The 57,039-nt window shown below is 60.7% G+C and carries 52 protein-coding genes, 1 tRNA gene and 2 pseudogenes (1 of these 55 only partly in view); 25 read left to right on the forward strand and 30 right to left on the reverse strand.

Going from position 1 to position 57,039, the window contains the following annotated elements; genetic code table 11:
* Window positions 1-307: transposase (locus BHD06_RS03325; RefSeq protein ID WP_176214269.1), on the forward strand; the 307-nt coding region annotated here is incomplete at its 5' end.
* Window positions 308-433: 126 nt separating this feature from the next.
* On the opposite strand, the gene BHD06_RS03330 is transcribed toward BHD06_RS03325, so the two are convergent.
* The 6 genes and pseudogenes from BHD06_RS03330 to BHD06_RS03355 form a co-directional block, all read right to left on the reverse strand.
* On the reverse strand, window positions 434-1,702 hold the full coding sequence (locus tag BHD06_RS03330; RefSeq protein WP_080455945.1) for an MFS transporter: 1,269 nt from the start codon (window positions 1,700-1,702) through the stop codon (window positions 434-436).
* A 207-nt stretch (window positions 1,703-1,909) separates the two neighbouring features.
* Complete coding sequence (locus BHD06_RS03335) at window positions 1,910-2,932, reverse strand: LLM class flavin-dependent oxidoreductase (RefSeq protein ID WP_080455584.1); 1,023 nt, start codon at window positions 2,930-2,932, stop codon at window positions 1,910-1,912.
* A gap of 243 nt (window positions 2,933-3,175) precedes the next feature.
* Window positions 3,176-3,465 (reverse strand): annotated as a pseudogene (locus BHD06_RS03340) (carboxymuconolactone decarboxylase family protein); the annotation flags it as partial.
* Between the two features lie 47 nt (window positions 3,466-3,512).
* Window positions 3,513-5,030, reverse strand: coding sequence for a tripartite tricarboxylate transporter permease (locus BHD06_RS03345; RefSeq protein ID WP_080455585.1), 1,518 nt, complete (start codon window positions 5,028-5,030; stop codon window positions 3,513-3,515).
* Between the two features lie 27 nt (window positions 5,031-5,057).
* The gene (locus tag BHD06_RS03350) at window positions 5,058-5,489 is read right to left on the reverse strand and encodes a tripartite tricarboxylate transporter TctB family protein (protein ID WP_080455586.1); all 432 of its coding nucleotides are present in this window, start codon (window positions 5,487-5,489) and stop codon (window positions 5,058-5,060) included.
* The gene (locus BHD06_RS03355; protein WP_080455587.1) at window positions 5,486-6,466 is read right to left on the reverse strand and encodes a tripartite tricarboxylate transporter substrate binding protein; all 981 of its coding nucleotides are present in this window, start codon (window positions 6,464-6,466) and stop codon (window positions 5,486-5,488) included. The genes BHD06_RS03350 and BHD06_RS03355 overlap by 4 nt, the downstream gene beginning before the upstream one ends.
* A 192-nt stretch (window positions 6,467-6,658) precedes the next feature.
* On the opposite strand from BHD06_RS03355, the gene BHD06_RS03360 reads away from it, so the two are divergent.
* The 3 genes from BHD06_RS03360 to BHD06_RS03370 all read left to right on the forward strand — a co-directional run bounded on the left by BHD06_RS03360 (window position 6,659) and on the right by BHD06_RS03370 (window position 9,223).
* Complete coding sequence (locus BHD06_RS03360) at window positions 6,659-7,630, forward strand: hydroxymethylglutaryl-CoA lyase (RefSeq protein ID WP_080455588.1); 972 nt, start codon at window positions 6,659-6,661, stop codon at window positions 7,628-7,630.
* Entirely contained in the window at window positions 7,627-8,814 is a 1,188-nt protein-coding gene (locus BHD06_RS03365; RefSeq protein WP_080455589.1) for a CaiB/BaiF CoA-transferase family protein, read from the forward strand. Before BHD06_RS03360 ends, BHD06_RS03365 begins: the two co-directional genes overlap by 4 nt.
* A 163-nt stretch (window positions 8,815-8,977) precedes the next feature.
* Entirely contained in the window at window positions 8,978-9,223 is a 246-nt protein-coding gene (locus BHD06_RS03370; RefSeq protein ID WP_254892298.1) for a hypothetical protein, read from the forward strand.
* Between the two features lie 222 nt (window positions 9,224-9,445).
* Here BHD06_RS03370 and BHD06_RS03375 read toward each other — a convergent pair whose 3' ends face one another.
* The 16 genes from BHD06_RS03375 to BHD06_RS03450 all read right to left on the reverse strand — a co-directional run bounded on the left by BHD06_RS03375 (window position 9,446) and on the right by BHD06_RS03450 (window position 29,335).
* A complete protein-coding gene (locus BHD06_RS03375; protein ID WP_080455590.1) occupies window positions 9,446-9,880 on the reverse strand; it encodes a BLUF domain-containing protein in 435 nt (144 codons plus the stop codon).
* Between the two features lie 2 nt (window positions 9,881-9,882).
* Window positions 9,883-10,947: a phosphoenolpyruvate carboxykinase (ATP) gene (locus BHD06_RS03380; RefSeq protein WP_139784624.1), complete on the reverse strand. Its 1,065-nt coding sequence runs from the start codon at window positions 10,945-10,947 to the stop codon at window positions 9,883-9,885.
* Window positions 10,910-12,127 carry a CynX/NimT family MFS transporter gene (locus tag BHD06_RS03385; RefSeq protein WP_080455592.1) on the reverse strand — a complete coding sequence of 406 codons (1,218 nt, stop codon included), beginning with the start codon at window positions 12,125-12,127 and terminating at the stop codon, window positions 10,910-10,912. The genes BHD06_RS03380 and BHD06_RS03385 overlap by 38 nt, the downstream gene beginning before the upstream one ends.
* A gap of 65 nt (window positions 12,128-12,192) precedes the next feature.
* Window positions 12,193-13,689, reverse strand: coding sequence for an NAD(P)(+) transhydrogenase (Re/Si-specific) subunit beta (locus tag BHD06_RS03390; RefSeq protein ID WP_080455593.1), 1,497 nt, complete (start codon window positions 13,687-13,689; stop codon window positions 12,193-12,195).
* Between the two features lie 15 nt (window positions 13,690-13,704).
* The gene (locus BHD06_RS03395; RefSeq protein WP_080455594.1) at window positions 13,705-15,279 is read right to left on the reverse strand and encodes a Re/Si-specific NAD(P)(+) transhydrogenase subunit alpha; all 1,575 of its coding nucleotides are present in this window, start codon (window positions 15,277-15,279) and stop codon (window positions 13,705-13,707) included.
* A gap of 21 nt (window positions 15,280-15,300) precedes the next feature.
* The gene (locus BHD06_RS03400; protein WP_080455595.1) at window positions 15,301-17,019 is read right to left on the reverse strand and encodes an IlvD/Edd family dehydratase; all 1,719 of its coding nucleotides are present in this window, start codon (window positions 17,017-17,019) and stop codon (window positions 15,301-15,303) included.
* A 6-nt stretch (window positions 17,020-17,025) separates the two neighbouring features.
* On the reverse strand, window positions 17,026-18,468 hold the full coding sequence (locus tag BHD06_RS03405) for an NAD-dependent succinate-semialdehyde dehydrogenase (protein WP_080455596.1): 1,443 nt from the start codon (window positions 18,466-18,468) through the stop codon (window positions 17,026-17,028).
* Window positions 18,469-18,480: 12 nt separating this feature from the next.
* Window positions 18,481-20,373 (reverse strand): thiamine pyrophosphate-dependent enzyme, encoded by a 1,893-nt coding sequence (locus tag BHD06_RS03410; RefSeq protein WP_080455597.1) that lies wholly within the window; start codon window positions 20,371-20,373, stop codon window positions 18,481-18,483.
* Window positions 20,366-21,880 (reverse strand): tripartite tricarboxylate transporter permease, encoded by a 1,515-nt coding sequence (locus tag BHD06_RS03415; protein ID WP_080455598.1) that lies wholly within the window; start codon window positions 21,878-21,880, stop codon window positions 20,366-20,368. Before BHD06_RS03415 ends, BHD06_RS03410 begins: the two co-directional genes overlap by 8 nt.
* 4 nt (window positions 21,881-21,884) lie before the next feature.
* Window positions 21,885-22,379 (reverse strand): tripartite tricarboxylate transporter TctB family protein, encoded by a 495-nt coding sequence (locus tag BHD06_RS03420; RefSeq protein WP_080455599.1) that lies wholly within the window; start codon window positions 22,377-22,379, stop codon window positions 21,885-21,887.
* Between the two features lie 21 nt (window positions 22,380-22,400).
* The gene (locus tag BHD06_RS03425) at window positions 22,401-23,366 is read right to left on the reverse strand and encodes a tripartite tricarboxylate transporter substrate binding protein (protein WP_080455600.1); all 966 of its coding nucleotides are present in this window, start codon (window positions 23,364-23,366) and stop codon (window positions 22,401-22,403) included.
* A 52-nt stretch (window positions 23,367-23,418) separates the two neighbouring features.
* Window positions 23,419-24,465, reverse strand: coding sequence for a xanthine dehydrogenase family protein molybdopterin-binding subunit (locus BHD06_RS03430; protein ID WP_080455601.1), 1,047 nt, complete (start codon window positions 24,463-24,465; stop codon window positions 23,419-23,421).
* Window positions 24,465-26,354, reverse strand: a complete 1,890-nt coding sequence (locus tag BHD06_RS03435; RefSeq protein WP_080455602.1) for a molybdopterin cofactor-binding domain-containing protein — start codon at window positions 26,352-26,354, stop codon at window positions 24,465-24,467. The genes BHD06_RS03430 and BHD06_RS03435 overlap by 1 nt, the downstream gene beginning before the upstream one ends.
* Window positions 26,347-27,267 (reverse strand): xanthine dehydrogenase family protein subunit M, encoded by a 921-nt coding sequence (locus tag BHD06_RS03440; RefSeq protein ID WP_080455603.1) that lies wholly within the window; start codon window positions 27,265-27,267, stop codon window positions 26,347-26,349. The genes BHD06_RS03435 and BHD06_RS03440 overlap by 8 nt, the downstream gene beginning before the upstream one ends.
* A 22-nt stretch (window positions 27,268-27,289) precedes the next feature.
* The gene (locus BHD06_RS03445; protein ID WP_080455604.1) at window positions 27,290-28,453 is read right to left on the reverse strand and encodes a zinc-binding dehydrogenase; all 1,164 of its coding nucleotides are present in this window, start codon (window positions 28,451-28,453) and stop codon (window positions 27,290-27,292) included.
* Window positions 28,454-28,483: 30 nt separating this feature from the next.
* Window positions 28,484-29,335: an IclR family transcriptional regulator gene (locus tag BHD06_RS03450; protein WP_080455605.1), complete on the reverse strand. Its 852-nt coding sequence runs from the start codon at window positions 29,333-29,335 to the stop codon at window positions 28,484-28,486.
* Window positions 29,336-29,602: 267 nt separating this feature from the next.
* Here BHD06_RS03450 and BHD06_RS24180 point away from each other — a divergent pair, with 267 nt between their 5' ends.
* From BHD06_RS24180 to BHD06_RS03465, 4 genes are all read left to right on the forward strand, one after another.
* A complete protein-coding gene (locus BHD06_RS24180) occupies window positions 29,603-29,737 on the forward strand; it encodes a hypothetical protein (RefSeq protein ID WP_254892299.1) in 135 nt (44 codons plus the stop codon).
* A gap of 45 nt (window positions 29,738-29,782) precedes the next feature.
* Window positions 29,783-29,950: a hypothetical protein gene (locus BHD06_RS23595; RefSeq protein WP_176214270.1), complete on the forward strand. Its 168-nt coding sequence runs from the start codon at window positions 29,783-29,785 to the stop codon at window positions 29,948-29,950.
* Window positions 29,951-30,738: 788 nt separating this feature from the next.
* Window positions 30,739-32,034 carry an AAA family ATPase gene (locus tag BHD06_RS03460; protein ID WP_080455606.1) on the forward strand — a complete coding sequence of 432 codons (1,296 nt, stop codon included), beginning with the start codon at window positions 30,739-30,741 and terminating at the stop codon, window positions 32,032-32,034.
* On the forward strand, window positions 32,027-32,668 hold the full coding sequence (locus BHD06_RS03465; RefSeq protein ID WP_080455607.1) for an HNH endonuclease: 642 nt from the start codon (window positions 32,027-32,029) through the stop codon (window positions 32,666-32,668). Before BHD06_RS03460 ends, BHD06_RS03465 begins: the two co-directional genes overlap by 8 nt.
* 179 nt (window positions 32,669-32,847) lie before the next feature.
* Here the strand turns inward: BHD06_RS03465 and BHD06_RS03470 are convergent, their stop codons facing one another.
* From BHD06_RS03470 to BHD06_RS03475, 3 genes are all read right to left on the reverse strand, one after another.
* Window positions 32,848-33,855, reverse strand: coding sequence for a tyrosine-type recombinase/integrase (locus BHD06_RS03470; protein ID WP_080455608.1), 1,008 nt, complete (start codon window positions 33,853-33,855; stop codon window positions 32,848-32,850).
* Window positions 33,842-34,015, reverse strand: coding sequence for a hypothetical protein (locus tag BHD06_RS23600; protein WP_176214271.1), 174 nt, complete (start codon window positions 34,013-34,015; stop codon window positions 33,842-33,844). Before BHD06_RS23600 ends, BHD06_RS03470 begins: the two co-directional genes overlap by 14 nt.
* 945 nt (window positions 34,016-34,960) lie before the next feature.
* Window positions 34,961-35,034 (reverse strand) — tRNA-Cys (locus tag BHD06_RS03475).
* Between the two features lie 157 nt (window positions 35,035-35,191).
* Here BHD06_RS03475 and BHD06_RS03480 point away from each other — a divergent pair.
* The 3 genes from BHD06_RS03480 (at window position 35,192) to BHD06_RS03490 (ending at window position 38,264) form a co-directional block, all read left to right on the forward strand.
* The gene (locus BHD06_RS03480; RefSeq protein ID WP_080455609.1) at window positions 35,192-35,845 is read left to right on the forward strand and encodes a protein-L-isoaspartate O-methyltransferase; all 654 of its coding nucleotides are present in this window, start codon (window positions 35,192-35,194) and stop codon (window positions 35,843-35,845) included.
* Window positions 35,846-35,882: 37 nt separating this feature from the next.
* Window positions 35,883-37,289, forward strand: a complete 1,407-nt coding sequence (locus BHD06_RS03485; protein WP_080455946.1) for a TolC family outer membrane protein — start codon at window positions 35,883-35,885, stop codon at window positions 37,287-37,289.
* 72 nt (window positions 37,290-37,361) lie between these two features.
* A complete protein-coding gene (locus tag BHD06_RS03490) occupies window positions 37,362-38,264 on the forward strand; it encodes a hypothetical protein (protein ID WP_080455610.1) in 903 nt (300 codons plus the stop codon).
* Window positions 38,265-38,320: 56 nt separating this feature from the next.
* On the opposite strand, the gene BHD06_RS03495 is transcribed toward BHD06_RS03490, so the two are convergent.
* Window positions 38,321-39,265: an MBL fold metallo-hydrolase gene (locus BHD06_RS03495; RefSeq protein ID WP_080455611.1), complete on the reverse strand. Its 945-nt coding sequence runs from the start codon at window positions 39,263-39,265 to the stop codon at window positions 38,321-38,323.
* A gap of 4 nt (window positions 39,266-39,269) precedes the next feature.
* A complete protein-coding gene (locus BHD06_RS03500; RefSeq protein ID WP_080455612.1) occupies window positions 39,270-40,184 on the reverse strand; it encodes an MBL fold metallo-hydrolase in 915 nt (304 codons plus the stop codon).
* A gap of 252 nt (window positions 40,185-40,436) precedes the next feature.
* Here BHD06_RS03500 and BHD06_RS03505 point away from each other — a divergent pair, with 252 nt between their 5' ends.
* From BHD06_RS03505 to BHD06_RS22885, 4 genes and pseudogenes are all read left to right on the forward strand, one after another.
* The gene (locus tag BHD06_RS03505) at window positions 40,437-41,120 is read left to right on the forward strand and encodes a 5-formyltetrahydrofolate cyclo-ligase (RefSeq protein WP_254892301.1); all 684 of its coding nucleotides are present in this window, start codon (window positions 40,437-40,439) and stop codon (window positions 41,118-41,120) included.
* Between the two features lie 34 nt (window positions 41,121-41,154).
* Window positions 41,155-41,823: an NnrU family protein gene (locus BHD06_RS03510; protein WP_080455613.1), complete on the forward strand. Its 669-nt coding sequence runs from the start codon at window positions 41,155-41,157 to the stop codon at window positions 41,821-41,823.
* 75 nt (window positions 41,824-41,898) lie between these two features.
* Complete coding sequence (locus BHD06_RS03515) at window positions 41,899-42,873, forward strand: SIS domain-containing protein (protein ID WP_080455614.1); 975 nt, start codon at window positions 41,899-41,901, stop codon at window positions 42,871-42,873.
* A gap of 117 nt (window positions 42,874-42,990) precedes the next feature.
* A pseudogene (locus BHD06_RS22885) lies at window positions 42,991-43,341 on the forward strand (sodium:calcium antiporter).
* 5 nt (window positions 43,342-43,346) lie between these two features.
* Here BHD06_RS22885 and BHD06_RS03525 read toward each other — a convergent pair.
* Window positions 43,347-44,099 (reverse strand): SDR family NAD(P)-dependent oxidoreductase, encoded by a 753-nt coding sequence (locus BHD06_RS03525; RefSeq protein ID WP_080455616.1) that lies wholly within the window; start codon window positions 44,097-44,099, stop codon window positions 43,347-43,349.
* Between the two features lie 77 nt (window positions 44,100-44,176).
* Between BHD06_RS03525 and BHD06_RS03530 the strand changes: the two genes are divergently transcribed.
* The 7 genes from BHD06_RS03530 to nusB all read left to right on the forward strand — a co-directional run bounded on the left by BHD06_RS03530 (window position 44,177) and on the right by nusB (window position 51,607).
* Entirely contained in the window at window positions 44,177-44,629 is a 453-nt protein-coding gene (locus BHD06_RS03530; protein ID WP_080455617.1) for an isoprenylcysteine carboxylmethyltransferase family protein, read from the forward strand.
* A gap of 128 nt (window positions 44,630-44,757) precedes the next feature.
* The gene (locus BHD06_RS03535) at window positions 44,758-46,332 is read left to right on the forward strand and encodes a Re/Si-specific NAD(P)(+) transhydrogenase subunit alpha (protein WP_080455618.1); all 1,575 of its coding nucleotides are present in this window, start codon (window positions 44,758-44,760) and stop codon (window positions 46,330-46,332) included.
* Between the two features lie 12 nt (window positions 46,333-46,344).
* A complete protein-coding gene (locus tag BHD06_RS03540) occupies window positions 46,345-47,829 on the forward strand; it encodes an NAD(P)(+) transhydrogenase (Re/Si-specific) subunit beta (protein WP_080455619.1) in 1,485 nt (494 codons plus the stop codon).
* 224 nt (window positions 47,830-48,053) lie between these two features.
* Window positions 48,054-49,334, forward strand: coding sequence for a DUF3422 family protein (locus BHD06_RS03545; protein WP_080455620.1), 1,281 nt, complete (start codon window positions 48,054-48,056; stop codon window positions 49,332-49,334).
* 93 nt (window positions 49,335-49,427) lie between these two features.
* Window positions 49,428-50,579: a 3,4-dihydroxy-2-butanone-4-phosphate synthase gene (gene ribB / locus BHD06_RS03550; protein WP_080455621.1), complete on the forward strand. Its 1,152-nt coding sequence runs from the start codon at window positions 49,428-49,430 to the stop codon at window positions 50,577-50,579.
* 3 nt (window positions 50,580-50,582) lie between these two features.
* A complete protein-coding gene (locus BHD06_RS03555) occupies window positions 50,583-51,128 on the forward strand; it encodes a 6,7-dimethyl-8-ribityllumazine synthase (protein ID WP_080455622.1) in 546 nt (181 codons plus the stop codon).
* Window positions 51,125-51,607 carry a transcription antitermination factor NusB gene (nusB, locus tag BHD06_RS03560; RefSeq protein WP_080455623.1) on the forward strand — a complete coding sequence of 161 codons (483 nt, stop codon included), beginning with the start codon at window positions 51,125-51,127 and terminating at the stop codon, window positions 51,605-51,607. Before BHD06_RS03555 ends, nusB begins: the two co-directional genes overlap by 4 nt.
* Before the next feature lie 4 nt (window positions 51,608-51,611).
* On the opposite strand, the gene BHD06_RS03565 is transcribed toward nusB, so the two are convergent.
* Entirely contained in the window at window positions 51,612-52,613 is a 1,002-nt protein-coding gene (locus tag BHD06_RS03565; protein ID WP_080455624.1) for a DUF2125 domain-containing protein, read from the reverse strand.
* Window positions 52,614-52,686: 73 nt separating this feature from the next.
* Between BHD06_RS03565 and BHD06_RS03570 the strand changes: the two genes are divergently transcribed.
* From BHD06_RS03570 to BHD06_RS03580, 3 genes are all read left to right on the forward strand, one after another.
* Window positions 52,687-53,211 (forward strand): gamma-glutamylcyclotransferase, encoded by a 525-nt coding sequence (locus BHD06_RS03570; protein ID WP_080455625.1) that lies wholly within the window; start codon window positions 52,687-52,689, stop codon window positions 53,209-53,211.
* Window positions 53,212-53,278: 67 nt separating this feature from the next.
* Window positions 53,279-54,499, forward strand: coding sequence for a biopolymer transporter ExbB (locus tag BHD06_RS03575; RefSeq protein WP_080455626.1), 1,221 nt, complete (start codon window positions 53,279-53,281; stop codon window positions 54,497-54,499).
* A gap of 2 nt (window positions 54,500-54,501) precedes the next feature.
* Window positions 54,502-56,484, forward strand: a complete 1,983-nt coding sequence (locus BHD06_RS03580; protein ID WP_080455627.1) for a peptidoglycan -binding protein — start codon at window positions 54,502-54,504, stop codon at window positions 56,482-56,484.
* A gap of 7 nt (window positions 56,485-56,491) precedes the next feature.
* On the opposite strand, the gene BHD06_RS03585 is transcribed toward BHD06_RS03580, so the two are convergent.
* Window positions 56,492-57,039 carry the 3' portion of a M23 family metallopeptidase gene (locus tag BHD06_RS03585; RefSeq protein WP_254892302.1) on the reverse strand. Its footprint extends 376 nt past the window's final position, so the window shows 548 of its 924 coding nt (coding positions 377-924); the start codon falls outside the window, past its right edge — the gene reads right to left on this strand; its stop codon occupies window positions 56,492-56,494.

Here is a 57,039-nt window from a genome sequence, read left to right on the forward strand (position 1 = left end):
CATCAAGGGTTGGAAGAGCCATCTCGCCTCGGACCGCACGTCGTGCTCGAAGGCCAGCGCCAATCAGATGCGGCTCATGCTGCACGGCTGTGCCTACTGGCTGTGGTGGACGCTCCGGGCGGCCTGTCCGAAACGGTCCCCATGGCGACATACCCAGTTCGACACGCTGCGCCTGCACCTGGTCAAGCTGGCCGCGATCATCGTCGAGAAGAAAACCCGGATCGTCATGACCCTGCCTGCCTCGTGCCCACGTCAGAACCTCATCAGGTTACTGTTTGACGCGCTCGCGCCGCCACACCCGGCATGACGCAGACACGTCCCGTTCACCCTGAACCATCAACTTGAAAAGCCCCAGAGGACATTGCCGTCCGCCGTTAACCCGGACGCAGATCACGCTCGAGCTCGTCATGGCACCCTCGCGCAAAACATGGTCTCACGGCCGATCATACAGGTGTCGTGAATTATCCGGGTTAAGTGGATTGAGGTTCAGCTCCGTGAAATCCGGCAGCGGCACGCTTACTCCGGCCAATGCGCCGACGATTAGGAAAGCGGCAGCAACCAGCATCGCACGGTCGGCGCCGAAGTTTTCGGCAATGGCGCCCCACACCCAACTGCCACCCGCCATGCCGCCGAACACGCCGGTCTGGTATAGCGCAAGCGCGCGGCCCACGACCCAGCGCGGGGTCGACAGCTGGATCGTGACGTTGAACAGCGACAGCGCAATGACCCAACCCGCCCCCGCAAGCAGTAACGCAATGCCGCTGAGAACATAGTGATGGCCGAGCGCCAGCGTGACGCTGCTGACCGCGAAGGCCAGAAACGCGGCCCGCGTGATACGTTCGTTCTGAAACCGGGCGCGCAAATGGGCATTCAGCAACGCACCTCCGACCGCGCCCGCGCCAAAACAGCCCAACAGCACACCGTAGACAAACGCCCCACCCTGCAGGAGATCCCGCACGATCAGCGGCAGCAACGCCAGAATGGCAACGGCGGACAGGCCGAACAGAAATCCGCGAAAGATTACCTTCATCAGATTGGGGGACATCGCGACATAGCGCAGGCCGGCAGAGAACGCGCTGCCCATCCGTTCGCGCGGCAGGCGGCGCTGCGGCGTGGCCGGTTTCCAGTGCCAGAGCGCGGTGATGATCCCAACATAGCTGAACGCGTTGACCGTGAACGCCGCCGCAGCCCCCGCAATGGCCACGATCGCACCGCCCGCCGCGGGCCCGATGCTGCGCATCAGGTTAAATCCCATGCTATTGAGTGACACCGCCGCCGACAGTTCCTCGCGCGAAACGATATCCCCCATCGATGCCTGCCAGGAGGGATTATGCAGGGCCGTGCCGCAGCCGATCATGAAGGTGAAGGCCAATAGCAACCATGGCGTCAACCAGCCCTCGTAGGCCATGAAGGCCAGTAGGATCGACACGACCAGCATGAAGGATTGTGCGATCAACATCACCTTGCGGCGGTCGAAATTGTCGGCAAAAACCCCCGCCAGCAGCGAGAAGATCATGATCGGAAGGGTGACGGAGGACTGCACGAGCGCCACCATGCTTTGCGAGTCGCTCAGCGATGTCATCATCCACGCCGCGCCGACCGCTTGCACAAGTCCACCGAAATTCGATGCAAGCGCAGCGATCCAGAGCATGCGGAACGTCTGGTTTCGAAAGAGAAATAACGTGGACGTGCTTTGCGGCACCAATCGCCCCTTCCAGCCCTGGAACCTCTGCGACGTGAGACCGACATCTAAGGCGGGCGCGCGCCGGGGGTCAATGATCGGGGCGGCGTTGCAGGTGAATCCGGGCAGGCGGGTCAGGCCGGCGGCAGACCTCCGAATTCCTCAAGACGCATCACCGCCTGCTAGCCCACACCGGTGGGCCAAACGGCCGGCGTGGTTATGAAGACGTCAGGTTGGTATTGGATCCGCCACGGGAGTGCGCTCGACCAGCCCGTGCAGGACGTCAGCGGCAATCCCGAAGGATCGAACCCTAGCTTCATGGTCATGTATCATGCCCGTCACCAAGAGTTCGTCGGGTTGATACCGATCCAGCAAGCTCTGGAACTGCGCTCGGATCATCTTGGGGCTGCCCGTTGCCGAGCAGGATAGCGCGTGTTCGACTTGCGCCAGCATGGGGGGCGGAATCCGCAACCCCACATCCTTTTGTGGCAGAGGAAGTTTGCCGGGCTTGCCGGTGCGCAGATTGGCAAATGCCAGGTATTGCGACGAGCGCAGGAAATCCGCCTCTGACTCGGTTTCTGCGGCAAATACGCCTGCCGCCAACATCACGTAGGGCTTTGACAGGGACTCGGACGGTTGGAAACTGGACCGGTAAATGGAAATCGCCCGTTCCAGCATGTCCGGTGCGAAATGCGACGCGAACGCGTAGGGCAGGCCGAGATTTGCCGCAAGCTGTGCGCCGTAGAGGCTGGAACCGAGTATCCAGACCGGGACATGGGTTCCCTGACCGGGAATAGCGCGGACTGGGGCGTCTTCGCTCGCAGGCTTGAAATAGCGGAGCAGTTCGAGGACATCTTGTGGAAATCGATCTTCAGGGGCCATGTGTCGCCGCAAGGCACGGGCTGTCGCCATATCCGTGCCGGGCGCACGCCCCAGCCCGAGGTCGATCCGGTCGGGATAAAGGGTCGCCAGCGTCCCGAACTGCTCGGCCACCATCAGTGGCGCGTGGTTGGGCAGCATGATGCCCCCGGCGCCGATGCGCATGGTCTTGGTCGCCGCTGCGACATGGCCAATCACCACCGCAGTCGCCGCGCTGGCAATGCCGGGCATGTTATGGTGTTCGGCCAACCAGAAGCGATGATATCCGGCCTTCTCCGCCGCCACTGCGAGGTCCGCTGTATTGGCCAACGCATCAGCGGCGGTTTCGCCTTCGGGGATTGGCGACAGGTCGAGCAGCGAGAACTTTTGCATGATATGTTCCTTTCGCCACACCTATGCACCCAGAGGCGGTAAGCCAAGGCACAGCATGGATATTTATCGCCACGCGCCAGAGTGCTCCGAGGGCTTGAGCAATGTCATTGTTGAAACGCGAGGTCCTGGCGGCCTCTATCGAGGCCCCACCTTCTGGAGCGCTCTACGATCCCGTCTGGCAGGTCGTTACAGGGGGCTGTTGAGAGGTTAGGCGCAAGCGGTGCAGAGCCTAAGGCGCCCTTCTTAGGTCAGCACCTTGCGCGCGCTGCGCAGACACTCGTGGGCCTGCGGAGCTTCGCAATAGATCGCCACGACATGACAGATCGCGCGGATCTCCTCGGGCGAGACGCCATTGTTGAGCGCACCCCGGCAGTGCGGTTCCCATTCGTGCATCTTGCCCAAGGCCCCTGGCATGGCGAGGTTCAGCATGCTGTGCGTCTTGGCGTTGATGGCATCGTCCCCCCGCCGGACCCCCAACACCACGCGATCTCCACCTCTTGGAAGGGCCGCGTCAGGTCGTCGGCATTTTCGAGGCTTTGCTGCACATGCGCTGTCTCTCTCTGTTAGTCCCGGTGGCCGGTCAGCCTTCGGTCATGCGTTCGGACTTTGTTTGCTTGTGGTCGCGAACCGCGAGCCAGATGGACAAGGCCAGGAAACCGGCGGTCATGATATAAAGCGTGATCGAGATCGGGCTCGCGATCAGGATGCTCCAGTCGCCATCCGAGATCGACATCGCGCGCCGCAGGTTTCGCTCCATATCGCCGCCGAGAAGCAGACCGAGGACCAGTGGCACAAGGCTTACATCCAGCTTGCGGAGGAGGTAGCCGAGCACACCGAAGAACACCATCATCTCAAGGTCGAACACTGAATTCGAGATGCCGTAGACGCCCACGAACGTCACCGCCGCCACGATGGGCATGAGCGCCCATGTGGGCGTCATCATCAGCCGGGTGAAGACGCCGATCATCGGCAGGTTCAGCACCAGCAGCGCGACATTTGCCATGTAGAGCGACGCGACGAGGCCCCAGACCAGTTCGGGCTGACGTTCGAAAAGAAGCGGGCCGGGTTGCACGTTGAGCGAGATCAGCATCGCCAGAAGCACCGCCGTGGTGCCGGAGCCGGGCACGCCCAACGACAGCATCGGGATCAGCGCGCCCCCGGCAGCGGCGTTGTTGCCAGACTCGGGTGCCGCCACGCCACGCGGGTCGCCCTTGCCGAAGGTGCCCTTTTTATTCGAGGTCTGTTTCTCGGCCACATACGCCATGAACGACCCGAGCGAGGCCCCCGCGCCGGGCAGGACGCCGGCGACAAAGCCAACGCCGGACCCGCGCAGCATCGCCCAGCGGGTTTTCCAGATCGTGCTCCAGTCGGGCAGCCAGCCTCCCACCGGAATCGCCTTGATGCGGTCCTTCACGCTCTTTTCCAGAAGCATCAGGATCTCGGAGATCGCAAACAGGCCCACCAGCGCCACGATGGGTTCGATCCCGTCAAAGAGGTGATAATTCTCGTACGTGTAACGTGGCACGCCGGAAATCGGGTCAATGCCGACCGTGGCAAACAGAAGGCCGATCAGCGCGGAAAGCAGCGTCTTGCGTGGGTCGACCCCGGCGATGCCGCCGATGGTGGCGAAGGCGAGTATATAGAGCGCGAAGTAATCCGCCGGGCCGAAATGGATCGCCGCGCGGGCCAGCAATGGCGCGAAAAGCGAGAGCCCGATCACCGCGATGGTTGCCCCGACAAAGGACGCGACCCCCGAGATTGCCAGAGCGTTCGCGGCCTGCCCCTGCACAGCCATCGGATAACCGTCGAGCGTGGTCATGATTGCCGGTTCGTCGCCCGGAATGTTCAGAAGGATCGAACTGATCCGCCCGCCATACATGCAGCCGAAATAGACCGCCGAGAGCAGGATCATCGACGAGGTCGGATCGAACCCGAAGGTAAAGGTCAACGGGATCAGTACCGCGACCCCGTTCACCGGCCCAAGCCCCGGCAGCGCGCCCAGAAGCGTGCCGACGAAACAGCCCATAAGCAGCAGGCCGATATTGAGCGGCGTCATCGCGACGTCAAAACCACTGGCCAGAAGCGACAGGGTTTCCATGATGTCTCCTTTCGCGCCCGCCGGGGTCTAGCCGAATAACGTCCCAAGAAAATCGAGAGGCAGTCCAAGCACCTGATCGAACAGCGCCCAAAGCGCCGGGGCCATGATCGCACCCAGCACAATCGCCTTCCAGGCCTCACCACCAAGGATGATCCCGATCAGTGCAATGAGCGCGAAGGTCGCCAGCGGAAAGCCCAGCGGTTGCAGCAGAATGGTGTAGCCGATCAGCACCGCCAACGCCGCTGCCTGCCGCCACATCCGCTGCGGAGCAGGCCAATCGGTCTTCCCCGTCGGAAACACGACGAGCGATGCCGACAGGATCATCATCGGCACGCCGACGATCACCGGAAAGACCGACGGACCCAGCACATCCCCGAAGGTGATGACATAGTCCCCCGCCTGCCAGGTGTAGAGCGCCGCGGCCACGAAGATCACGACACCCATGATCCGTGTGCTCATTCGATGATGCCGATATCGCGCGAGATGTCTTCCATGATCTGCGCCTGATCGCGCACGAAGCTCTCGAACTCAGCACCACCGCGCCAGATCGGAACGAGGCCGGATTCGGTCGCTGCGGTCTGCCACTCTTCGGAGTTGTAGAGCGTTTCGAGCTTTTCGACCCAAGCCGCGTATTCCTCTTCGGTGACGTCACCGCCAGTATAGAGCCCGCGCCAGTTGTAGCCGGTCACGTCGATGCCCTGCGAGGCGGCGGTGGGGATGTCCGGGAAGGCCGGGATTGGCTCATCCGACAGCGCCGCGAGAATGCGGATGTCACCGGATTCGACAAATCCCGCGATCTCGCCCATGTCGGTGGATACGACGTCGATCTGTCCGCCCATCATCTGCGTGACAGCATCGGTGCCGCCGTCGAACTGCACCCAGCGCAGGTCCGACAGATCAGTCAGGCCAGCCGCATCCGCCACCATCAGCAGGCGGATATGGTCCCAGCCACCGGCACCGGACGAACCGGCGGTGACGATCGAGGTCGGCTCGTTGACCATGATCTCGTTGAGCTCGGCAAGGGTCTGGATCGGGCTTTCATCATCCACTGCAATGACGCCCACATCGGCACCCAGCATGGCGAGATAGCGCATGGAATCGAGCGGCGCGGGATAGCGGCCCTGGGCGATCTGCGTGATCCCCACGGTCGATGTCGCCACGATCAGTTCGGCATCCGCCGGACGCTCGGACGCGACCATCGCGAAGGTCACGGCACCGACGCCGCCGGGCATGTTGGTAACCTGCACGTTGCCATTGACAAGGTCCAGCTCGGTCAGGATGCGGCCAATCGTGCGGCAGGTGAAATCCCAGCCGCCACCGGGGTTCGATGGTGCGATGCACTCGGCCGCCGTGGCCGGAGCCGCGGTCAGGGTCAGCGTCGTGGCGGTCGCAATCGCCGCGCCCAGCTTGGCGGAAATCAGTCTTTGAAACATCATCGGTTTGTACCTCCCAGTTAAACCTCTATCGAAAGGATGCGATTTCCGCATTTTTTTCAAGGGGCTCGCGCCGGTTAATTGCGACGGGAAAATTCCGGGTGTCAGCGTCTCTTGCAATGGTGAATTCAAACGAGGCAGAGTGCGCGCGCCGGGACCTTCCCCCCGTTTCAGCCACAGACGAAAGGACAGCACATGGCCGATACCGCCCAATCCGCGACCACGCCGGTGCCCGATGGCGCCCGCATCACCGTGTGCGAAGTCGGCCCGCGCGACGGGTTTCAGATCGAGTCCACGTTCATCCCGACCGACCGCAAGATCGCCATCGTAAATGCGCTGTTTGCGGCGGGGCTGCGCCATATGCAGGTCACGTCCTTCGTCAGCCCCCGCGCCGTGCCGCAACTGGCCGACGCCGAGGAGGTGCTGGCCGGAATCGACCGGCCCGAGGGGGCAGTGGTCACCGCGCTCATCCCTAACCTTCGCGGGGCCGAGCGCGCGGCGGCCTGCGGTGTCGATGCGGTGCACAGCGTGGTGTCAGCGTCCGAGACGCATAACCTCAAGAACGTGAACCGCTCTGTCGAAACCTCGCTCAAGGATTTCGAGGCGGTGTTCGCGCTCTTGGACAAGGCAGGCGTGGCCATCGAAGGCGGCATCGCGACCGCGTTCGGCTGTCCCTTCGAGGGCGAGGTGCCGCCGGAACAGGTGGCCCGCATCGCCAAACGCTATCAGGAGCTTGGCGCGAAATCGGTCGGTCTGGGCGACACCACCGGCATGGCGACGCCAAAAACGGTGCAAGCGGCGGTACGCGCGATCCGGGCCAAGGCGCCGGGGCTGGGCATCGGACTGCACTTTCACAACACGCGTGGCGTCGGCCTTGCCTGTGTCATGACCGGGCTGGCCGAGGGCGTGACGCATTACGACGCCTCGGTTGGCGGTCTGGGCGGGTGTCCCTTTGCGGCGGGCGCGACCGGCAATATCTGCACCGAGGATCTGGTCTATCTGCTCAACGAAAGCGGCTATGAGACCGGCATCGACCTCGACCGCCTGATCGACGCGGCGAAGCTGACGCAGGACGTGTTAGGACGTGATCTGCCCGGTCAGGTCATCAAGTCCGGGCCCCGCCTGCGCCGTTTCGATCCCGGCCTGACGGCAACGGCGGCAGGATGAGCGCGTTGCCCCTGTCCGGCGTGCGGGTCATCGACCTGACGCGCATCCTGTCGGGGCCGTTCTGCTCCATGCTCCTCGGCGATCTGGGTGCGGACGTGATCAAGATCGAAGGCCCGGGCGGCGACCATGTGCGCGGGCAGGGCGAAATAATCGACGGCCTGTCGTGGTATTTCGCCAGCTTCAACCGCAACAAGCGGTCGCTCGTTCTGGACCTGCGCAATCCCGAAGGGCGCGCGGTGCTGGAGCGCCTGCTGGCGGATGCCGATATCCTGACCGAGAATTTCCGCCCCGGCGTGTTGGACGAGATGGGCCTCAGCGCCGCCCGGCTGGCCGAGATCAATCCGAAGCTGATCGTGGTCAGCGTCAACGGCTATGGATCCACCGGGCCTTACGCCGACCGCCCCGCCTTCGACTTCATCGCGCAGGCCATGTCGGGTTACATGAGCACCAACGGTACGCCGGAGAGCGGCCCGTTGCGCACCGCACCGCCCATGACCGATCTGATCGCTGGTCTTTACGCCGCCCTTGGTGCCGTCGCGGCCCTACGCGGGCGCGAGGCTGGCGGCCCGGCGCAGCGGGTGGAGACGTCGATGATGATGTCCATGATGTCGATGCTGGCGTATCTGTCTGCCAATGCGCTGGCGACCGGGATCGACCCGGTGCCGACCGGCAATGACCACCCCATCGCGTCGCCCTATGGCCTCTTTCGCACGCAGGACGGCGATATCGCCGTCGCCCCGTCGACCGTGCCGATCCTTCGGCGGCTGCTGTCCGAGCTTGGCCTCGAACACCTGCTGGACGAACCGCGCTTTGCCGATAATGCCGCCCGTGTTGCCAACCGGGGCGCGTTGAATGCCCTCATCGATGAAGCCCTTTCGCGGGACACGCAGGATAACTGGATCAACCGGCTCAACCGCGCGGGCGTGCCCTGCGGCAAAGTCCAGAGCCTCACCGAGGCGCTGTCCGATCCTCAGGTCGCCGCGCAGGAGATGGTGCTCGACGTGCCGCATCCGGGGCATGGGTCGGTGCGAATGACGGGCTTTCCGGTGAAGTTTTCGGAAACCCCGCTGGCCCTGCGTCATCCCGCGCCGGATCTGGGCGCGCAGACTGACGCGGTGCTGCGCGATGCGGGATATGACGCAAGCCGCATTGCCGAGCTTCGTCGCGCTGGGGTGATCGGCTGACCGTGCCGGCGGCATGGTTTACTCTTCGAATTCGTGCCGGTCAGGCAAGCCGCGGTGGAATAAAGGGCCGGGGAGGCTGTCATGCAGTTCTGGATCACGATCAGTCTGATCCTCGTTCTGTCGGCCCTCGGGCTCACCTGCGAAATCTCTGGCGGCCGTGGACTTGCGCCTTACTTCGGCACCTGTTTCGGTCATCGGTACCGGACCCGCGCTGAACGAGGTAATCGAGAACGGGCTGACTCGCGCTGCGGATCTGCTTGGCATGACGGTTCCCGAGGTGAGAAACCGCGTGACCATCAATGGAGCGATCGAGATCGGGCGTGCGCCGGGAGTGATCCAGGTGACGTTCCTCGCTCCACTCTCGGCGCTCGACGAGGCGGGGATCGGCAAGTTCGCGCGTGAGCAATAGGGCATGTAACCGGCTTGCGAACGGCATGGGAAAACCAATACTACCGGCAGAGCAAAAGGCTCGCGCGTCAGATTTGGACCGGATCCGCTGATCACCATCCCGGCCCGCAGCGCGTGGAAGTGCCACGCAACGGGGCCTGAAAGAAGTTCGCACTCGATCTCACGCCCACAAGGTCAAAAGGTTCTTGCATCACGGGCGGCAATCAAAGAAGCCGGTAGCCGTTCAGTCTCCGTCGTAGAATCCGCGCAAGAGATCCACTGATTCCGGCATCTGGTTGGCTTTGAGATTTTGCCAGAAACTCTCAGTTTCGATTTTGGCAAATCCGGGTACATCCGCAAGATCAATTGCCTCAACATTCTTGAAACCCATCGACCAGTTTGGGAACATGCGCTCCAACTCGGTACCCTCGGCCAACGTCACAATGGTATGATGGCGATTATCTTGGGAAATCCTTTCCCAAAGGGCGTCCAAAACACCATCAGGTCCTTCAATTGCCTGAATGAAATAACCTTTGTCGAAATCCTTGCTGTAGCGGTAAAGCAGAAGTCCTGTTATCGCATCATCGGCGTTTCGGGCACGACTTTTCTCTAGGAGTTCCTTTAGAGCATCCTTTGATAACGGCGCCTTTGCCTGACTAACGTAAACAATGTATTTCATCCTCACGTCCTTTCGCCTTCAATACGTCTCACTGGCCAAACCTTCGACAAGGGGAATGATAGCCCCATTTCTAACAGTTTCGGCTCGATCCTTGATCTAAGCTTAGTCTTCGCCTGTTTAAATGCTGGCTTGGCCTGCCACGTTTCATATGGATCGAGATAGGGCCGTGCGTCGGCAGGTCCGTTACAGGGAATCTCTATTCCCCGGACCCGATCTGTCTTGAATGCCACCGCATCCAGTGACCCGTCGATGGCGGCACTCAACCGCGTCTGGCTTTTGTTGTCCGTTACAACGTTTTCAAGCACCGTCCCAAAGGAATGAACCGCGCGCCAGATGTCTGGCTCCGATTGTTGGGACAACCGGATAGTCTTGGCAGAACAGTGCATAGGACGAATGCCCCGGGACGGATACAGGTGGTTGAGAATGGTAAAGGCCGATTTCTTGTTCTCACCCGAGTATTCGGTTCCCGTAATCAGAACGAGCTTTTGGCCGAAACTGAGTGCCACGACCGTCTCGCTCAGAGTCCCATGCCGCTCGCGACCTGCAAGGAAACCCGGAAGGTTGATGATCGTGAAGTCGGGCACATAGGCCTGCAATTCTGCCTGAGAGGGGCGACGCAGTATATGACGCAGGAATAGCGCATGCCACGTGACGGCCGCGATCAGCCGGATATTGACGGCATGCACGGGATCGGCACCGCAAACCAGGTCCTGAACTTCGATATCCCGGTTTTCCAGATAGGCGAGCATGTCGGCCTTTAGTGTTCCGAACTTCGATGGGCCCATAGCGCGGTTGCCTTCCCACCAAATCTCCGCCTGCGTGGACGGCTCGGACATGATGCGCTTGTCTTTGGGTGAGCGGCCCGAGTACTTTCCTGTGTTCACAACTAGGGTGGCATTCTCGGAGAGACGGCCTTCGCCCTTCAGCAGGGCGGTTTCCAAGAGGGCTGCAGCCCCGGCATTATAGCGTACAGACCGTGCCGGGTAGCCCTGTGCCTGCAGGCTCTGGTTCAAAATGTGCAGCCCCTGTTCACGCATTGCTTTCTTCTGCTTTTTGGGTCTGTCCAAGCTTTTTTCCGGGACGGATCAGGAGCATAGGGATAAGAAATGCCGCGACCACAAAGGCCCAAAATGCCATATCGAAGTTGCCGTGTGCGTCGAATGTGGATCCGAAGAAAACCGGTCCAAGTGTTCCGCCGATCTCGGCCGCAGTAAAGAAAAGGGCCATCACGAATATCTTGGCGGCGCCCGTCATGCCCTTGCGGCCGACGATCGGCATCAGACCGATTGTCATAAGGGGGCCAATTGAAAAGCCGACAGCCAGGCATGCCATCACGAATGCCGGTCCGATCTGCAATGTCGCGATGCCGACAGAGCCAGCGATCAAAAGCCCAGACAACAGGAAAACGACCTGATTGTAGGACCTTGTGTCCACGATCATCATTGGAACCAACAACAGCGCCAGAAGCCACATCCCGATCGACACTGTCGACAACGCAGCAACCCCGGCTGTGGAATAGCCCGCATGTCTGACGACTTCCGGCAACCAGGATTTGTACCCGTGGTCGACAAAAAAGATCAGGATGCCCACCAGACACACGGTTGCGACAAAGCACCTGTCGCCCTTGATCGAAATCGCATCCGAACTCAACTCGTCACGATTTTTGGCAACGTGCTTAGGGATAATGAGCCAGAACAGAACGAACAATCCGGCGAAACCGGCCCAAAACAAGAGGACCGGGCGCCAATTGCCGGAAAAAGCCGGCAGCAGTACAGGTTCGCTCAAAGAAAAGGTGAGCATGTTCGCGAGCGCCGGTGCGGTCACATATGCGCCCATGGCAAACCCGAAAAAGCGTTGGTCGAACATCTGACCGACAAGATAGGGACACCCGATTGAGATGATGGGCCCCGCGGCTCCCAGCAATGCCACCGTGAGCAGCAAGGTTCTATAATCTTGTGCAAATACGCGTAGAACCAGTGAAATGAGAACCAGGATCGCCGCGACCGTCAAGGCAAACAATGGTTCCTTCCGGACCATGAAATAGGCGCAAGGGATCGCGCAGAACATATAAACGAATTGCCATGATCCGAGGATGTGCCCAACTTGCGTTGGCGACAATTCCAGCGAGGCTTGAATCGGCTGAACCAGAGGCGGGATGCCGGTAAACCCGAGACCAAAGCAGAAATAGAGCCCCCAGAGACCTGCGAGAACGCACCATTTTTCACCGTTGTCAAAGCTCGGTCTCATTCCCGGGTCCTTGCTGGCACCCACCCATTTCCTGCGTGGGTGCCGTTTTCCTTTGGCGTGCAAAGCTATTCAATCAACGGCAGCAGTTTGTTGATGCTGTCTTTCGCGTCGCCATAGAACATCCGCGTGTTGTCCTTGAAAAACAGCGGGTTCTCGATGCCGGAATAGCCTGCACCCTGACCACGCTTGGAGACGAACACTTGTTTCGCCTTCCAGCATTCCAGCACCGGCATGCCGGCGATGGGGCTGTTGGGGTCGTCCTGTGCGGCGGGGTTCACGATGTCGTTGGAGCCGATCACGATGGCCACATCCGTTTCCGGGAAGTCGTCGTTGATCTCGTCCATTTCCATCACGATGTCATAGGGCACCTTAGCCTCGGCCAGCAAAACGTTCATATGCCCCGGCAGACGGCCCGCGACCGGGTGGATGGCAAAACGCACGTTCTTGCCACGGGCGCGCAGCTTGTTGGTCAACTCGCTGACCGCACCCTGCGCCTGCGCCACGGCCATGCCGTAACCCGGGATCAGGATGATGTTGTCCGCTTCGTTGAGCGCCGTGGCCACGCCATCAGCGTCAATAGCCACCTGCTCGCCTTCGACCGCCATTTGCTCGCCCGCGGGGCCGCCAAAGCCGCCCAGGATCACCGAGACAAACGAACGATTCATCGCCTTGCACATAATATAGGACAGAATCGCACCGGAAGAGCCCACCAATGCACCCACAACGATCAAGAGGTCATTGCCCAGCGAGAAGCCAATCGCAGCGGCCGCCCAGCCTGAATAGGAGTTGAGCATCGAGACCACCACCGGCATGTCGGCGCCGCCGATGCCCATGATCAGGTGGTAGCCGATGAACAGCGCCAGAAGCGTCAGCAGAACCAGCGTCCAACTGCCCGCACCGCTCAGATACATGATCGAGAGGATCAGCGACAGGATCACGGCGCTTGCATTGAGCAGATGACCGCCCGGCAGCTTTTTGGCGCCACTATCCACTTTGCCCGCAAGTTTGCCATAGGCAATGACAGAGCCGGTAAAGGTCACGGCACCGATCCAGATGCCCAGCACCAGCTCGACCCGCAGGATGCCGATCTCGACACCGGTTTTCTTGGCGATCAGCTGACCAAAGGCGGAGAGCCCGTCATTGATCTCTTTCGGTAGACCGATGGCCTTGTAGCCGCCATCCTCAATCGCACCCAGCACAAGGCCGTTGGCCTCGTAGATTTCGGCGATGTTATTGATCATCAGGTCGGCGTTGAAGCCCACGAAGACCGCTGCCAGACCGACAAGCGAGTGCATGATCGCCACAAGCTCGGGCATCTGGGTCATTTGCACCCGTATGGCCAGCTGGTGACCCACGATGGCGCCCAGAGCGATCAGGATGATCGACAGCCACCACAGCTCCGCACCGGGGCCAATGAGCGTGGCAAAAACCGCAATCGCCATACCCGCAATGCCGTACCAGACCGCGCGTTTCGCGCTTTCCTGTCCTGACAGACCGCCAAGCGACAAAATGAAGAGAACGCCCGCGACCGCATAGGCCGCAATGGTAAATCCGAAGTCCATGTTCCCGGCCTCCCTTTACGATTTCTGGAACATGGCGAGCATGCGCCGTGTCACGAGGAAGCCACCGAAGATGTTGATCGAGGCCATGAACACCGCCGCAGCGGCGAGGATAGTGATCAGGATCGAGCTGGATCCGATCTGCATCAGCGCGCCCAGGATGATGATCGAAGAGATCGCGTTCGTGACTGCCATCAGCGGCGTGTGCAGCGAATGCGCCACGCCCCAGATCACCTGAAAGCCGATAAACACCGACAGCACGAACACGATGAAGTGCTGCATGAAGCTCGCGGGCGCAATCAGGCCCATGGCCAGCACCAGAAGCGCGCCAATGCTGAGCAGTGTAACCTGCTGCTTGGTCTGCGCCTTGAAGGCGGCGATTTCCTCGGTGCGTTTTTCTTCCGGCGTCAGTTCCTTGAGCGGCTCTTTCGGCTTTTGCGCCGCAATCGCGGCCACTTTGGGCGGCGGCGGCGGGAAGGTGATCTCGCCCTGATAGGTCACGGTCGCACCGCGGATCACGTCGTCTTCCATATCGTGGTTGATCTGACCGTCCTTTTCCGGCGTCAGATCGGTCATCATGTGACGGATGTTGGTGGCGTAGAGCGTCGAGGATTGCGTCGCCATCCGGCTCGGGAAGTCGGTATAGCCGATGATGGTCACGCCACCCTCGGTCACGATTTTCTCGTCCATGACGGTGAGCTTGCAGTTGCCGCCCTTTTCCGCTGCAAGGTCAACAATGACCGAACCGGGCTTCATGGCCTTAACCATGTCTTCGGTCCATAACTCTGGCGCTTCGCGGTTCGGGATGAGGGCCGTGGTGATCACGATGTCCACTTCGGGGGCCAATTCACGGAACTTGGCCAGCTGCGCCTCGCGGAACTCCGGGCTGGAGACCGAGGCATACCCGCCCGAGGCCGCGCCATCCTGCTGCTCTTCCTCGAAATCGAGATAGACGAATTCCGCGCCCATCGATTCGACCTGTTCGGCCACTTCGGGCCGCACGTCGAACGCATAGGTGATCGCGCCCAGCGACGTGGACGTCCCGATCGCGGCCAGACCGGCCACTCCGGCACCCACGACCAGAACCTTGGCCGGGGGCACCTTGCCTGCGGCTGTGATCTGACCGGTGAAGAACCGGCCAAAGTTGTTGCCAGCCTCGATCACCGCGCGATAACCCGCGATATTGGCCATCGACGACAGCGCGTCCATCTTTTGCGCGCGGGAAATCCGCGGCACCATTTCCATGGCGATCACATTGGCACCCGCCGTCTTGGCGGCGTCCATACCCTCTTCGTTCGCGGCAGGATTAAAGAAAGAAATCAATGTCTTGTCAGCGGTAAGGTAACCAAGCTCGGAGCTTTCCGGCTGCCGCACCTTGGCGATGATGTCAGCCTGGGCCCACAGATCGGCGGCGCTGCCCACAACGGTGACACCGGCCTCTTCATATGTGGCGTCGGAGAAACCGGCCCTGGTGCCCGCCCCGATCTCGATCAGGCAATCATAGCCCAGTTTTTGAAGTTGGCGCGCAGAGTCAGGCGTCATGGCGACCCGCGCTTCCCCTTCGAAAGTTTCTTTTGGTGTCCCGATTTTCATCCGTCGTTGTCCCTGTTTAACTTACTTTTCCAGAGGGTTAAGCTGCAGGATCGCGAAATCGCAGCCTTCGTCCGCCTGAAGAACCTGTTCGGCATAAAGCCGGTCATACCCGCGCCGCGTGTCGGGGGGTTCGTTGTCGGAGGTCCATTGCGCGCGGCGTCGATCCAGTTCGGCGTCGTCCACCAGGAGTTCGATGCGCTTGCTCTTGACCGACAGCCGGATTCGGTCTCCGTTCTCGACCAGCCCCAGAACTCCGCCGGTCGAGCTTTCGGGCGCGACGTGAAGGACGATCGTTCCGAAAGCTGTGCCGGACATCCTCGCATCCGAGATGCGCACCATATCCTTGACACCTTTGGTGCTGAGTTTCCTGGGGATCGGCAAATACCCGGCCTCGGGCATGCCCGAGGCACTCTTCGGACCTGCGTTCTGCAGGACCATGAAATCGTCTTCGGTGATATCAAGATCAGGGTCGTCCACACGGTTGGCCAGGTCTTCAAGAGAGTTGAACACGACGGCACGGCCTTCTTTCTCGAACAACCGTTCGTCCGCGGCCGACCGTTTCAGGATGGCGCCACGCGGCGCGAGATTTCCAAAGAGCGCGACAAGACCGCCCTGTGGCTCCAGTGGCTCGGCCGCGCTGGAGATAATGCGGCGATCCACATATCCCGGATCCTGTTCCAGACGATCCCCCAGGGTTTCACCCGAGACCGAGAGCGTATCTAGATGCAGAAGGGGTTTGAGTTCACGAAGAACGGCCCCCATTCCGCCCGCATAGAAGAAGTCTTCCATGTAGGCGGAGCCCACCGGTTTCAGATTGACCAATACTGGGGTCGTGTCGGACAACTCGTTCATGCGGTCGAGCGATATGCGAATACCAAGCCGTCCAGCGATGGCCGTCAGGTGGATGATCGCGTTTGTGGACCCTCCCAATGCCAGCAGGACGCGAAGTGCGTTTTCAACGGATTTTTCGGTGATCAGCTGTCTTGGACGGATCGGATTAGAGACCATGCGCGCTGCAGCCAAACCTGAAGCCTCGCCCGCGCGCAACCTGTCCGCATTGACGGCCGGGATGGCGGCCGTTCCCGGCAAGGACATGCCGAGGGTCTCGGCTATACAGGCCATTGTCGATGCTGTGCCCATAACGGCGCATGTGCCGGCCGTCGTGGCGAGGCGGCCTTCGATCTGGTTGATTTCATCGCCAGAGACCTCACCGGCGCGGTATTTGCCCCAGAACCGGCGGCAATCGGTGCAGGCCCCCAAACGTTCTTCGCCATGGCGTGACGTCATCATAGGCCCGGCAACAAGCTGAACTGCCGGAAGATCAGCAGAAGCCGCGCCCATCAACTGTGCAGGCACGGTTTTGTCGCATCCTCCCATCAGCACGACCGCATCCATCGGCTGAGCGCGGATCATTTCCTCTGTGTCCATCGACATGAGATTTCGGAATTTCAGGCTGGTCGGGTTGAGATAGACTTCGCCTAGCGAGATCGTCGGAAATTCAACCGGCAGCCCGCCGCCCAGAAGCACCCCGCGTTTGACCGCCTCCAGCAGCTCCGGGAAATGCCGATGGCAGCTGTTGAAGCCCGAAAAGCTGTTGGCAATACCAACGATCGGTTTTTTCAGCACATCTTGTGAATATCCCATGGACGCGGCGAAAGACCGCCGCAGGTAGACCGAGAAATCCCGGTCACCATAATTGGTAAGGCCCCTTGCGAAGCCTTGTTCATTATCATCTGTCATGTTGTCTTATCCCGCGAGTTTCATCTTGACGTATTTCGGGTCCAGGTAATCGTGGATGCCAACGCTCCCGCCCTCGCGGCCCATGCCGCTTTCCTTGACGCCGCCGAACGGGGCCTCGGCAGTGGCGAGCAGCATTTCGTTCACCCCAACCATACCCAGCTCGAGATCTTCGTAGGCGCAGGTCGCGGTGGTCAGGTTGTTGGAGAACACATAGCCCGCCAGCCCGAAGGGCAGCGAGTTGGCACGCGCGATGACATCGTCATACTCTGTGAAGGTGGTAATCGGAGCGATGGGACCGAAAGGTTCCTCGGTCATGACCAGCGCATCATCTGGCACACGACCAAGTACGGTCGGTTCAATGAAGTATCCCTTATTGAAACCAGCAGGGGGCTTGCCTCCGGCCAGAAGCTCAGCGCCGCGATCCACCGCATCCTGGGTCATCCGCTGGATTGTCTCAAGACCGCGCTTGTTGGCCATTGGGCCGATCTGTACACCTTCGTCCAATCCCCGACCGATCTTGAGCGAACTGGCGATTTCGGCGAAACGAGAGGCAAATCTCTCATAGCTGTTTTCATGAACGTAGAACCTGGTAGGCGAAATGCAGACCTGACCGCAGTTGCGGAACTTTGTGGGCGCGCAGATTTCGGCGGCCTTTTCGGCGTCGAAATCGTCAAAGACTATGACAGGGCCGTGCCCTCCCAATTCCATCGACACCTTTTTGACCCCCTGCGCGGCAAGCGAAAGGATTTGTTTCCCGACAGGAACAGAGCCCGTTACACTAACTTTACGCACGATGGGAGAGCGTATCAGCCTTTCAGCGATGTGGCCCGAATTGCCGGTCAACATGTTCACGACCCCGGGCGGAATGCCCGCATCATGGCAGGCCTGTATCAACGCGGCGCATGAGGCTGGCGTTTCACCTGCGGGCTTGATGATGATGGAGCACCCGGCCCCAAGGGCCGCAGCGATCTTTCTGGCCGGCAACAATGCCGGAAAATTCCAGGCTGAAAAGGCTGCCACGACACCAACAGGTTGATAAATGACCGCCATTCGACTGTCGCTGGTGCGCGCCTCAATGATCTGACCATAGATGCGTTTGGTTTCTTCCGAATACCATTCGAACTGGTCGGCCGCAGCCCCGGTTTCGCCCATCGACTCGGCCAAAGGCTTGCCGGTTTCCAATGACATCAGTCGGGCAATCTCACCCTGCCTTTGGCGTACCAGATCAGCCACCTTGCGGATCTTTGCCGCCCGGTCCCATGTCCCGGTCTTGCGCCAAACCTCAAAGCCGTCCTTTGCCGCTGACAGTGCCCGATTGATGTCATCGTCCGCCGCGACGGCGATAGATCCGATTACCTCTTCTGATGCCGGACAAGTCACCGGCTTGGTCGCACCATCCGAAGCGTTGCACCAATCGCCATTGATGAAGAGTTCAAGATTTTTATACATTGATGCAGCTCCTTAGATAGTCGCGTTCAGGTATGCGTCCTGAACTTCTTCGACCCAGTTTCCGACGTTCCAGGACCCATAGGCTCCCATACCTGCGATCGGATCGCGCCCCGAATAGACCGGGATATGCAGCAGCGAGAGGCCATCATGTGCATGGGCCTCAGCAAGGGCGCCTTCGAGCGCGCTACGCGTGAAGCCGCCGTGAAGAGCCTTGACGCCGGACACTGATGCCGCCATCGCCGCATAGTCCACCTCAACGCTGTCATTGGTTTTGAATTCACGGCCGTATTGGTCGTATTGCAGCCCGGTGATCGCGGCCATCCGCCGGTTGTCGAACAGGGCAATCATACCGCGAACGCCGTGTTCTACCGCATCGATCAGGATTTGCGGGTTCATCATGAAAGAACCGTCCCCGGTGAAGGCAATGGCGTATTTGGCATCCGCCATCATTGCGCCGCCCAAAAGGGCCGATCCCGAGAAGCCCATGAAAGATGCCCCCGTCTCGGTGTAGGTCTGACCGGGGGTATCGTCCTCAACGATTTGGAATCCGTTGGCCTGCACGTCGCCTGCGTCAAAGAACTTGATCGCGCCTATCTCATTGGCGAAAGAGGCGACAGTGTGGATCGCCGCAGGTTGGGTCAGGACGGGTTTCTGCCAGACATCGTCAGCAATCGGTTTTGCGTGAATCCGTTTGGCCTTGAACTCAGTCCATTCATCCTTCTTTTTGGCACAATCCCCGATCCAATCCTTGCGCAGTTCGATGCCGGTATCGTCGCCCAGTTCTTCCAGCAGCATGTCGATGACGGATGTGATGTCACCGGGAAGGCATACCGTGTTGGCATAGTGGGTCAGGTCGCCTACATCGCCGTTGATGTTCATCACGGCGCGTGCATTCGGGTAACCGATGCCCGAACAATCCGCCTGACAGACGCCACGGCTCCCGATCACGATCAGCGCATCAGCGTTCTGCATCGCGTAATTGCCAGAGATCGAGCCCTTTGAGCCGCCGACATGCATGTTCTGGGCATCTGCGTCCGTCAGAACCCCGGTTGATCCTGGTGACAATACAACAGGGGCACCGATACGCGTGGCAAGCGATCTTACTGCCTTGTAATGTGCCCGGGTGCCGCCCCCTGCCTTGATGACAATGCGTTTATGACGACGCAGGAAATCTACAGCGGTGCCCAGACTTTCGGATCGTGCCGGCGCGACCGGTGGCAAGGTCTGACGTCCTGGCAAAGTGGCAATATTGACCTTGGTATGTTGTGGCTGCGTGTTGATTGGCAGCATGATGAAAAACGGCCCGGATTTGTACGGGTGATGGACGCAAGCTGTCCCCCGTCGCATGCATTCGCGCAGCGCACCCGGGGTATGGAGCGTGTAGGATTGGCCCATAAGCGCGGTCATCTTTCCGAAAACCCCCTGCTCAGGCTTGGGCACCTGCTGCATGTTGTAGCCTTCGCCCTGGGTCGTCTCGTCACCATAGATATGATAAACGCCGACACCATTGGACGCTGCGGCAAGGGAACCTGCCATCGCCTGTAGACCGCCAGGGCCGATGGAAGTGATAACCGCAGGCGTTTCGCCATAGACCCAGGCATAGGCCGTGGCAGCATGCGCCATTTCCACTTCGTTGCGGCAATTGATGACGTCGACTGCACCTTCTTCGTGATAAATGCGCAATACCTCGCCAAGATCGGTCGAGCCATGCCCGAAGATTGCGTAGTAGCGACGAACGCCTTGCTTCATCAGTCCAACGACAAGCGCCTCGGAAAGCGTCAGCTCGACAACGCCATCGTTTTGATCGTCAATCAGCGCTTCTTCGACAGACTTGACCACCAGCCTGATCGCTCTTTTCCGAATTGCGTTCTCGGGCCCATCGGAGATTTGGTTCTTGTCAAGCATCTGTCATCTCGATTCTTTCTGAGGTTTTCTTTTTCAGTTTCAACTCAGCCGCGACTTGCAGACTGACGACCAGCAGCGCGAGTGCAAAGAACACCAAGAACGTCGGAGAGGTCAGGAAGATGTCGAAACTGCCTTCGGACAGCATCATTGCAGTCCTGAACTCGTTCTCCAGCGTTGGTCCTAGCACCATTCCGAGGATAATGGGTGTAATCGGGATGCGTACGGCCACAAGCACGTAAGCAAGAACGCCGATGGCCCCCATGGCATAGATGTCAAAAGCGCTATTGCGGATGGAATAGGCTCCGATCGCACAGAGAACCAACACGGCAACAGCCAACATCTCGCGAGGAATCTTAAGCACGTGCACGAATATGCGGATCCCCATCAGTTGAAGACCCAGCACCCAGACATAGGCAAGCACTACGGCAACATACATTCCATAGACTTCTACGGCATGATTCATGAACAGTGCCGGTCCAGGCGTAATGCCATGGATCATCAGACCGGCAAGCACGATCGCTGTCGCCGGATCACCGGGAATGCCCAAAGACAACAAGGGAATGAGCGTCCCGCCCGTTACCGAATTGTTGGCGGCTTCCGGCGCGATCACGCCTTCGATATTTCCTTTGCCGAAGCTTTCCGGCTTTTTCGAAAACCGCTTTGCGTGATCATAAGCCAGGAACGACGCGATAGCCCCGCCGGTTCCGGGAATTGCACCAATACCGGTGCCCAAAACAGAACAGCGCAGCATGAGGGAAAACTTGCCAAAGAGCAGCTTTAGTGAGGGCAGTTCAGCGCGGACTTTGGCGACACGCGTGGTTTGAAGATCCTGCGATCCGCGCCCTGAAAATGCCTCAATAATAAAGGGGACGGCAAACAACCCGATCATGGCCACCAAAAGGTTGACACCTTGCAACAGATTGATGCTGCCAAATGTCATCCGAGGCACTCCATCGATTGCATCAAGGCCAACGGTCATGATCATGAGGCCCAGAGCACCGGCAATCAGCCCCTTGAGAAGTGAATTGCCGCAAAGCCCGCAAATCGTGGACATCCCAAACAGGACAAGGGCAAAGATCTCCGCCGGTCCGAAACCGATCGCAAGGCGTGAAACCAGGTCAACGGATACCATCATGATGAACAGGCTGAACAACCCGCCAAAGACCGATACGATCACGGCCGTGCCCAGAGCAATCGAGGCCTTGCCCTGTTTGGTCATCGGATACCCGTCAAGAACGGTTGCAGCAGCCGACGGCGTTCCCGGAATCCCCAGCAGGATCGCCGAGACGGATCCCCCGGTCATTCCGCCGATATAGGTGCCAAGCAACAATCCGATCGCGGGCACAGGGTCCATGCTGAAAGTGATGGGCAACGCTAGGGCAAGGGCGACCGTAAATGTCAGCCCTGGTATCGATCCGAAGACAAGCCCGACCAAAGCTCCAAGGCCTATTGAGGCAATTGCCATCGGGGTAAATGAAAGCGCAAGCGCTTGTAGAAACACATCCATCGTCTTATCCCACGTTCAGCCAGGTGCCATTCGCGAGATAAATCCCGAGCAGCTTTTCAAAGATGAGCCAGCATCCCACGGTCAACCCGAGAGACATCCCGAGCAATTTCCTGAGTGATCGGACACGTAAGCTCACGATCATGACCAGCAGCACCACCACGGGTGTCGCCAGAAGGAAGCCAATCTTTTCGAGCAGGAAGCCGTACAGAACGATCTGTCCCAGCACCAACAGGGCCGAACCCCAATCCAACCGGTTTGGTATATCCTGATCTTCCGAAGCCTCTGCTAAAGCGGTCTCCGCGCCAGTGGCAATCCGGGTCATCAACAGGATCGCCGAAAAAACCGTCAGGATAAGTCCAAACGCCATTGGAAAGGCTCGTGGGCCGACTTCTCCATCTCCAAAGCCTGGCGGGATCGAGTCGATGACCAACCATGTCCAACCTGCGCCAACGAGAAAAAGCACAGTTCCGACGATTATATCCTGAGCACGATTGGTCATCTTCTCGATCCTTGGCTAGTGTTATTTGGCCATGCCAAGCTGGCTCAGAAGATCGGCATAGAAAGCGTCATCCTTCTCGATCAGCGCGCTGAATTCCTCCGCTTTCATGAATGCGGGTGAAAACCCAATATTCGCAGCCGCGCGCTGAAACTGATCCGAGGCCACGGCGGTTTCTGCAGCGGATTGAAGCTTGGCCACCACATCCGCAGGTGTGCCAGCAGGTGCCGCAAGCCCGCGCCACATGGAAATATTCACATCGACACCCTGTTCCTGTGCCGTTGGCACGTCGGGAAGCACGGCGACACGTTCATTACCTGTCACCGCCAGAACGTTGAGATCCCCGGTTTCTACATAGGACGCGAATTGGCCAGGCCATTGAATCGCGGCATCGATGCGCCCGGCAAGGAGTTCAACCGGAGCCTTGCCACTACCGTAGGAAATGTATGCAATCTTGTCGCCAACGCCCATGGCATCGAAAAGCGCCGCAGATGTCAGGTGCGTGAAAGAACCCTTGCCTGAAATACCCACCTTGAGCTTGCCGTCCATGGAGTCAACGGCCGCCGCAAGGTCCGCAAGGTTCGCCCAGCCCTTATCACTGTTCGCGGCCAAGACAGGGATCTCAGTCGAAATCCGCGCGATAGGTGTAAAGGCGGTATGGTCGAAGGGCACCCGACCTGTGTGATGGGTCGTGCTGATCGAATTCGAGTTCCATACGATGTTATAGCCGTCGGGCGCAGTCGACATGACATGCGAGTAACCGACGGCACCACCGCCACCTGTGCGGCTTACCGGGATGACCGGCTGCCCGAGTTCATTCGACATCAATTCGGAGAGCAATTGCGCAATCGTGTTGGCTGTGCCCCCGAACAGCACTGTCATGTCGACCGGCTTTTCGGGGTATTCCGCATGCGCTGCACCACCAAAGGCGATCACAGCCGACGACAGCAGGCCAACAAACCCGCTCTTGATTTTGGTGTTCAGTTTCATTTCTTCCTCCCTGTTATTTGAGACCGATGTCGCTCGGGTCAGGCGTTAGCAATTAGTGTCTCGCGGCTCCTGCACGCTCCTGTCTGGCCGATTGGGCAATCTGCTCCCGCCCAGGTACATGGTCCCGAAGCGCTTTCAGGATTTTCTCCGGGGTTGCCGGCAAAGTCTTCATGCGGACCCCGATTGCGTCGTAGATCGCGTTCATGATCGCAGGCGCAGTCGGGACCAGGGCAGGTTCGCCGATACCCTTGGCTTTCAATGGGCTCTTGGGGTCGGGGTCCTCGACGATAACGCAATTGATCTGCGGAATGTCCAGCGACGTGGGCAGGATGTATTTTGCGAACCCATGGGTTATCGCATGCCCTTTGTCGGTAATGTATTCCTCCATCAGGGCTTGACCCAGCCCTTGGACGACGCCCCCTTCGATTTGCCCCTCGACACCGCGCGGATTGATCGCGCGACCGACGTCGTGAGCGGCCCAGATGCCCAGAACCTGCACTTCCCCGGTCCAGGTATCGACCTCGACTTCTGCAACCTGCGTCCCAAAGACATAGGCCTGCCAAGGGCTTCCTGATCCATCCACAGGGTCCAGACCGGTTCCATGCGCAGTGAAGGATGCCGATCCCACCGGTACGACACCCCGCGCCTTGCACGTTGCGACCGCATCCTCCATCGACATGCGAAGATTGGTCTCTTCCGCCCAGATCTCGCCGTCAAAGGCGCGCAGCTGTTCGATTTCGACGTCCCAGTGATCTGCGATCTGTTCGAACAGAACGTTCCGCGCTTCGCGCGACGCAAGCGCCACGGAGTTACCGATCATGTAGGTTTGGCGGGTAGCGCCTGCATGTGCCGCTTCAGGGGAGCGTGCTGTGTCATTGTCGCCGATGGTCACGTCCTGAGGTTTGATACCCATTTCGTCTGCGGCCACCTGTGCCAGAACCGTCAGAATACCCTCGCCGATTTCCGTCACGCCGGTGACCACCTTTCCGGTGCCACCGTCATCAAGCTCGGCCCAGGCACCGGCACGGTCAATCGTTGCCGTGCGGGCAATCCCATACCAGCTTGCCGCCATGCCGCGGCCGCGTTTCATCCTGGCCATCACGCAACCCTTTCCGTGGTTTTTGCATCATCCTTTGCGGCGTTTTTGATCCGCGCACCTAGTGTGCAGGGCTTCCGGGTATCAGGACCATTAAGGTCACCCCGCTCTGCACCGCGCACGCGAGGAGCACCCTTCTCCCAGCGAGAGGCTATTTCCGCTGCTTCAAGAACACGGTCCAAAGACGCGGTTTCGAGCGTCTGCTGGGTGTGTGTACTGGATCCGATCTTCATCATGTTGATTCGCCGGATCTCGAAGGGGTCCATGTCCAGCGCCTCCGCCGCCATGTCCATCATGCTTTCGGTCGCGAATTGCGCCTGCATGCCACCAAAGGTCCGGAACGCACCCGAAGGTGTGTTGTTGGTGTAGACCCCCCGAGTATCGACTGACAGGTTTTCCACTTCATAGGGGCCGCAGGACAGAATGGCCGCCTTGCGCATCACACCTTCACTCGACATGCCATAGGCGCCACCGTCGGACAGCATGTCGAACTCGATAGCCGTAATCTGGCCACTCCACTTGAGGCCCATCTTGTAGTGGACCCGGCTCGGATGCCGCTTGGCGGAGGCGATCAGACTTTCTTCACGGGTGAAATTGAGTTGCACCGGTCGATGAGTTTTCATCGCACACAGCGCCAGCATCCCCTGGTAAATCATGTCTTCCTTGCCGCCAAATCCTCCGCCGACAGGGCTCATGATGAAGCGCACCTTGTTGATCGGCTTGGCGATGATCTCGGCAAGCATATGGCGATGGTGAGTAATGTTCTGCGATGGCGAGATCACCACCACCACATCATCGGGATCGACGTAGGCGATCCCGGCTTCGGGCTCCAGGTAGGCGTGTTCGACTTGCTGGGTTCCGAAGTCATCCTCAAGGATCAAATCCGCTTCCGCGAAGCCCTTTTGGGTGTCGCCTTTCCGAACCGGGATATGCTTCACCAGATTGTCAGGTGCATAGTCGTGTATGACTGGCGCACCCGGTTTCAAGGCGTCCGCGGGATCGTAAAGCCCCGGCAATTCTTCGTATTCCACCCTGATCATCGCCAGCGCGCGACGCGCAGTGACCAGATCCTCGGCGGCAACGGCCGCTACCGCTTCCCCCACGTGACGCACTTTGCCACGGGCCATGATGGGTTGATCATGCACAAAGACACCAAAGCCATCCTTACCTGGAACGTCATCCGCAGTGATCACGCACGCCACACCGTCCATTGCTTCCGCTGCACTGGTGTCAATCGACACGATCCGGGCATGAGCGTGGGGCGAACGCAGCACCTGCATTTGCAGCATGTCCGGCATCTTCATGTCGGCGGCGTATTTCAGACGGCCCGAGACTTTGGACGGAGCATCGATACGGCGCACATTGGCGCCGATATAGCTGTCTTCGACACTATCTTCTTCCAGCGCGGTTTCCGGCATATCACCAGCAATTACAGCCTTTGCGATCTCAACTGCTTCAAAGATCTTTGTGTAGCCTGTGCAACGGCAAATGTTGCCACCCAAACGCTCTTTGATCTCTTCTATGTCGGCCTGCGGGTTTTCACGCAGTGCCGAGGTTGCTGCCATCACCATTCCGGGAATACAGTACCCACACTGGCTGGCGCCGGTCTTGTGAAAGGCGCGTTGAACCGGGGTCAGATCACCCGGCTTTGCCAAACCCTCGATCGTCTCGATCCTCGAGCCCGATACCTTGGCAACCGGCATCAGACAAGACTTCACCAGCTTGCCATCGACAAACACGGAACAAGTTCCGCATTCCCCAGCACCGCAGCCTTCTTTTGTACCGGTCAGGTTCAACTCATCGCGCAGGAAATCCAGCAGTCGAGCGTGCGGGTCTGCCTCACGGGAGATTTTCCGACCGTTGACTTCAGCGTCTATTTGCAACTTAGGCATGTGTTTTTTCCTTCGCATCTGCAAAATCCACCTGGACTTCGGGTTGGTTCGCCAAAGCATCCTCAAGGGCGGCCCGAACGAAGTTGACGACAACCTCGCGCCGGTATTCCTTTCGGCTGCGCGACCCGACGGTGTCGGCGGCGGTCTGCGCTGCACGTTCGATCAGCGCATGAGATATTCTTTCTCCCCGCAGCACGCTTTCTGCTTCGCTCATCCGGATCGGTCGTGGGCCAACACCGCCCAGAGCCAATCGGACGTCTTCAAAGACGCGCCCATCACGATCCGCCTTGACCAACGCTGCGCTGCAAGCGACCGAAATCACAAGCGACCGCCTTTGGCCAACTTTCTGAAAGGACCCTCCATATCCGTTGGCCGTATCCAGAATGACAGCGGTCGCGATCTCATCCCCGGCGATCTGTGTCTTGCCGGGGCCTTCAATGAAATCGACCACTGGAACTTGGCGGCTGACCACGCTGCCATCGTGAAGGCGGGTCAACTCGATCTCGCCGTTCAAAGCCACCACCGCGGGGGTGCCGTCAGCGACAGGAGACGCATTTACGAGGTTGCCGGTCACGGAAGCCTGTTCGCGGATCTGGTCATCGGCGAACCAGATCGCGCAAAACGGCATACATGGCAGACTGCGCATCAGTGTCTGGTCGGTCAGGAAATCCTGGTAAACGGTGTTGGCCCCAAGCCGCACACGACCGTTCTCGAACGAATAACCGTTCAATTCCGCGATGCGGGTGACATCGATAAGCTCAGGCAGGTGGACATCCCCGGCCCGCCCTTCACGGGCCCAGGGCAAGATATCAGTGGCACCGGAGACGAGCCTGCTGCCTGTCTTCGCATTGGACCAAATCGCCAGTGCTTCCGGCAAGTTCGTCGGCAGGTGATAGTTGTCACAGGTCAGCATGGTTCGTCTCCTTTGTTCCGACTTATTCAGCCGCGACTTTCTTGGATTGTTCCTGCGGGTTCTTCACAACCACCTTGATCGCATCCTCCACCCGGTCTTTCGCGTAGCGCAGCGCTTCCTTGAGGTCGACCATGTCGAAAGTGTGCGTGTGGATCAGCGTCGCGTCGAACCGCTTCTGCCGCATGAAGGCCTCGGCACGGTGCGTTGCCGTCTTGCCCTCGCCACGGATGCCATAGAGATAGATATTGTTGCGAACGAGATAGGCGACATCGACCTCGGGGCTGTTGTGCGGGAACGCCGCGAGGCAGATCTTGCCGCCACGGTTCACCATCTGCGCGGCTTCGTTCAGGCCGTTCGGCGCACCAGCACATTCGACCACATAATCGACACCCTTGCCGCCGGTCAGTTCACGGACCTTTTCGACCACATCCTCGTTGCGTACATTGATCACGTGATCTGCGCCCAGCCTCTTGCCGATCTCCAGGCGGTTGTCGCGGGTGCCGGTCAGGATAACAGGCTGAGCACCAAGCGCCTTGGCAACGGCCGCGCCCAAAAGACCGATCGGGCCGGGGCCCGTGACAACGACGCTTTCACCAGCGACCAGACCACCCAACTCGGTCAGGCCGTACATTGCCGTTCCAGCGGTCACGACCAAAGTCGCCTCTTCATCAGACATGTTGTCGTCGACATGAATCAAGGTGTTGATATTGTTGACCGCATATTCGGCAAACCCCCCATCGGTGGTGAAGCCATTGGCGCGATGACCCTTGTCCACGTCGCCGTAGTTCTTGCCGTAGTTGTGGCATGACGTGTACATGCCCTGCCGGCAGCGCTTGCACTGGCCACAGCCAGCGTGGATCTCCACCGTCACGCGTTCACCAATCTCGTATTCGTCCACCCCGGGCCCGAGGGCGACAACCGTCCCCATGTATTCATGGCCTGGTGTGAAATTCTTGTTGAAAGGGTCGCCGCCGTTGATCTGGGCGGGCGGACCGTGATGGATGATCTCGAGGTCGGTGGCGCAGATTGCAACTGCATCGATGCGCACCAGTACCTGGGCCTTTCCCGGAACCGGCACCGGTTTTTCGGAAAGCGTCAACTCACCGGGATCGCCGAGAACCCAGGCTTTCATTGTCTCGGGTACCGGATGGGTTTCGCTTGTGGTTACGTTGTCGGGCATGGACATTTTTCAGACTCCTTGTTGTTTGAGGGGGCGCTAGATCTTCAGGTCGCGCAGTTTGTTGGAAAACGAGTTGGCCGCCGCGATCATTTCCTTGATCAGGAAGTCGCGGTAGTCATCGGTGGCTCGATCGGCCGGGATGGTGACGGAAATAGACCCGATGACGGCTCCTGCGCCGGCCCTGATCGTCGCGCCGATGCAAACGATTCCTTCGCTGAATTCCTGGTCGTCGATCGAGTACTTTCGGCGGCGGACCAGACGCAGTTCCTCAACCAGGCCAGATAGGGTGGTAATGGTTTCGGGCGTGTAGGACGAAAGGCCGTTGGCTGAAATGATCCGAACCAATTCTGTGTCCGGAATCCAGGCGAGGATTGCTTTCCCCGTGGCGGTGGCGTGCAGGGCCGACATTTTTTCGACCTCGTCGGGTTCTACCACTTTGTCATCAGTTCCAGGGAAACTGAGCTTTGTCATCAGAGAGGTGTCTCTCAGCACAGCGAATTGCACACCGTGCCCTAACGATGCGCCCAACGCCTTCAACTCACCAGCCAACAGCACATCTGGGTCGCGCTCGCCTTCCGAAATCTGGACCAGCTCACCAAGCCGTGGACCAAGTGCGTATCCCTTGATCCTTCCGAGGTGGGTCACAAAGCCCTTCTTGACCAAAGTCGTGATCAGATGGTGACATGTTGAAATGTTGAGCCCGAGGCGCTCGGAAATAACCGAAACAGTGACGCCATCGCGTTCTTGTGCGACGATCTCGAGAACGTTGAGGGCTCTCTCGACGGACTGGATCGTGCGCCCACCAAGATCACCTGATGCCGTGGCCAGTGACACAAGCTCAGCGTCCACGGAACTGTCGGCACCTTGTCTCTCAAACTTCTCAACCATGATCGCCTTTCCCGATTTTCATCACAGAGCATCAGGATAGAACGAGATTCTGGCAAGGAATTTTGAAATGATCGGTGCAAGTTTGATATTATCAAAATGGTATGTGGCTGATGAAGTTCGTCGGTCGGACAGAGGCGGACACGACCCGTCCAGGGTGGCCGGTCATCCCGGCCGACGGTGTAGCACCCCGAGGCGGCGAAGTACGTCACCCACGGGCTGCGCAAGAACGCGACAATCGAACTCTACCTAGCCGGATGCCACGACGAGATGGTGAAAGCCGTCACCGGTCATTCCGGCGTCGAGATGCTCAAAAAATATGGAGGTCAGATCAGGCAAAGAGAACTTGCAACGCGAGCGCAGGACGCGCGCAACCGCTTTGAACAGAACAGGAAGGAAACGTGAATATTTCAACACCTGTTTCAAAAATCGAGCAAATGGAGTGCTGGCATGACGCAAGTCATTGATTTTATTGGAGGCGAGTACCGGAATCGAACCGGTGTACACGGATTTGCAAAACTAAGTATGTATCTGAATTTAATGGGATTTATGTTTAGAAATGGTGCTTTTTTCGGTGGAACATATGATGAATGTTTAGACGCCGCAGGCGCGGTTTAAAGTGGTTGAAACACCGCTTCACGGCCTGCCTGTGATCACCTTTCCGCGCCGCTATTGCGCCGCTCGACATTGACGGCCGTCATAAAATGCACCCATTCTGATGCGAACAACTTTCTGTTGATCAGCTTTGAGGTGTCCAGCTTGCTATTTGGGCTAATTCGGGCAGTGTTTTTCAGCCGTCCTGCGAAACGGCGGGAGCCGCCGCGCGCTCGTGACATTGTCACTCCACTTCCGCAGCCTGTGCGAAAGCCAGCGCCTGAGCGGCCCGCCGTGTATCGCACGCAAACACCCCAGCCAGCTCACGCACCGAGCCATCCGCATGAGACCACGCTCACCGGCAAATGCTATATGGTCGATGATGAAACGATCCGGATAGGGCGGGTTGGCATGCGTTTGGCAGGTGTCGACGCGCCAACGCTTAACCATCCATAGGGTAAGAAGGCGAAATGGGAATTAGTGAACCTTTGCAAAGGGCAAATCATCACCGCCGAGATCGAGCCGGAACTGTCATCTGAACGGCTTGTCGCAACCTGATTTTTGCAGGGCGGTCGCGATTTGAGCGCAGAAATGTTCGTAGCGGACTGGCGATAGATTGGCCGACTTTTCCGGCGGGAGATACAAACATTCGGAACCAAAAATCGCGTGCACAACGGAGACTGAAGAGCGGCAGTTGGGCAAAGCGCGCTTCACTAGGTGATGTTGCATTCAATACTTTGCATCGTGCATGCTATAAACCAATCAACTCTAGATAACTCAAACTATCTCTACCGTGCATTGGAGAATTACCTGTGAAATACAAATCTATTTCAGTAGATCAATGGCGGCAGTTTAGAGAGGTTAGTTTACAATTACATCCTAATCTCACAATATTGACTGGGCCGAATGGTTCCGGGAAAAGCACGCTGTTATCGTTGCTTGAGTTAAGTATGGAGTTGCCATATCGAGAGCCGTACCTCGCTACACCGGTAAATGACTCTAAGTCGGGAAAAACGGGATACTCATTAAGCACACTATTTTCCCGGTTTAACCCCTTTAAAAGAAAAGAAAATGCGCCGCAATCCTCGGGGCATGAGATTGGAACGCTGGAATACGACGATGGCAGTACGGCTAGGATAATGGCGCAAGGCTCAAACGCCTTGCAGTACCAAGTGCACCTTGATCCTATGCAGTCCGTTTCGGGCTTTAAAATCGCCTCACACCGTGCCCTACCTCGGTACCAAGCGGTTCAATCTCTACCTGTTTCGGGAATTCGCCCGAAGGACGCGTTTGATTATTTTGCACAGTCGCAAAGTCATTACACAAGAGGTGACAGGTACCACCGTCAAGGCAAAACGATTCAGAATCCAGTTGCCCCAATGAAAGAAACGCTGATCGGATTTGCGGCCTTTGGAGCCGACAATGTCCATCTGAAAGCCATTCCCGAGTTAGTCGGCCTGTATGATAGATTTCAAGACCTTCTCTTGGCGCTGTTGCCTGACGAAATTGGATTTCAAAGATTGGAGGTTCGCAGCCCTGAAATAGTTGTAGTATCAAGGACTGGAGAGTTCCCAATTGACTCTGCGTCAGGTGGCCTCATGTCGCTCATTCAAACTGCTTGGCAAATATTTCTATTTACTGAAGCATACGGGGAGGAGGCCACTGTTCTCGTTGATGAACCTGAAAATCATCTCCATCCGTCACTGCAGAGAGACTTTCTCGGAAATCTTGTGCGTGCATTTCCCAAAGTTCAGTTTATTGTCGCCACTCATTCTCCATTCGTAATCACATCGGTTAAAGAATCTCGAGTGTACGCCCTTCGCTACTCAGGTCTGTCTGACTCATCACCCCAAGACCATTCGGCAGTCACCGCTCAGGAGATTGATTTTGTTAGCAAGGCGAGAACAGCCGACAAAATCCTTGATGAAGTGCTCGGCGTATCTGTCACCCTTCCCACTTGGGCAGAGCGAGACCTGACTAGAATTACACAGAAGTTTGAAGAAGCAGAGATTTCCGAAAGTTCGATCGAAGAACTCCGCCGCGATTTAAGGGCAGTGGGGCTCATTGAGTTCCTTCCTGAAGCAATCGGGAGGATAGCGCGTGATTAAACTCACTAAGAGCGATAAACCCGCTGTTCTTGAAAATAACGCGCAGAATTGGACAGAAGAGCTATTAGCTGCCCTAGCGGATCAAAACGACGAACGCGTCAAGACCTTGATGAGAAGATATAATCACCATGAAGTAAAAACGGCGCTAAAGGCTGAAACAAAGGAAAAGTGCGCTTATTGTGAGGCTAGAGTTACAGATGTTGCGCACGGGGACATCGAACATGTGACGCCGAAGTCAATTGAAATCGAAAGGACATATGATTGGAACAACCTCACTTTCGCGTGTCAGATTTGCAACCAGAACAAATCCAACAAGGAAAACATTATTGATCCTTATGAAAGTAACCCAGAGGACCACCTCTTTTTTGCGGGAGCTTTCGCTAAAGGCAAGACTCTCGCAGGAACGCGAAGCGTTTTGGAGTTGAAGCTAAACAGGACCGCACTTGTTGAAAGTAGGAATCGTGAAATTGAACGCTATGCAGACCAAATTGAGAAGATCTTCTTGGTGGAAGATAAGCGAACAAGAGTTTTGCTTATTCGAGGGATGCTTGACGAGTTAGACACTGGTCGGCCTGAATTCGTTGCAGCTTGCCGCGTTGTCTTGCGGCAATATACGGCCGGGCAAGCGGCCTAGATTTCGAATTTGGTGATGCTCAGGTTTTCATAGTTCGTCGAGCTTTGATGATTTAACCGCAAAATTAAGCTGTGATTGATACGCCACCTACAGGCGCCCGATTTAGGTCGGTTACGTCCTGAAGGGCTATTACGGTTCGAAACTTGGAGCGGCAGATTTCTGCACCTTGCTGCCGTCTATCAGGTGGGATGCCGTTCTGCCCTCATCTGCTGGGCCTGCACGGCCCGGATGCGCTGACGCACTTTCTTTGTGTAGTGCTGGACCATTGCAGGGCTTTGACCGGTCACAGCCGCGATCAGGTCGTCACTGCAACCGGCCTCCAGTAGCTCACAGGCGGCGTTGTAGCGCCAACTGTGAATATCGTAGTCCAAAGCCCCGATTTGCTCTCTGACCTTTCTGACGGCGGCTGACGCGCCCCTGTATGACCAGCGGTTCGTGCCGCGCTCATTTGTCAGTATGTAGACCGAATGGCGACTGGCGACGTCGAGCGCGGCCTGTAGCTCGGGCAGGATCGGCACCCACAGCTCTTTCGAGGTTTTGCTTTGCCGGACCCAGACTGCGCCGTTCTTGATGTTCGACCAGCGCATGGACAGCACATCGCCGATCCGTTGACCGGTGCCAACGCAAAGCTCCATCACAAGGCGTTCTCTGGTGCCGAGGGCGCAATGCGCCCGGTAGACGTCAAGAAGTTCGCGCGGCCACAGCTCGCGCTCTGTCTTTGTCGTCCTGATTTCCGGCACGCCCCGAGCGGGATTGGTTTCCCGCCAGCCCAGATCAACGCAGTGTTCCATGAGGACACGCAGCACGCGCAGCGAATAGTTGGCGAAATAGGCTTTTTCGGCGTTTGTATCGCGCAGCCGGATCACGTCCTTGCGCTGCATCTTGGCGGGATTGGCGTCGCCCATGATGTCGCGAAAGAAGTCCAGATACTTATCGTAATCCAGACCGGTACGGGGCTTGAGGTTCTTATATCGTGGCGATTTTCGATAGTGGTCGATCAACGCCCCAAAATTCCGCGCCACCACTTTGCGGGGCTTGTCTTTCTGGGAGAGAATGCCAGCATACTCTGTCCAGAAGTGCGCCGTACCAAATTCGCTTTGGAACTTTTGCGACGGCCAGCCGCGCCGTTGAAAGTAAATTCCATTGCTTTGCCTGTAGACGTGTTTTGGTAGCTCACGTTTTGCCATGGCGCATATCTATCCTGTCGAAATCATCGGCATCATGCTCTGTCGCGAGGACAATCTCAATCTTTCTGCCCTCGACAATCACCCGACTGACCGACTTTCCCGCATTTTCAAAGGCGGTGAGCAGGCTCAGGGCCGATTGTTCGAGCTTGGTGGACGCCATTTTCTTACACCAGCCAGAGGGGCAGGGGGGCCACGCGGCGGACCGCTGAAGCATGCGAGGACGTTTCCGAGCAGCGCGACACCGTCGCGATCTGCATGAAAACACCACTGATCCTGTCCAAGCCCATAGCTAGCCCCTTCGAATTTCAGTTCGCGCGCCGGTTCGGACGAATGGGAAACCCATGCAAACTGTTCTGAGGTTCAAGCTACGACGTAATGAGCGTTCCGGGCAAATCGGGGATCACGATGCGCAGTCACTAGGGGCATATAGAAGCCTGTAACAAATGAAACATTATGTTACCAAATCTAGCGTTCTATGGTGTCTATTCACCGAATGTCGAGGCTTCGACATGGTGAGATATCTACCCTCGCGAATTTTGTCGGCGCTGTCACTAGAGGGATATATCACCAAGAAGGGGGATATCCGGCCCGCCCGCTCGAAGATCGAGGCGGTCGGGCAGGGTGGCGCGCCCGGTTTGACCGGAGGCGCGGGACAAGGAAGTCTAGGGCGATGCTCGCAAGCTGCGCGTCGCCCTGGACAACCTTGTCTGACAGGGGAGAGACAAAAGGCTGATGGAAACCTTCGGACACACCCCCGCTTATGCGGGGACCCCCGTGCCCGAAACGCCTCTGGCTTTACAGCGCTTCCCTTTGAGGGTGCGCCTCCGGCGCTGCGAGAGGCGACGCCTGTGCACCGCTACCTGTTGGCGCTACATGCTTAGAAAGAAAGAGAGCCAGCGCGCGCGGGACGAACGCTAGGGCGTGCTGACTGGCTACCTGTAATTTCCAAGCGATGTACCGAAAATAACGTAGCGCTCTTTTTCAGAGCTTGGGCGGTGTTCCTTTACGCCGAGAAAGCGAACAGAACAAAAACAGAATGTTTAGACAAATGTTTAGACGCGCCGTGTCGCGTTTTTCGAAAATCAGCTAAGTGATTGATTTTAAATGGAGGCGAGTACCGGAATCGAACCGGTGTACACGGATTTGCAATCCGCTGCGTCACCACTCCGCCAACTCGCCGTTCCAAGTGGTTGCGATGGGGTATCCGATCCGGGTCGGCTGTGCAAGTGGACAAAGTGGCGTTTTGACCATCGGGAGGCGGCCCATAGGCGTTGCTGCGGGGCGGGTTCTGTGTCAGAACCCCAAACATAGAACTTCGATTGCAAGAGTTTAGCTCATGACCGACTATGCCGCCCGGCGCACTGTTATGGTTGACACCCAGGTTCGCCCCTCCGATGTGACCAAATTTCCGATTATTGACGCGATGCTCGGCGTCCCGCGCGAGGCCTTCGTGCCGCAGCGCCTGCGTGAGGCGGCCTATCTGGGTGAGAACCTCGATCTGGGGGAGGGGCGGGTGATGCTCGATCCGCGCACCCTCGCCAAGATGCTCGACGCACTGGATATCGAAGGCGACGATCTGGTGCTCGATATCGGCCCGGCCTTTGGCTATTCCTCGGCGGTGATTGCGCGTATGGCCGAGGCGGTTGTGGGGGTGGAGCGAGATGCCGCAGTTGTCGAGGAGGCACAGCGGATGCTCGTCGAACAGGGTGCCGACAATGTTATCATGCAGCAGGGCAATCTCGCCGATGGCGCGCCGGATCACGGCCCCTATGACGTGATCCTCCTGCAGGGCGCGGTGGAGCATTTGCCCGAGGCGATCACCGGACAGCTCAAGGAGGGTGGGCGCATCGCCTGCATCTTTATGGACGGGACGCTTGGTGTGGTGCGGATCGGCTACAAGATCGACGGGCATGTGAACTGGCGCTACGCGTTCAATGCGGGGGCACCGGTGTTGCCGGGCTTCGAGCGTCGCGCGGCCTTTACGCTTTGACAGGGATCGTGCGCCGCGCAGGACGGAGAGGGTCATGATGGGCAGAACAAGACTTGGGTCTCTCGGAGCGGCGCTTGCCTTTGTCGCAACGCTCGCCGCGCCAACCGGCGCGCGGACCGAGACGCTGGCCGACGCGCTCGTGAGTGCATATGTCAACAGCGGTCTTCTGGACCAGAACCGCGCGTTGTTGCGCTCCGCCGATGAGGATGTGGCGCAGGCGATTTCGGCGCTGCGGCCCATCATCGACTGGACCGCCGACATCTCTCGCGACTTCAGTCGGATCAGGAGCCTAGCCCGGACCCGCAAGAGCGGCACGACCTCGGCCAATATCGGGATCACCGGGGCGCTGTTGCTCTATGATTTCGGGCGCAGCGATCTTTTGGTAGAAGCGGCCAAGGAAACGGTGCTGGCCACGCGGCAAACCCTTGTCAGCGTCGAGCAGCTGGTGCTGCTGACGGCCGTGCAGGCCTATATGAACGTCATTCGCAATCAGGAATTCGTGGCGCTACGGCAGAACAACCTGCGGCTTCTGCGAGAGGAATTGCGGGCGGCACGCGACCGGTTCGAGGTGGGCGAGGTGACGCGCACGGATGTGGCGCAGGCCGAATCCGCGGTAGCGCTCGCGCAAAGCGGTCTGGCGACTGCGCAGGGCGATCTGACCCGCGCCATCGAGGAATTCCGTGAGGCGGTCGGGCGTGACCCCGGCCCCTTGCAGACACCGGGCGATCTGCCGGGGCTGGCGGGGGATGTGAGCGCGGCGAAATCGGTCGCGGTGCGGAAGCATCCCGATATCCTCGAGGCGCAGCGCAATGTCGCGGCGGCGGAGTTGAACATCAGTGCGGCCAAGGCGGCGATGCGCCCGTCTGTCAATCTCACGACCCGGCTGGGCGTGGGCGAGAATCTCGACGATTCGGATTTTACGCGCAGCGGCAGTGTCGGGGTCGAGGTGACCGGGCCGATCTATCAGGGCGGTCGGCTGGCCTCCGAAGTGCGGCAGGCCATGGCGCAGCGCGACTCGCAGCGCGCGCAACTGCACCTGGTGGGGTTGCAGGTCAAGCAGGACGTGGGCAACGCCTATGCCAATCTGCGCGCCGCCCGCGCCAGCCGCGATGCCAGCCGCGAGGCGGTGCGCGCGGCAGAGGTGGCCTTTGAGGGCACGCGCGAGGAGGCCAAGCTGGGTGCGCGCACGACGCTGGATGTTCTGGATTCCGAGCAGGATCTGCTCGATGCTCAGGCCAATCTCATCTCGGCCAATGCGGATGTGGTGATCGCGGCCTATTCGGTGCTGGCGGCGATCGGCGAATTGACGGCGCGCGAGCTCAATCTGAGCGTGCCGACCTATGACGCGTCGGCCTATTACGATCTGGTCAAGACCGCGCCGGTGCCGATCAGCCCGCAAGGCCAGAAGCTCGACAAGGTGCTGCGCGCGCTCGGAAAGAACTGAAAACTTTTCGAAGCGGTTGTGCGAGACACCGCCCGAGGGTAAACTCGGGCGAGGCAAGAATGGTGGCAGAGCATGTCCGACCCTGTGAAGAATGTGGATATTGAGGATGTGTTGTCCTCAATCCGGCGACTTGTCTCGAACGGTCCGGATGCGACCGGGCCGAAAGACGAGGCCATATCCGACAAGCTGGTTCTGACGCCCTCGCTGCGTGTGGACGAGAAAAATGCGCCGGATGCGTCAGCAGCGGACGAGATCGCGCGCCTGGACGAAGAGGCCCGGCAGCCGGAGCCAGATTACCCGGCATCGCAATATGTGGCAGGGCCCGAGGCATCGCCGGATGCCGGGAAATGCCCTGACGACGTGGAAGAAAGCTCTGATTCCGGCGACGATACGCAGGAGCCGGACGCGGTGTCACAGATGGACCTGGTTGAGCAGCAAAACACCGGGCATGACGAGGCCGGAGAGCAGTATCCGGGCACAGATACCTCCGAACCGGATGATGAAGAGATCGACCGTTTCCTCGGGGAGGTGACCTCGGCACTCGGCGCGCAGGCGGCCGAGTTCGAGGAGGAGGTTGCACAGCGCGAGGATCAATGGGAGCCGGACGGTGCCTCGGACGACGCCTATGCTGGCGGGCCTGTCGCCTCGGTCGAGTGGCAGGATGCGAGCGACGACGAGGCGGAGGATGATTTTGCGCCCTCATCTGACCCGGATATGGAGCCTGCGGACGAGGCGGCGTCCTATGCCTATGCGCGAAGCTGGGAGGCTACGGATGATGCCGGGCAGCGCGATGCGCCGGGCAACGCCTTCGATTTCGACGATGCGGTGATCGACGAAGACACGTTACGCGACATGGTGGCCGAGATCGTGCGTCAGGAATTGCAGGGTACGCTCGGGGAGCGCATTACCCGTAACGTGCGCAAGCTGGTGCGGCGCGAGATCCACCGCGCCTTGACCAGTCAGGATTTCGAGTAGGCATCAGGGCCTGATCCGTCTCCTGCGGGGTGGGGGTGGCCCCGCCCGGCCTTGTATCATTCCCATTCCATCTGCTCGAAAACCCGACCCGCGTTCTTGGTGGCCAGCTCTTCAAACGTGTCGAGGTGGCGGTAGGGGGATTGATCAACGTAATAGGCGTCGGCAAGGTCGCCGCCGTCATCAATATGCTCGCCGATGCGCGCGCGCAGGTATTCCAGATAGCCCTTGGTATAGCGGCGCACCTGATCCATGTTGGTCGGGTGGCCATGACCGGGGATCACGTAGGTGGCACCCAGTGCCTCGAACTCGGCATCCCATGTCTCCAACCAGTCGCGGGTGATGGTCTCGGGAAAGATTGGCAGCATGCGTTCGTGAAACGCCATGTCGCCGGAGATCACGAGGCTCTGCCCGGGTAGCCAGATCACGATATCGCCGGGGCTGTGGGCGGGGCCGAGATAGCGCGCCTCGATGCGGTAATCGCCCATGTCGAGCGTGTAGGTGTCGCTAAAGGTCTCGGTCGGTGGCACCACTTTGGTGCCTTCGGCGCGCTCCTTGGTGATGCGGCGGGCGGTTTCGAGGTCGGTGCCGCCATATTGCTCGATCTCGTGCAGGGCGTCCTCATGCGCGATCACCGGCACGCCCTGGGCCACCCAATAGGAATTGCCCAGCATGGCATGGCCCTGGCCATTCTCGTTGAACACATGGGTGACGGGCTGATCGGTGATCGCCTTGATCTCGGCATGTAGCGCTTCGGCGAGGCCATAAGAGGCCCCGCCATTGATCACCACCACCCCGTCGCCGGTGACGATGAAGCTGAGATTGTTGTTATGGCCTGCATTCTCGTAGGTGGGGGGGGCGGTGGCCCCGATGGCGGACCAGACGCCGGGGATGAATTCCACCGGCTTGGAGTATAGCAGCGAGCCGGGATACTGATCTGCGATATCCTCGCTGGCGAGCGCGGGGGCTGCGGCGAAAAGGGCGGCTATGAGGAGGGTGCGCATCGCCTCACACCTCCGCCACGAAGCGGTAGGCGTTGCCGTTGCGCTCCACCCGGCCAAGCCCGCCCTCGGGCAGGTGAAAGCCGACCATCGCCATTCTGTCGGTGGCCAGTTGGTCGAGCAGGCGCAGCCGCGTTGCGATCCCTTGATCGGCATCCTGATCCGAGCCGCTGGCCCAATCGGGGCGGGCAAGGGCGAGATGCCCGTTGCCGATGGCGTCACCGATGACCATCACCGCCTCCGACCCCTGCCGCAGTTCAAACGCCATGTGGCCGGGCGTGTGGCCGGGCGTGTCATGTGCCATGATGCCGGGCAGCACCTCTTGCCCGCCAGTGATGAATTCGATTCGGTCCTCTATCGCGGCCAGACGGCGTGCCGCGCCCACGGCAAAGCTCGCGCGCGCCGTGCCGATGGTGTCGACGGTGGCGGGGTCTGTCCAGTAGTCCCATTCGGCCTGACCGATCATGTGGGCCGCATTTGTGAAAACGGGGTCGTCGAAATCGTCAAGCACGCCCCAGAGATGATCGGGATGGGCATGGGTGAAGATGACATGGGTCACGTCATCCGGCGTCACGTTCACGGCGGCGAGCGCGTCGAGCAATTCACCGGCACTTGGCATGAAGGCATGGCCGGAACCCGCGTCGAACAGCACCGTGCGCGTGCCGTCGCGGTAGAGGGTGAGGTTGCAGGGTGGCGCGATCGTGTCACCGGTGATGCCGAATTCGGCCAGCACCGGCGCGGCCTTGGCCGGGTCGAGATCACCCAGCAGGAAATCGCGCGGCAGCACCAGATGCCCGTCGCTGAGCGTGGTGATCGTGGCCTGCCCAAGGGTTGTTTCGGTCGCGGAAAAGCCCGCGCGCGGCAGCCCACAGAGCGCGCCTGCGCCCATCGCCCCCAAAATCCGGCGTCTGGTGAATGTCATGGCATCCTCCCTTAAAATTCTAATTTATGAATATGATGCGCTGCGCGCCGCGAAAACACAAGAGGTTATGGATGCGCGTGGCGGTCAGCCCAACTGCAGGGACGGGGCGGGCCGAGAGGCCAAGATGAAGCGCATGGTCGCTGGCATGTCACCTGAATTGACATTTACAATACGTATTGTGAGATTTAAACTCACCATCAAAGGTAGAAGGGCCCCTGCGGGGCTTTGCCACTCAGCAGAAAGGACCCGCCCATGGCCGAATCGCGCGCATCCAAGGCCTACGCCTCTTCGCCCTGCATGGCGCATGAGTTGGACCCGGCCTACCTTGATCCACCGGAGCAGGCGGCGGGCGTGATGCGCTGGCGGCGGGCCATGCGCGCGGAGTTGCGCGGCGCACGTTCCACCCTTGGGGTTGCCGCGCGGCAGGACCTGGAGCGTGCGTTGTCCGAACATCTGCACACGCTGATTGAGACACGGTTCGACGGCGCGCGGGGGCAGGTGCTGTCAACGTACTGGCCGATCAAGGGAGAGCCCGATCTACGGCCTTTTATGGCGACGCTGCATCGCGCGGGCGTTACCGTTGCCCTGCCGGTGGTGGAGCAGAAAGCAAGCCCTCTCACCTTTCGCCGCTGGACGCCCGAGGCCAAGATGATCCGGGGTGACTGGAACATTCCCGTGCCGCCGCCCGAAGCCGAAAAGCTGACGCCTGACATCATGCTTGCGCCAGTCATCGGCTGGACCGACGAGGGATATCGTCTCGGCTACGGTGGCGGCTATTTCGACCGGACGCTGGCGGTCTGCCATCCGCGCCCGGCGACAATCGGGATCGGGCTGACACAGGCGCGCCTTTCGACGATCTATCCGCAACCGCATGACATACCGCTCGATCTGATCGTGACCGAGGCGGGGGTGATGGCAGACAGGGGTGCGCATTGAGGAGCCTAGTCGAGCAGATGCGCGTTTTGCATTGATGGGCTGGACCGAGTTTATTGTCGCGTTCGCCGTATTCTTCCTGAGCCATTCGGTCCCGGTGCGACCGCCCATCAAGAAGCGGATCGTGGCGCATGCAGGGCAACGCGGCTTCACGTTTGGCTATTCGGTATTGTCATTAGCGGTGCTGGTTTGGGTGATAGGCGCGGCGGGACGCGCGCCCTTCGTGCCGGTCTGGGATTGGACCCCGTGGCAGGCGCATGTGACGCTGACGTTGATGTTGGCGGCCTGTCTCATCCTTGGCCTTGCCGTCGCCCGGCCCAATCCGTTCTCGTTCGGTGGCGCGCGAAACGACCGGTTTGACGCGGCAAGGCCGGGGCTCGTGCGCTACATGCGGCATCCGCTTCTTGTGGCGACGGCGCTCTGGGCTGTCGGTCACTTGATCCCGAACGGCGATCTGGCGCATGTCATCCTGTTCGGTAGCTTTGCCGTATTCGCCCTGGCGGGTGGCAGGCTGATCGACCGGCGCAAACGGCGCGAGATGGGCGCAGACTGGCTCCGCGTGCGAGAGGCCGTCACCGCCGCGTCGCTTTGGCCGCGCCCGGCCAACTGGGGCGGTGCACTGGTGCGGCTTGGGCTGGGGGTCGGGCTTTACGCGGCGCTCATTGCCGCGCATCCGGCGGTTCTTGGCGTCTCGCCACTCGGCTAGGCGCGCGCGCGGGCTGGACGCGCGCGCGTCACGCCGCTAAGCCCCTGCTGACGAAGGCGGCGAGAGGATCGACTGATGACGGCAAGCGACAAGACCGCGCAAGATCGACTGCGCGCCACGGCCTCGCGTGTGCTGCGGTTCGAGGCGGACGCGCTCGGGGTCATGGCCGAGACCCCGCCCGAAGGCTTTGCCCGCGCGGCCGAGCTGATGCTGGGCGCGGGCGGGCGCGTGGTGGTGTCGGGCATGGGCAAATCCGGGCACGTGGCGCGCAAGATCGCGGCGACGCTAGCCTCGACCGGGACGCCCGCGCTCTACCTGCATCCGGGCGAGGCGAGCCATGGCGACCTCGGCATGGTGACGGGGGATGATGTCTGCCTGCTCTTGTCGAATTCCGGTGAGACCCGGGAACTGTCGGATCTGCTCCAATATGCCCGCCGCTTCGGTATCCCGATGATCGCAATCACGCGGGTCGCGGGCAGCACGCTGGCGCGGCAGGCAGATGTGGCGCTCATCCTGCCGGACATGCCCGAGGCGTGCGCGATCGGCATGGCCCCCACGACCTCGACCACCTGTGCGTTGGCGCTCGGCGATGCGCTTGCAGTGGCGTTGATGGAGCGGCGCGGCTTTGCGGCGGATGCGTTCCACGTCTTTCACCCGGGCGGCAAGCTCGGGGCGCAGTTCCTGCGGGTGCGCGATGTCATGCATATCGGCACCGCCCTGCCGGTAGTCACGCCTGCCACGTCGATGGGTGAGACCCTGATCGAGATGAGCGCCAAGGGCTTCGGCATCGTGGCGGTGGCCGAGAACGGCCAGTTGCGCGGGGTCATCACCGATGGCGATCTGCGGCGCAATCTGGACGGGCTGATGGGCCGCGACGCAGGCACTGTTGCCACCGCCGATCCGCGCACCGCGAAACCCGAAATGCTGGTGTCAGAAGCCCTGGGCGTGATGAACCGGCACAAGATCGGCTCGCTGCTGGTCGTCGAGGAGGACGGGATGCTGTGCGGGCTGGTGCATATCCACGACTGCCTGCGCGCCGGGGTGGCCTGAGCCGGCCGGATCCGGTAACGCTCGCGTGAAATAAACCCGCCGCGCCTCTGGCCGCGCGCCGCGCCCATGCACACTTGCGACGGCGGGGCGACACACCGCCCCGGGGAGACCGGAATTTTGGGCTATCTCTATCTGCTGGCCGGGCAGGGCACCCTGTTCATTGGCGGCGAGGCGCTTGTGAGCGGCAGCGTGGGCATCGCCCGACGCCTGTCGATCCCGCCCCTGCTGATCGGGTTGACGGTGGTCGGCTTCAGCACCTCGACGCCGGAATTTCTGGTCTCAGTGGATGCGGCGTGAGGCGGTGTACCGGATATCGCGCTTGGCAACGTTCTGAACTCCAACGTCTATAATATCCTCGGGAATCTCGGGGCAACGGCGGTCATCGCGCCAATCCCGGTGGCCGGGCGCTTTCTGGCGTTCGATCTGCCGGTGATGAACGCGGTGTCGCTGTTGCTGGCACAGGGTTGAGTCGCTCAGACCTGCCCGCCCGCGATCTCGATGGCCTGGCCGTTGACGCTGCCTGATCCCGGACCGCAGAGCCACAGCACCGTGCGGGCAACTTCCTCCGGGGCGATCAGGCGGTTGTTGCGGTTCGCGCTGACCATCATGGCGCGCGCCTCGTCTGCCGAGACGCCCGCGCGTTCGGAGATCGCGGTCACATTGCGGCTCACGATCTCGGTATCGACATAGCCCGGGCAGATCGCGTTGAAGGTGAAGGGCGTGCCGAGATAATCCTCGCTCAGGCTGCGGATCAGGCCAATTATGCCGTGTTTGCTGGCACTATAGGCCGACGCACCTTTCAGACCCTTGAGCCCGGCAATCGAGGAAATCGCGATCACCCGGCCCCAATCGGTCTTGCGCATGCCGCTCAGGCATTCGCGCACCGTGTAGAAGGCCCCGTCCAGATTGGTGGCCATGATCTGCCGCCAGAACGCAGCATCGGTCTTGTGCAATGCGCGGCCCTCGGCGATGCCCGCGTTGGGAATGCAGATTTGCACCGGCCCGCGCAGCGCAACGGCGCGTGCCACGCCATTCACCACCTGAGCCTCGTCGGTCACGTCCATCGCCAGCGGGTGCAGGCCATGGTCCGCCACCTCCTCCAGAACCGCGGCGCGCCGCCCGGTGATCGTGACCTCGGCCCCCTCGGAGGCAAGCGCGCGGGCAATCGCCAGTCCGATGCCGCTGCCACCGCCGGTGACCAGTGCGTGTTTACCACCAAGTGCCATGTTGCCTCCCTCAATTCTGACGCTAGTGTAAACCCGTTCCGCAAGGTGACAACCGCAGAGGAAAGGACGTGGCGCAAATGCTCAAATGGATCGACCTGCCTCCGGTCTGGCTCGTGGGGTTTCTCGCTCTGGCATGGCTGCAGGCGGCGCAATATCCCATGGGCCTGGGCTTTGGCGAGACATGGGCGGATATGCTTGGCGGGCTTCTGGTGGGGGGCGGTCTGCTGCTCATCGTGATGGCGGCGATGGAATTTCGGCGCTACAAGACCACCATCGTACCGCATGAGACGCCCGAGCGTCTGATACAGTCCGGAATCTTCAAACGGTCGCGTAATCCGATCTATCTCGGGGACGCGCTGATCCTCGCCGGGTTGATCCTGCGATGGGATGCGGTTCTGTCGCTGCCGCTGATTCCCGTCTTCGTCTGGGTAATCGAGAAACGCTTTGTCATTCCCGAAGAGGACCGGATGCGCCGCACATTCCGCATGGAATTCGCCCGATATTGCGAAAAAACCAGACGTTGGGTGTAGAAACCGCGACAATCTTGATATCGCCACTCGTGAAATAGTGTGAAATAACGACCTTCGGGATAAGGAAACCGGCATTCCGCGAGAGCGGAGCCATAAGAACACGTGATCTGCCAAGGGGGGACACAGATTTGAAGATCGGAACGCCAAAGGAAGTGCTCGAGGGCGAGAACCGGGTGGCGATGACGCCTGACTCGGCCTTGCAATTGCAAAAACTCGGCTATGACTGCGCCATCGAGGCCGGGGCCGGGGCCGCCGCGGGTTTTTCGGACGCCGCCTACAAGGAGGCCGGTGTCGAGGTGATCAAGAGCGCGGCACAGCTCTATAAGGCCGCCGATGTGGTGGCCAAGGTGCGCCCGCCCACCGAGACAGAGGCCAAGCGCCTGCGCGAGGGGCAATTGCTGATCTCCTTCTTCTGGCCTGCGCAGAATGAAGAACAGATGAAGACGATTGCCGACAAGGGCACGTCGGTCATCGCGATGGACATGGTGCCGCGCATCAGCCGCGCACAGAAGATGGACGCACTCAGTTCCATGGCCAATATCGCGGGCTATCGCGCGGTGATCGAGGCTGGCAACAACTTTGGCCGGTTCTTTACCGGACAGATCACAGCCGCAGGCAAGGTGCCCCCCGCGAAAGTGCTGATCGTTGGCGCGGGCGTGGCGGGGCTTGCCGCCATAGGCACTTCCACCAGCCTTGGCGCGATCACCTATGCGTTCGACGTGCGGCCCGAAGTGGCCGAACAGGTCGAATCGATGGGCGCGGAATTCGTCTATCTCGATTTCGAGGAAGAGCAGCAGGATGGCGCGGCCTCGGGCGGCTATGCCTCGGTCTCCTCGCCCGAGTTCCGCGAGGCGCAGCTGGCCAAGTTTCGCGAACTGGCCCCCGAGGTCGATATCGTCATCACCACGGCCCTCATCCCCAATCGCGAGGCCCCCGAGCTTTGGACCGAGGATATGGTCAAGGCGATGAAGCGTGGCTCGGTGATCGTCGATCTGGCCGCTGAAAAGGGCGGCAACTGCAAGATGACGGTGATGGACGAGAAGATCGTCACCGACAATGGCGTGACGATCATCGGCTATACCGACTTCCCGAGCCGGATGGCGACGCAATCCTCGACGCTTTATGCCACCAACATCCGTCACATGATGACCGACCTCACGCCCGAGAAGGACGGTCAGGTCAATCACAACATGGAGGATGACGTGATCCGGGGCGCGACGGTGACCCACGCGGGCGAGGTGACCTTCCCGCCACCACCGCCCAAGATTGCGGCGATTGCCGCGCAAAAGCCCAAGGAAAAGGCCAAGGAGCTGACGCCGGAAGAAAAACGCGCCGAGGAAATCGCGGCCTTCAAGGCGCAGACCAAGCAGCAGGTCACGCTGCTCGCGGTCGGGGCGGCGCTGCTGCTCTCCGTCGGTTTGGTGGCCCCTGCCAGCTTCATGCAGCATTTCATCGTCTTCGTGCTGTCGGTCTTTGTCGGCTTCCAGGTGATCTGGGGTGTCAGCCACAGCCTGCACACGCCGCTGATGGCGGTCACGAACGCGATCTCTTCGATCATCATCCTGGGCGCGCTGATGCAGATCGGATCCAGCTCGATCCTGATCACCATCCTCGCCGCTGCGGCGGTGTTCATGGCCTCGATCAATATCATCGGCGGCTTCCTCGTGACACGGCGCATGCTCGCCATGTTCCAGAAATCCTGATCGGAGGCGACAATGGATTACGGATTTACCATTGCGGCCTACGTGGTCGCGGCGATTCTCTTCATCCTCAGTCTTGGTGGTCTGAGCGGGCAGGAAAGCGCCAAGCGCGCCGTCTGGTACGGCATCACCGGCATGGCCATCGCGGTCATCGCCACGCTGATCGGGCCGGGTGCGGGGCTTTGGCTTTTGTCGCTGATCCTGATCGCGGGCGGTGGCCTTATCGGCTATCAGTTGGCCACGCGGGTGCAGATGACGCAGATGCCCGAACTCGTGGCGATCATGCATTCGATGGTCGGCCTCGCGGCGGTCTTCGTGGGCTTCAACGCCGATATCGAGCTGACCCGCGTTGCTGCTGCGTTTACCGCCGAGGGCTTTGCCTTCCCGCGCCCCGAAACGGCGGTGGCCGAGGCCGCGGCCTTTGCCAAGACCTTCTCGGGTTTTGCCGCCATCGTGGCCAAGAAAACTGCCGTCGAGGTCAGTATCCTGCGGGTCGAGCTGGTGCTTGGCGTGTGGATCGGCGCGGTGACCTTCACCGGCTCGGTGATCGCCTATGGCAAGCTGGCGGGCAAGGTCGACAGCGCCGCCCAAAAGCTGCCGGGTGGGCATATGCTAAACGCGGCCGCTGCGGGCCTGTCGCTGCTCTTTGCCGCGATGTATCTGGGCGGGGCCGGCATCTGGACGCTGGTGGCGCTGACGCTGCTGGCGCTCTTTATCGGCTATCACCTGATCATGGGGATCGGTGGCGCCGACATGCCCGTCGTGGTCTCGATGCTCAACAGCTATTCGGGCTGGGCGGCGGCGGCGATCGGCTTCAGCCTTGGCAATGACCTGCTGATCGTGGTGGGCGCGCTTGTGGGCTCCTCAGGTGCGATCCTGAGCTACATCATGTGCAAGGCGATGAACCGGCAGTTCGTCAGCGTGATCCTCGGTGGCTTTGGCGGCGCGTCGGGCCCCGCAGCGGAGATCGAGGGCGAGCAAGTCGCCATCGACGCCGATGGCGTGGCCAACGCGCTCAACGAGGCCGATTCAGTCATCATCGTGCCGGGCTATGGCATGGCGGTGGCGCAGGCGCAGGGTGCGGTCAGCGAGTTGACCAACAAGCTGCGCGCCCGTGGCAAGAACGTGCGTTTTGCCATCCACCCGGTCGCGGGCCGTCTGCCGGGGCATATGAACGTGCTCTTGGCCGAGGCCAAGGTGCCTTATGACATCGTCATGGAGATGGACGAAATCAACGAGGATTTCCCAGACACCGATGTGGTGATCGTCATCGGCTCCAACGACATCGTAAACCCGGCGGCGCAGGACGATCCCAACAGCCCCATCGCCGGGATGCCGGTGCTGGAAGTGTGGAGAGCCAAGCAGGTGTTCGTCTCCAAGCGCGGGCAGGGCACCGGCTATTCCGGCATCGAGAACCCGCTGTTCTTCAAGGAAAACACGCGGATGTTCTATGGCGATGCCAAAGACAGCATCTCGAGCTTGCTGAGCAAGATCGAGTGATCCTGACACAGGTTCTAAAAAGGGGCGTGGCCGCAAGGCTGCGCCCCTTTTGCTTGGGTTTCGCCTTTGGCGGGTGCCGGATGTGGAGTATTTTCACCAAGAAGACGCCCAAGCGATGTGCAGTATACGATTGTGTCCCGCTAAATCATTGGGGATGAAAGAAAAAACGCTTTCACGCGCAATCCGGGCGCGGTATGCAGCGGCAAGGATCAGGAGATCGGCGCATGCCCCCAATCGAAGATCATCCGCTGCGCTATGACTTGGCGAACGAGTTGCACGCGCGCCCCTTCCCGTCACTCAAGGCGCCGTGTACGGCAGTGTTTCTCGCGATCAAGCAGCCGAGTGACGCCGCAAAGCGCGACCGTGCGGCGGATCTGGCGCATCTGACGGCGCTGCTGGATCGCTACGGGACCAAGCATCCACAGCCCGGCGCCACGCATTATTTCGGAGAGATCGGACGGCACAGCCTGAAATGGGAAAGCCATACCGAGATGGTGACCTACACGGTCTTTACCGATGGGGTCAGTTCGCGCCCCTTCGATCCCGTGGATTTCGAGGTGTTCCCGGAGGAGTGGCTTGCCAAGGCACCGGGGGTGCGTATCACCTCGGCGATGATCCGGGTGGTGCCGTGGGCCAGCCGCGACGCGACGCGCGCCGACATCGACAACTGGTTCGTGGATGAAAGCGTCGCCATGGCGCGCGTTCTGGACGATGCCGCCGTGATGGCCGGTGATTTCCGGGTCGATCCGGCGGGGCACCTGCGGTTTTCCCTGCATGTGGCCCCGAGCACCGGGGAGCGGCGGATCGGGCGCGTGGTGCAGCGCATCTGCGAGATCGAGACCTACAAGGCGATGTCGATGCTGGGCTTTGCCCGGGTGCGCGAGATGGGTCGCCAGATGGGCGAGACCGACAGCCAGTTGAGCCGCCTGATCGACGACATGACCGGCGGCACGCAGCCCGCCGAAGAGACCCTGCAGAGCCTCTTGCGCGTTTCGGCGGAGCTCGAATCGCTGGTCGCGCAATCCTCGTTTCGCTTTGGGGCAACAGCGGCCTATGAGCAGATCGTCAACCAGCGGATCGCGGTGCTGCGCGAGGAGCGGTTCGAGGGTCGCCAGACCTTTGCCGAATTCATGATGCGGCGCTATGACCCGGCGATGCGCACCGTGCGCGCCACCAAGGACCGGCTTTCGGCGATGGCGGACCGGGCGATGCGCGCGGGCGAACTCCTGCAGACCCGCGTCGATGTGGAACGCAGCGCGCAGAACCAGGCGCTATTGGAGAGCATGGACAGGCGCGCCGATCTGCAATTGCGCCTGCAGCGCACCGTCGAGGGGCTGTCGGTGGTGGCGATCAGCTATTATGCCGTGTCCCTGGCAGGCTACCTGCTTTATCCGCTGACTGACATGCTGGACGTGAGTAAGGGCATGGTTACCGCTGCGGTGACCCTGCCTGTGGTGGGCCTCGTCTGGTGGATGGTGCAGCGCATCCGCAACAAGATCCACTGAGCGCGCCGCCGCGTCACCGGGCATTCCCCTCTGGCCATTGCGCCGCGCCTGCGATATCCGGGCCGGGTTGAAACACCCCCGGAGGACACGCCCATGTCCGAGACCGTTCCGTTCGAGAAACCCGGCCCCGTCGAGGCCGACCTGCGCCATGCCATCGCGCCCACCGAAGACATCATCGCAGAGGCGCGCAGGGGCCGTATGTTCATCCTCGTCGATCACGAAGATCGCGAGAACGAGGGCGATCTGGTGATCGCCGCCGAATTCGCCACGCCTGAGGCGGTGAATTTCATGGCGCTGCACGGGCGCGGGTTGATTTGCCTGCCGATGACCGCCGAGCGGATCGACCGGCTAGGCCTGCCGATGATGGCGGTGAACAATTCCTCACGGCATGAGACCGCCTTTACCGTCTCGATCGAGGCGCGCGAGGGCGTGAGCACGGGCATTTCTGCCGGTGACCGTGCGCTGACCATCGCCACCGCGATCAACGAGCAGAATACCATGGCGGCGATTGCTACGCCGGGCCATGTCTTTCCGCTGCGCGCGCGGCGCGGCGGGGTGCTGGTGCGCGCAGGCCATACCGAGGCCGCGGTGGATATCGCGCGGCTGGCCGGGCTGAATCCCTCGGGCGTGATCTGCGAGATCATGAAAGAGGATGGCAGCATGGCGCGGCTGCCCGACCTTATCGAGTTCGCCAAGGCGCATGATCTGAAGATCGGCACGATTTCCGATCTGATCGCCTATCGCCACAAGCATGACAACCTGATCACCGAGACCGGGCACGAGACCGTCACCTCGAGCCATGGCGGCGAATGGCAGATGCGCATTTTCGCCGATCAGATCACCGGCACGGAGCATGTGGTGCTGACCAAGGGCGACGTGTCGGACGGACGGCCCGTCTTGGCGCGCGCGCATGCGCTCAACGCGCTGGAGGACGTCTTGGGCATCGGACTTGACAAGCGCAGCGACGGCCCCACCGGCAAGCTGCCTCGGGCGATGGAGATCATCGCGCGCGAGGGGCGTGGCGCGGTGTTCCTGTTCCGTCAGCCGCGCCCCAAGCTGGCGGGCGAGATGGAGGATGAGGACACGCCGCGCACCGTCAAGCAGACCGGCCTTGGCGCACAGATCATGGCAACCATGGGCATTCACGAGCTTGTCCTTTTGACCGACAGTCCGAATACGCGCTATCTGGGCCTTGATGCCTACGGGATTTCGATCACCGGCACCCAACCCCTGACCGAGGAGTGAAGCATGGCCGAGCATGAATACACCCTGCCGCGCGCCGAGTTCGACAAGCCTGTAAAATTATTGATCGTAGTGGCCCCGTTCTATCGCGACATCGCTGACAACCTGATCAAGGGCGCTTGTGCGGAGATCGAGGCAACCGGTAGCACCTACGAGATCGCCGAGGTGCCCGGCGCGCTGGAACTGCCCACCGCCATCGGCATCGCAGAGCGGATGTCCAACTTTGACGGCTACGTGGCGCTTGGCTGCGTGATCCGGGGCGAGACGACGCATTACGAAACCGTCTGCAACGACAGCTCGCGCGGGCTGACATTGTTGGGGCTTCAGGGGCTGTGCATCGGCAACGGCATCCTCACGGTCGAAAACCGCGCACAGGCCGAGGTGCGCGCCGATCCCGAGGCCATGAACAAAGGCGCAGGCGCAGCCGCTGCAGCCTTGCATCTGGTGGCATTGGCCCGTAAATGGGGCGGCCCGCGCAAAGGCGTGGGGTTCAAGCCCGCGACCGAGGAAATCCGCCTCGCGGGCGATGCGAAGGACACGCCCAAGGTATGAGCACCGACCCCGCCCTTTCCGGCAATCGTAAACGTCAGATGAGATCCGCCGCGCGCATGTATGCCGTGCAGGCACTCTTTCAGATGGAGCATTCGCAGCAAAGCTCGACCGCGGTGCGGCAGGAGTTTCTCGACCACCGCTTCGGGGCCGAAGTGGAAGAGGGTGTCGACATGGCCGAGGGCAACGTTGATCTCTTTTGCAAGCTGATCGACGACGCGGTGAACTGGCAGGCCAAGATCGACCAGATGACCGACCGGGCGCTCGTCGCCAAATGGCCGATTTCCCGGATTGATCCCACGCTACGCGCGCTGTTTCGCGCGGCCGGGGCCGAGATGATCCAGTCCGACACGCCGCCCCGCGTCGTGATCATGGAATTCGTGGATGTGGCCAAGGCGTTCTACCCCGAGGGTAAGGAATCAAAATTCGTCAACGCTGTGCTCGACCACATGGCGCGCGAGGCCAAGCCCGAAGCATTTTGAGCCCTCAGCGCAGGCGCAACACCGGGGCAGGGCCAATCGGGATCGGGCCGAGCAGGATGCGCCCGCCGCGAAAGCTCAGCGGAACATCCAGCGTCTCGCGATTTCCGTTCATCCGGGCCAGCAGTTCCAGACCGTTTTCGACCGTCTGCGCCATGCCTTCGGGCAGCGCGCCTGAGGCTTGCGCCAGGGCGATCATGTCGCGCCAATTGCGTGCCTTGAGCGTGATCTCGCCCTCAGGCAGCCCGTCGGGTGTCACCGCCACTTCGCCCGCTGCCTGCAGGTGCAACTGCCCCCACCGGCCATCGATCAGCGCCACCTTGATATATGTGGGTTGCGGGCGAGCATCCTCGACCGCGCTGCGGTCCCAGATCTTGTCGAAACTGACGGTCAGATCGGCGGTGAGGTTCGAGATTTGCGCAGGCAACTCGCCATCGGGGTCGAGCAGGTCGCGCCAGGGCGGGGCCAGCGTCAGCCCTTCGGCGGCCAGCCCGAGGCGATAGTCGCGTTCCTGCAACTGCTCGACCGCAAGGGTCAGCGAGGTCAGCGCCGTGGTCTCGTCGGGGCGAACCTCGGGTGTCACCTGCAAGAAGTCGGCCGTCAGCGTGAGGTTGCGCGGGGCCAGCCGCGTGTCGGGGGCGATGCGCAGGCTGGCGCGCATGTCGCGCGCGTCGACGCGGAATTTCTCTTGCGGGGTGGCGATCAACTGCGTTTCGGGCCAGACCGCGATCACGTGATTGGGCTGATAGCTGAGCGCGCTCAACTGAAAATAGGGGGCCTCCCAGGCCAGCCCTGTCGCGGGATCGGCCAGCATCAGGTCGGTAAAGCCGGTGTCAAACCGGTTGGGAAAGCCCTGCACGTCGAGATCCGAGGTTTCCGCAACCCAGCCTTTGGCGCGGCGACCCTCGAACCAATGGGCAAAGCCCTGTTCCAGCCCGCGCTGCCCGACGAACCAGTAGCCCGACCACCCCAGTGTCGCGATCACGATGACGGCCAGCAGAAATCGCATGCGCACGCCCCTTTCATGCCTGTTCGGAAACGTGTTTATAGGGGGCCATGCGCGAGGAACAGGGATAATCAATATGTGGGTGTTCGGTTATGGATCGCTGGTGTGGAATCCGGGCTTTGATGTCGCGGAACGCGTGATCGCGCGGCTGCCTGAGTATCACCGCAGCTTTTGCATGCGCTCCGTCCACCACCGTGGAACGGATGACAATCCCGGCCTCGTTCTGGCCCTCGATGCGGCCCCCGGGGCGATGTGCCACGGTGTCGCCTTGCGGGCGCGCCCCGAAGAGGCCGATACTGTGCTCGCCTATCTGCGCGAGCGGGAACTGATTTCCTCGGCCTATCTGGAAAAGCGGCTGGAGATCGGGCTTGACGACGGTCGGCAGGTCGAGGCGGTGACCTATGTGGTCGATGCCGGGCACGTGCAGTATTGCGGCGGGCTTGACCTTGAGGAACAGGCGCAAATCATCGCCCTCGCCGTGGGCGGTCGCGGTCCGAATACCGAGTATCTCTTCAACACCACCGCGCATCTCAAACAGCTTGGCATCCACGACAAGGAGCTGGATTGGCTGGTTCGCCGGGTGCGGCATCTGTGTGGATAAGTCCTTGGCTTGACCGGCCAAGACGCGTAGGGTTGGCCCCATAAATCAACGTGTCGGGAGCGTCCAGATGGACCAGCCGGACCGCGAGGTCGAGCCGCAATTCTCATACCCCTATCGCCAGATCGTGCTGATGGTGATCGTTCTGGTGCTGACCGGACTCGGCTCGTTCGTGGCACTGCCGCGTGTGCTTCCGGTGTTCGAGGCCAATCCCTGGCTTAACGGGTTCATCTTCTGCGTCTTCGTGATCGGGGTGATCGCGACCTTCTGGCAGGTGTTTCAGCTGATCGGCTCGGCCCGCTGGATCGAAGGATTTGCTGCGCAGGTGCCGGGCCATGAGTTGACGCACGCGCCCTCGATGCTGGCGCCGCTCGCGACGATGCTGCGCTCACGCGGCAAGCGCATGCAGATCGCCTCGACCTCGGCGCGCTCGATCCTTGACTCGGTCGCGCAACGCATCGACGAGGCGCGTGAGATCACCCGCTATATCGTGAGCCTGCTGATCTTTCTCGGGCTTCTGGGCACCTTCTACGGCCTCGCCACGACCGTGCCCGCAGTTGTGGACACGATCCGCAGCCTTGCGCCGCAGGAGGGAGAGGAGGGGATCGCCGTTTTCAACCGGCTGATGACCGGGCTCGAGGCGCAACTTGGCGGTATGGGCGTGGCTTTTGCTTCGTCGCTTCTGGGGCTGGCGGGATCGCTTGTGGTGGGCCTGCTGGAACTGTTTGCAAGCCACGGGCAGAACCGGTTCTACCGCGAGTTGGAAGAATGGATGTCGACCATAACCCGCGTTGGCTTTGCCAGCGGCGACGGCGAGGGCGGTGGTGAGCAAGACGCTGTGGCGCATGTACTTGACCACATGGCCGAGCAGATGGACGCCTTGCAGAACATGCTCGGCCAATCGGACATGAGCCGCGCCATGGTCGATCAGAAACTGGGCGTTCTGGCGGATTCCATCGAACGCCTCACCCACCGGATGAGCGATCAGAACCCGGTGCAGGTGGCGCTGATGCGGATGGCTGAGGGGCAGGAACGGCTGATCGAGACGCTGGAGAGCCGCGAGGTGGCCCCCAACGAGGGGCTTGATGCCGAAAGCCGCATGCGCCTGCGCTCGATCGACGTGCAGATGCTGCGCATCCTTGAGGAAATCAGCGCCGGACGGCAGGAGACCATGACCGAGTTGCGTACCGATCTTGCCGCGCTGACGCGGTTGATGGGACAGGCGCGCGAGGCAGGCCCGCGCCGTGTGCGCCCCCTGCGGCCTGAAGCGGATAGCGACGGGGAGGGCTGATCATGGCGCTCTCGCGGCGCACAGGGGCCCGGTTCCAAGGTGCGATCTGGCCCGGCTTCGTGGATGCGATGACCGGCCTTCTGCTGGTGCTGATGTTCGTGCTGACGATCTTCATGGTGGTGCAGTTCGTGCTGAGCGAGGAAATCAGCGGGCAGGAAACCAAGCTCGATGCGCTGTCGGCCGAGGTGTCGGCGCTGTCCCTTGCCCTGGGACTGGAGCAGGACCGCAACGCCACGCTAGAAGGTCGCGTTGGTGCGCTCACCGCCACATTGGGCGATGCGCGCGAGCGGCAGGAGCAGCAGGCGGCCCTGATCCAGAGCCTGCGGGCGCAGAGTGCCGAGCGGGCGCAGGCCTTGCAGACCGCGCAGGGCCGTATCGCCAGTTTCGAGGAGCAGGTGGCGGGCCTGCTGTCGGATCGCGAGACGGCACAGGACCGCATCGCCGGTCTGGAGGAGCGTCGCGACGAACTGCTCAGCGAAACCGAACAGCTCGATCTCGCCCTAGCCAGCCTGCGTGATGAGGTTGACGCCCAGGCCGAGGCCGCGCGTCTTGCTGCGTCGCGACGCGAGGCGCTCGATGCACTGGTCGCGGATTTGCGTGCGCGTAATGCCGAGGCCGGAGAGGCGCAGGCCGCGCTCAGTGCCGAGGTGGCGACGCTCGAGGACGAATTGAATGAGGAAGAACAGGCGCGCCTCGCAGAGGCCGCCGCCGCCGAGGCCCTGCGCGAGCGGCTGCAGGCGTCGCAGGCGGAACTCACGTCGATGACCCTCGCGCTGGAGGAGCAGCGCCAGCGGGCCGAGGAAACCCTCACCCTGCTGGCCGCCGCCGAAACCGCCCGCGAGGATCTCAACAGCCAGTTGGCGCAGGCGCTTTTGCAGGCCGAACAGGGTGCCGAGGCGCGCGAGGCCGAGATCGCCCGGCTGGAGGTTGCGCTCGACGCCGCGCAGAGCGGCGAGGCGGAGGCTACCGGCACGCTGGAGGACACCCGTGCGGCGCTTGCCGAGGCACAGACGCGGATACGTAGGCTGGAGGGGCAACTGGCCCAGGCGGTGGCCGAGAAGCAGACAGTGGAGAACGAGGCACAGGCCACCGAGGAGGAGGTGCGTGCGCAGCTTGTGCAGGCGCTTGCGGCACAGCGCGCCGCCGAAGCGCAGGCCCAAGAGCAGATGAGCGCCGCCGAGGCGCGCGCCGCGCTGCTGTCGGCGGCGCGCGATCGTCTGGCCGAGACGCGCGACGAGCTGACCGAGGAGCAGGCGGCGGTGAGCGCGGCGCAGCGAGAGCAGGCGCTGCTCAATCAGCAGGTGGCGGCGCTGCGCGATCAGCTGTCGCAGTTGCAGGGGCTGCTGGATGAGGCCCGCGAAAGCGAGGCCGAGGCCGAGGTGCAGTTGCAATCGCTCGGCAATGAACTCAATACCGCATTGGCCCGCGTGGCGGCAGAGGAACGACGGCGCCGTCAGGCCGAGGAAGAGCGCGCACGGCTTTTGGAGGCCGAGCGCGAGCGGTTGGCGGCGGAGAAGGAGGATCTGGAGAAATACCGATCGGAATTCTTTGGCAGGCTGCGGGATGTGTTGGGCGATCAGGAGGGCGTGCAGATTGTCGGCGACCGGTTCGTGTTTTCCTCCGAGGTGCTCTTTGCCCCCGGCGCAGCCGAGCTTTCACGCGTCGGCCAGTTGGAGATTGCCAAGGTCGCCGACATCCTGCGCGGCGTGATCGACGAGATCCCCGAGGGTATCGAATGGGTGCTTCAGGTGGACGGCCATACCGACGATGTTCCGATCATGGAGGGCGCGCGCTTTGCCGACAATTGGGCGCTGAGCCAGGCGCGGGCGCTGTCGGTGGTGCGCTATCTGACGAATTTCCTCGGCTTCCCGCCAGAGCGGCTGTCGGCCAATGGCTATGGCGAGTATCAGCCGGTCAATCCCGCCGACACGCCCGAGGCCCGCGCGCAGAATCGGCGGATCGAGTTGAAGCTGACCACGCGATAGGCGCGCGTCAGGGTGTCACGGTGATTTCGGCGTGGCGCGCAGCCAGAAGCGTGTCACCGCGCATCAGCCGCACATAGCCGCGATAGGCCCCGGCGGGCCATCCGGTCGCGGGAGCCTTGCGCCCGAAGGCGCGGAAAAGCTGCGCCTTCGGGGCGTCGAGCGTGATATCGTGGCGGAAAATCTCGCCCTCGGGGCCTCGGGCCGTGAGAGTCAGACGATCGCCTGGCTGTGCGTAAAAGACGTGGCCATAAAGCACCAGTGGCTGATCGGCTGGCGTTTCGTGCACGCGCGCCGCGCCGGATTGCACCGCCTCGAAGGCGGGGACAGCGGTGGAGAACCCGGCGGTGAAGAGGCCGGAACGGGTATAGTCTGATGGGTCCTGCCACAAGCCGCCATCGGTTTGTTGGCCGCACTGCGTGACATCATCGGGATGGAAGGGATCGACGATATCGCCATCCTTCAGCACGCCGAGATGGACATGCGGGGCGTTCGTCAGCCCGCTCAAACCGACTTGGCCCAGGATATCGCCCGTCGTCACCCTGTCGCCTTGACGCA

It is taken from the genome of Roseovarius sp. A-2 (assembly GCF_002072155.1).
Taxonomy (GTDB): Bacteria; Pseudomonadota; Alphaproteobacteria; order Rhodobacterales; family Rhodobacteraceae; genus Roseovarius.

Bases quoted from the DNA above. Each gene is read 5' to 3' on its own strand.
- BHD06_RS03335 (WP_080455584.1), bottom strand. From the start codon at position 2,932: ATGCAAAAGTTCTCGCTGCTCGACCTGTCGCCAATCCCCGAAGGCGAA.
- BHD06_RS03345 (WP_080455585.1), bottom strand. From the start codon at position 5,030: ATGGAAACCCTGTCGCTTCTGGCCAGTGGTTTTGACGTCGCGATGACG.
- BHD06_RS03350 (WP_080455586.1), bottom strand. From the start codon at position 5,489: ATGAGCACACGGATCATGGGTGTCGTGATCTTCGTGGCCGCGGCGCTC.
- BHD06_RS03355 (WP_080455587.1), bottom strand. From the start codon at position 6,466: ATGATGTTTCAAAGACTGATTTCCGCCAAGCTGGGCGCGGCGATTGCG.
- BHD06_RS03360 (WP_080455588.1), top strand. From the start codon at position 6,659: ATGGCCGATACCGCCCAATCCGCGACCACGCCGGTGCCCGATGGCGCC.
- BHD06_RS03365 (WP_080455589.1), top strand. From the start codon at position 7,627: ATGAGCGCGTTGCCCCTGTCCGGCGTGCGGGTCATCGACCTGACGCGC.
- BHD06_RS03375 (WP_080455590.1), bottom strand. From the start codon at position 9,880: ATGAAATACATTGTTTACGTTAGTCAGGCAAAGGCGCCGTTATCAAAG.
- BHD06_RS03385 (WP_080455592.1), bottom strand. From the start codon at position 12,127: ATGAGACCGAGCTTTGACAACGGTGAAAAATGGTGCGTTCTCGCAGGT.
- BHD06_RS03390 (WP_080455593.1), bottom strand. From the start codon at position 13,689: ATGGACTTCGGATTTACCATTGCGGCCTATGCGGTCGCGGGCGTTCTC.
- BHD06_RS03395 (WP_080455594.1), bottom strand. From the start codon at position 15,279: ATGAAAATCGGGACACCAAAAGAAACTTTCGAAGGGGAAGCGCGGGTC.
- BHD06_RS03400 (WP_080455595.1), bottom strand. From the start codon at position 17,019: ATGACAGATGATAATGAACAAGGCTTCGCAAGGGGCCTTACCAATTAT.
- BHD06_RS03405 (WP_080455596.1), bottom strand. From the start codon at position 18,468: ATGTATAAAAATCTTGAACTCTTCATCAATGGCGATTGGTGCAACGCT.
- BHD06_RS03410 (WP_080455597.1), bottom strand. From the start codon at position 20,373: ATGCTTGACAAGAACCAAATCTCCGATGGGCCCGAGAACGCAATTCGG.
- BHD06_RS03415 (WP_080455598.1), bottom strand. From the start codon at position 21,880: ATGGATGTGTTTCTACAAGCGCTTGCGCTTTCATTTACCCCGATGGCA.
- BHD06_RS03420 (WP_080455599.1), bottom strand. From the start codon at position 22,379: ATGACCAATCGTGCTCAGGATATAATCGTCGGAACTGTGCTTTTTCTC.
- BHD06_RS03425 (WP_080455600.1), bottom strand. From the start codon at position 23,366: ATGAAACTGAACACCAAAATCAAGAGCGGGTTTGTTGGCCTGCTGTCG.
- BHD06_RS03430 (WP_080455601.1), bottom strand. From the start codon at position 24,465: ATGGCCAGGATGAAACGCGGCCGCGGCATGGCGGCAAGCTGGTATGGG.
- BHD06_RS03435 (WP_080455602.1), bottom strand. From the start codon at position 26,354: ATGCCTAAGTTGCAAATAGACGCTGAAGTCAACGGTCGGAAAATCTCC.
- BHD06_RS03440 (WP_080455603.1), bottom strand. From the start codon at position 27,267: ATGCTGACCTGTGACAACTATCACCTGCCGACGAACTTGCCGGAAGCA.
- BHD06_RS03445 (WP_080455604.1), bottom strand. From the start codon at position 28,453: ATGTCCATGCCCGACAACGTAACCACAAGCGAAACCCATCCGGTACCC.
- BHD06_RS03450 (WP_080455605.1), bottom strand. From the start codon at position 29,335: ATGGTTGAGAAGTTTGAGAGACAAGGTGCCGACAGTTCCGTGGACGCT.
- BHD06_RS24180 (WP_254892299.1), top strand. From the start codon at position 29,603: ATGGTGAAAGCCGTCACCGGTCATTCCGGCGTCGAGATGCTCAAAAAA.
- BHD06_RS23595 (WP_176214270.1), top strand. From the start codon at position 29,783: ATGACGCAAGTCATTGATTTTATTGGAGGCGAGTACCGGAATCGAACC.
- BHD06_RS03470 (WP_080455608.1), bottom strand. From the start codon at position 33,855: ATGGCAAAACGTGAGCTACCAAAACACGTCTACAGGCAAAGCAATGGA.
- BHD06_RS23600 (WP_176214271.1), bottom strand. From the start codon at position 34,015: ATGGCGTCCACCAAGCTCGAACAATCGGCCCTGAGCCTGCTCACCGCC.
- BHD06_RS03480 (WP_080455609.1), top strand. From the start codon at position 35,192: ATGACCGACTATGCCGCCCGGCGCACTGTTATGGTTGACACCCAGGTT.
- BHD06_RS03485 (WP_080455946.1), top strand. From the start codon at position 35,883: ATGGGCAGAACAAGACTTGGGTCTCTCGGAGCGGCGCTTGCCTTTGTC.
- BHD06_RS03490 (WP_080455610.1), top strand. From the start codon at position 37,362: ATGTCCGACCCTGTGAAGAATGTGGATATTGAGGATGTGTTGTCCTCA.
- BHD06_RS03495 (WP_080455611.1), bottom strand. From the start codon at position 39,265: ATGCGCACCCTCCTCATAGCCGCCCTTTTCGCCGCAGCCCCCGCGCTC.
- BHD06_RS03500 (WP_080455612.1), bottom strand. From the start codon at position 40,184: ATGACATTCACCAGACGCCGGATTTTGGGGGCGATGGGCGCAGGCGCG.
- BHD06_RS03505 (WP_254892301.1), top strand. From the start codon at position 40,437: ATGGCCGAATCGCGCGCATCCAAGGCCTACGCCTCTTCGCCCTGCATG.
- BHD06_RS03510 (WP_080455613.1), top strand. From the start codon at position 41,155: ATGGGCTGGACCGAGTTTATTGTCGCGTTCGCCGTATTCTTCCTGAGC.
- BHD06_RS03515 (WP_080455614.1), top strand. From the start codon at position 41,899: ATGACGGCAAGCGACAAGACCGCGCAAGATCGACTGCGCGCCACGGCC.
- BHD06_RS03525 (WP_080455616.1), bottom strand. From the start codon at position 44,099: ATGGCACTTGGTGGTAAACACGCACTGGTCACCGGCGGTGGCAGCGGC.
- BHD06_RS03530 (WP_080455617.1), top strand. From the start codon at position 44,177: ATGCTCAAATGGATCGACCTGCCTCCGGTCTGGCTCGTGGGGTTTCTC.
- BHD06_RS03540 (WP_080455619.1), top strand. From the start codon at position 46,345: ATGGATTACGGATTTACCATTGCGGCCTACGTGGTCGCGGCGATTCTC.
- BHD06_RS03545 (WP_080455620.1), top strand. From the start codon at position 48,054: ATGCCCCCAATCGAAGATCATCCGCTGCGCTATGACTTGGCGAACGAG.
- ribB (WP_080455621.1), top strand. From the start codon at position 49,428: ATGTCCGAGACCGTTCCGTTCGAGAAACCCGGCCCCGTCGAGGCCGAC.
- BHD06_RS03555 (WP_080455622.1), top strand. From the start codon at position 50,583: ATGGCCGAGCATGAATACACCCTGCCGCGCGCCGAGTTCGACAAGCCT.
- nusB (WP_080455623.1), top strand. From the start codon at position 51,125: ATGAGCACCGACCCCGCCCTTTCCGGCAATCGTAAACGTCAGATGAGA.
- BHD06_RS03565 (WP_080455624.1), bottom strand. From the start codon at position 52,613: ATGCGATTTCTGCTGGCCGTCATCGTGATCGCGACACTGGGGTGGTCG.
- BHD06_RS03570 (WP_080455625.1), top strand. From the start codon at position 52,687: ATGTGGGTGTTCGGTTATGGATCGCTGGTGTGGAATCCGGGCTTTGAT.
- BHD06_RS03575 (WP_080455626.1), top strand. From the start codon at position 53,279: ATGGACCAGCCGGACCGCGAGGTCGAGCCGCAATTCTCATACCCCTAT.
- BHD06_RS03580 (WP_080455627.1), top strand. From the start codon at position 54,502: ATGGCGCTCTCGCGGCGCACAGGGGCCCGGTTCCAAGGTGCGATCTGG.